Annotated in this window: 37 protein-coding genes and 1 tRNA gene; 22 read left to right on the top strand and 16 right to left on the bottom strand. The window is 44.7% G+C overall.

The features are described from left to right. A partial coding sequence (locus GF401_20635; GenBank protein MBD3347471.1) for a diguanylate cyclase occupies window positions 1-1,913 on the bottom strand: 1,913 nt, incomplete at its 3' end. Window positions 1,914-2,154: 241 nt separating this feature from the next. Between GF401_20635 and GF401_20640 the strand changes: the two genes are divergently transcribed. The 9 genes from GF401_20640 to GF401_20680 all read left to right on the top strand — a co-directional run bounded on the left by GF401_20640 (window position 2,155) and on the right by GF401_20680 (window position 15,330). After that, entirely contained in the window at window positions 2,155-3,249 is a 1,095-nt protein-coding gene (locus GF401_20640; GenBank protein MBD3347472.1) for a hypothetical protein, read from the top strand. 77 nt (window positions 3,250-3,326) lie between these two features. Then, window positions 3,327-4,598: a L,D-transpeptidase family protein gene (locus GF401_20645; protein ID MBD3347473.1), complete on the top strand. Its 1,272-nt coding sequence runs from the start codon at window positions 3,327-3,329 to the stop codon at window positions 4,596-4,598. Further along, complete coding sequence (locus GF401_20650; GenBank protein MBD3347474.1) at window positions 4,595-7,213, top strand: hypothetical protein; 2,619 nt, start codon at window positions 4,595-4,597, stop codon at window positions 7,211-7,213. The genes GF401_20645 and GF401_20650 overlap by 4 nt, the downstream gene beginning before the upstream one ends. Before the next feature lie 211 nt (window positions 7,214-7,424). Then, window positions 7,425-9,605: a RelA/SpoT family protein gene (locus GF401_20655; GenBank protein ID MBD3347475.1), complete on the top strand. Its 2,181-nt coding sequence runs from the start codon at window positions 7,425-7,427 to the stop codon at window positions 9,603-9,605. A gap of 39 nt (window positions 9,606-9,644) precedes the next feature. Further along, window positions 9,645-10,100: a DUF4388 domain-containing protein gene (locus tag GF401_20660; protein MBD3347476.1), complete on the top strand. Its 456-nt coding sequence runs from the start codon at window positions 9,645-9,647 to the stop codon at window positions 10,098-10,100. 48 nt (window positions 10,101-10,148) lie between these two features. Continuing rightward, complete coding sequence (gene prs / locus GF401_20665) at window positions 10,149-11,096, top strand: ribose-phosphate diphosphokinase (GenBank protein MBD3347477.1); 948 nt, start codon at window positions 10,149-10,151, stop codon at window positions 11,094-11,096. Window positions 11,097-11,104: 8 nt separating this feature from the next. Beyond that, on the top strand, window positions 11,105-11,485 hold the full coding sequence (locus tag GF401_20670; protein ID MBD3347478.1) for a hypothetical protein: 381 nt from the start codon (window positions 11,105-11,107) through the stop codon (window positions 11,483-11,485). Next, window positions 11,482-12,483, top strand: a complete 1,002-nt coding sequence (locus GF401_20675; protein ID MBD3347479.1) for an RluA family pseudouridine synthase — start codon at window positions 11,482-11,484, stop codon at window positions 12,481-12,483. The genes GF401_20670 and GF401_20675 overlap by 4 nt, the downstream gene beginning before the upstream one ends. Window positions 12,484-12,558: 75 nt before the next feature. Next, window positions 12,559-15,330 carry a protein kinase gene (locus GF401_20680; protein ID MBD3347480.1) on the top strand — a complete coding sequence of 924 codons (2,772 nt, stop codon included), beginning with the start codon at window positions 12,559-12,561 and terminating at the stop codon, window positions 15,328-15,330. 87 nt (window positions 15,331-15,417) lie between these two features. Here GF401_20680 and GF401_20685 read toward each other — a convergent pair whose 3' ends face one another. After that, on the bottom strand, window positions 15,418-15,672 hold the full coding sequence (locus tag GF401_20685; protein ID MBD3347481.1) for a hypothetical protein: 255 nt from the start codon (window positions 15,670-15,672) through the stop codon (window positions 15,418-15,420). Window positions 15,673-15,975: 303 nt separating this feature from the next. Here GF401_20685 and GF401_20690 point away from each other — a divergent pair, with 303 nt between their 5' ends. Genes GF401_20690 through GF401_20705 form a run of 4 tightly spaced genes read left to right on the top strand, consistent with a single transcriptional unit; the run spans window position 15,976 to window position 19,681 of the window. Continuing rightward, window positions 15,976-16,824: a PHP domain-containing protein gene (locus GF401_20690; GenBank protein MBD3347482.1), complete on the top strand. Its 849-nt coding sequence runs from the start codon at window positions 15,976-15,978 to the stop codon at window positions 16,822-16,824. A 19-nt stretch (window positions 16,825-16,843) separates the two neighbouring features. Further along, window positions 16,844-17,926 carry an NTP transferase domain-containing protein gene (locus tag GF401_20695; GenBank protein MBD3347483.1) on the top strand — a complete coding sequence of 361 codons (1,083 nt, stop codon included), beginning with the start codon at window positions 16,844-16,846 and terminating at the stop codon, window positions 17,924-17,926. A 34-nt stretch (window positions 17,927-17,960) separates the two neighbouring features. Then, a complete protein-coding gene (gene lpxB, locus GF401_20700) occupies window positions 17,961-19,106 on the top strand; it encodes a lipid-A-disaccharide synthase (GenBank protein MBD3347484.1) in 1,146 nt (381 codons plus the stop codon). 17 nt (window positions 19,107-19,123) lie between these two features. Then, window positions 19,124-19,681 (top strand): hypothetical protein, encoded by a 558-nt coding sequence (locus GF401_20705; protein MBD3347485.1) that lies wholly within the window; start codon window positions 19,124-19,126, stop codon window positions 19,679-19,681. Between the two features lie 57 nt (window positions 19,682-19,738). Here the strand turns inward: GF401_20705 and tssH are convergent, their stop codons facing one another. The 4 genes from tssH to tssE form a co-directional block, all read right to left on the bottom strand. Beyond that, window positions 19,739-22,453 carry a type VI secretion system ATPase TssH gene (gene tssH / locus GF401_20710; protein MBD3347486.1) on the bottom strand — a complete coding sequence of 905 codons (2,715 nt, stop codon included), beginning with the start codon at window positions 22,451-22,453 and terminating at the stop codon, window positions 19,739-19,741. A gap of 203 nt (window positions 22,454-22,656) precedes the next feature. Beyond that, window positions 22,657-23,607, bottom strand: coding sequence for a type VI secretion system baseplate subunit TssG (gene tssG, locus GF401_20715; GenBank protein ID MBD3347487.1), 951 nt, complete (start codon window positions 23,605-23,607; stop codon window positions 22,657-22,659). Next, complete coding sequence (tssF, locus tag GF401_20720; protein MBD3347488.1) at window positions 23,595-25,343, bottom strand: type VI secretion system baseplate subunit TssF; 1,749 nt, start codon at window positions 25,341-25,343, stop codon at window positions 23,595-23,597. Before tssF ends, tssG begins: the two co-directional genes overlap by 13 nt. A 2-nt stretch (window positions 25,344-25,345) precedes the next feature. Next, window positions 25,346-25,765: a type VI secretion system baseplate subunit TssE gene (tssE, locus tag GF401_20725; protein MBD3347489.1), complete on the bottom strand. Its 420-nt coding sequence runs from the start codon at window positions 25,763-25,765 to the stop codon at window positions 25,346-25,348. Window positions 25,766-26,095: 330 nt separating this feature from the next. Here tssE and GF401_20730 point away from each other — a divergent pair, with 330 nt between their 5' ends. The 3 genes from GF401_20730 to GF401_20740 all read left to right on the top strand — a co-directional run bounded on the left by GF401_20730 (window position 26,096) and on the right by GF401_20740 (window position 30,356). Beyond that, the gene (locus GF401_20730) at window positions 26,096-29,449 is read left to right on the top strand and encodes a hypothetical protein (GenBank protein MBD3347490.1); all 3,354 of its coding nucleotides are present in this window, start codon (window positions 26,096-26,098) and stop codon (window positions 29,447-29,449) included. 60 nt (window positions 29,450-29,509) lie between these two features. After that, a tRNA-Lys gene (locus GF401_20735) sits at window positions 29,510-29,585 on the top strand. 144 nt (window positions 29,586-29,729) lie between these two features. Then, window positions 29,730-30,356 carry a hypothetical protein gene (locus tag GF401_20740; GenBank protein ID MBD3347491.1) on the top strand — a complete coding sequence of 209 codons (627 nt, stop codon included), beginning with the start codon at window positions 29,730-29,732 and terminating at the stop codon, window positions 30,354-30,356. 20 nt (window positions 30,357-30,376) lie between these two features. On the opposite strand, the gene GF401_20745 is transcribed toward GF401_20740, so the two are convergent. Beyond that, a complete protein-coding gene (locus GF401_20745) occupies window positions 30,377-30,769 on the bottom strand; it encodes a hypothetical protein (protein MBD3347492.1) in 393 nt (130 codons plus the stop codon). A gap of 168 nt (window positions 30,770-30,937) precedes the next feature. After that, entirely contained in the window at window positions 30,938-32,080 is a 1,143-nt protein-coding gene (gene hemW / locus GF401_20750) for a radical SAM family heme chaperone HemW (GenBank protein MBD3347493.1), read from the bottom strand. A 245-nt stretch (window positions 32,081-32,325) separates the two neighbouring features. On the opposite strand from hemW, the gene GF401_20755 reads away from it, so the two are divergent. From GF401_20755 to GF401_20780, 6 genes are all read left to right on the top strand, one after another. Next, entirely contained in the window at window positions 32,326-33,021 is a 696-nt protein-coding gene (locus GF401_20755; protein ID MBD3347494.1) for a rhomboid family intramembrane serine protease, read from the top strand. Between the two features lie 28 nt (window positions 33,022-33,049). Then, window positions 33,050-33,829: a carbon-nitrogen family hydrolase gene (locus GF401_20760; protein MBD3347495.1), complete on the top strand. Its 780-nt coding sequence runs from the start codon at window positions 33,050-33,052 to the stop codon at window positions 33,827-33,829. A 73-nt stretch (window positions 33,830-33,902) separates the two neighbouring features. After that, on the top strand, window positions 33,903-35,336 hold the full coding sequence (locus GF401_20765) for a hypothetical protein (protein ID MBD3347496.1): 1,434 nt from the start codon (window positions 33,903-33,905) through the stop codon (window positions 35,334-35,336). Window positions 35,337-35,437: 101 nt separating this feature from the next. Continuing rightward, on the top strand, window positions 35,438-35,773 hold the full coding sequence (locus GF401_20770) for a hypothetical protein (protein ID MBD3347497.1): 336 nt from the start codon (window positions 35,438-35,440) through the stop codon (window positions 35,771-35,773). A gap of 10 nt (window positions 35,774-35,783) precedes the next feature. Then, window positions 35,784-36,533 (top strand): hypothetical protein, encoded by a 750-nt coding sequence (locus GF401_20775; protein ID MBD3347498.1) that lies wholly within the window; start codon window positions 35,784-35,786, stop codon window positions 36,531-36,533. 18 nt (window positions 36,534-36,551) lie between these two features. Next, the gene (locus tag GF401_20780; GenBank protein MBD3347499.1) at window positions 36,552-37,088 is read left to right on the top strand and encodes a hypothetical protein; all 537 of its coding nucleotides are present in this window, start codon (window positions 36,552-36,554) and stop codon (window positions 37,086-37,088) included. Here GF401_20780 and GF401_20785 read toward each other — a convergent pair. The 8 genes from GF401_20785 to GF401_20820 form a co-directional block, all read right to left on the bottom strand. After that, complete coding sequence (locus GF401_20785; GenBank protein ID MBD3347500.1) at window positions 37,078-38,241, bottom strand: glycosyltransferase; 1,164 nt, start codon at window positions 38,239-38,241, stop codon at window positions 37,078-37,080. The two genes, GF401_20780 and GF401_20785, sit on opposite strands and share 11 nt — an antisense overlap. Continuing rightward, window positions 38,228-39,295 (bottom strand): glycosyltransferase, encoded by a 1,068-nt coding sequence (locus GF401_20790; GenBank protein ID MBD3347501.1) that lies wholly within the window; start codon window positions 39,293-39,295, stop codon window positions 38,228-38,230. The genes GF401_20785 and GF401_20790 overlap by 14 nt, the downstream gene beginning before the upstream one ends. Further along, window positions 39,292-40,812 carry a hypothetical protein gene (locus tag GF401_20795; GenBank protein ID MBD3347502.1) on the bottom strand — a complete coding sequence of 507 codons (1,521 nt, stop codon included), beginning with the start codon at window positions 40,810-40,812 and terminating at the stop codon, window positions 39,292-39,294. The genes GF401_20790 and GF401_20795 overlap by 4 nt, the downstream gene beginning before the upstream one ends. Next, a complete protein-coding gene (locus tag GF401_20800) occupies window positions 40,809-41,651 on the bottom strand; it encodes a glycosyltransferase (protein ID MBD3347503.1) in 843 nt (280 codons plus the stop codon). Before GF401_20800 ends, GF401_20795 begins: the two co-directional genes overlap by 4 nt. A gap of 202 nt (window positions 41,652-41,853) precedes the next feature. Next, window positions 41,854-42,843, bottom strand: coding sequence for a glycosyltransferase (locus tag GF401_20805; protein MBD3347504.1), 990 nt, complete (start codon window positions 42,841-42,843; stop codon window positions 41,854-41,856). Next, the gene (locus GF401_20810) at window positions 42,792-43,880 is read right to left on the bottom strand and encodes a glycosyltransferase (protein ID MBD3347505.1); all 1,089 of its coding nucleotides are present in this window, start codon (window positions 43,878-43,880) and stop codon (window positions 42,792-42,794) included. Before GF401_20810 ends, GF401_20805 begins: the two co-directional genes overlap by 52 nt. Window positions 43,881-43,919: 39 nt before the next feature. Then, complete coding sequence (locus GF401_20815; protein MBD3347506.1) at window positions 43,920-44,819, bottom strand: glycosyltransferase; 900 nt, start codon at window positions 44,817-44,819, stop codon at window positions 43,920-43,922. Further along, on the bottom strand, window positions 44,813-45,526 hold the full coding sequence (locus GF401_20820; GenBank protein MBD3347507.1) for a glycosyltransferase: 714 nt from the start codon (window positions 45,524-45,526) through the stop codon (window positions 44,813-44,815). Before GF401_20820 ends, GF401_20815 begins: the two co-directional genes overlap by 7 nt. Window positions 45,527-45,559 lie beyond the last annotated feature (33 nt).

Below are 45,559 nucleotides of genomic sequence, written 5' to 3' on the forward strand. Positions count from 1 at the left end.
CATCCTATGCTGACCGTGACCCGCAATTCTCTATCCGCCGATTTGATAATATGATTCTCAATTGTGGTCCGGATTCGTTCCGCGGTAATCATTGCGCCCTCATTAGTATTTTCGGGCAGAATAACAGCAAATTCTTCACCGCCATACCGTGCGGGGAAGTCATTATGCCGAATCGATTTTCTGATACACTGCGCAATTTCTTTAAGCACCAGGTCGCCGACCGGATGACCATAGGTATCATTAAAGCTTTTAAAATGATCGATATCCATCAGCAGCAGAGCAACTGTTCGCCGGTATCGTCTGGAACGTTCCATCTCATTTGAAAGCTGTTCCTGAAAAAAGCGATGGTTATTCAAACCGGTGAGCCCATCAGTGGTGGCCAACCGTTCCATTCGCTGGTAGAGCAACGCGCGGGTGATCGCTACCGAGGCATTACCGATCAGTGTTGAAAAAACCCGCTCCGATTCCTGAGTGAACTGGTTTGGGATACTACTCTCAACCGAAAGCAACCCAAGACACCGTGCTTCATCATCGAGAATCGGAAGAATCAGTATCGAACGAATCGAAGCGTCAGGAGGTTCATCAGGGAGAAAACGAAAATACTTACCTCGATACTGCTGAAAATCACCGATATTCACGATCTTTCTCTTCTGGAAGGCAAATGAATATATTCCGGTCGACAGAGGAAATTCAAACCTTTCCTTTACCATCCCTGTCGGATCGAACACTTTTGTGACCACGCCGGCCCTTTTTTGTCCATTAAAAACTATAGCCATTATTCGCGATGAATCGACCAGATGTTTTATCGTTTCGAGAAGAACGTCAAACACCTGATTAAAAGCCATCGCCGTGGTAAATTTCTGCGATGATTCATAAAAAATCTGGAATTGCCGGGCATTCTTTTCCTGACAAATTCTCATCCGGGCATTGGTAATCAGCGCCGCGGCGAGAGAGGAAAATCGGCGAAGAGTATCCCTGTGCTGATCGGTGAAGGCGCGCTTGTTCTTATTGTCAATAATTAATGCCCCCAGCAACTCCTTATCTGAGGAAAGAATTGGCGTCCCGCATATGGAATTCACCATTTCTTGACCGCTGTAATACAGGATTTTTTCCCCGTAGAGTGATAGATCACCGCTATTGAATGAACGTTTGTCCACGCCGATTTGGCCGATAATTCCTTTTCCTACAGGAATAGAAATATCCTTTTTGATAGAAACACTCTTTGAGAAAAAGGAATTTAATACAAACACCTGCCGTTCAGGATCAAAGATAAAACCCAGAGCGGAGTAGGCATCAAAATTGCGTCGCATGAAATAAACGACCGTCGACAAAAGACCTTCCACCTCCTCTTTGCCGGCTTGAGAAAAGGAACTGAGTGTAGTCGGTGAAGAGGACTCCTGGTCGGATCCCGGTTTTATTTCTTCCTTTTGAACAGGAAGCTGTTCTGCTGTATTTTTGGCATAGGCAATTATATCCGGAGAGATTCTTTTTCCCGAAGCTTTTTCTCGCCTGCCGAATTTGGCAATAAAAAAGGGGAAAACCCCGATAAGTGACATGATACTTATTTCCGGCAATAATTTCATCATAGTGACATCCAGAGAATCTCCAGTATGCAGTATAAGCATGCCTGTTTCAAAGACAAGAGGAACAATTACCGCAAGCATCCAGAACAGGATTTTTCCAAAACTCGCATAGAGAAGAATCAACCCGTAATACAAAAAAAGAAGTGGTGAATTATCAGGATAAACCAGAGAAGGATTTCGTGTCAAATGAATCGCTGCAATAATTATAATCATTATCCCCGGGAAAGTGCGGGTATTACATGCAACGTTCCAGTTCGCAAGCGAACCGATGAGAACCCAGAGAAGTGTAATGACGCCTGCGGTTCCGACAAGATAAGTGGAGAAGGGCAAATGAAGGAGAATTCCTGATGATTGCGCGGCAATTAGTAAATACGTAAGACTGGCATATACCAGATATTCAATAGCTGCCGGTATATTTTTGAATACTCTTGAGGATGTTAACAATACTTTTCAGCTCCAACAATACAATTTTTAATTATGTTTCCTTCGAAGGGCTCCCGGTGTTTTATTTTACTTTATATCGCAAAAGTCGGTACTTCTAAAAAGAATATCTATATTGTATAATCTGGTTATGGAAAATTCAAAGGATTCAAAAACATTCAAATATTATCTCTACCGTTTTTTAAGCGAGAAGCTGCAGCATGCTTTATCACGATGGCTATTGCGAAAGCAGATTACAGCAGTGGGCCTTCATTTTCCAATCACTCCATCTGAAGCCCGGAAGATATGTTTTATCCTTCCTAAAACGCCTCTTGAATCATTATTTCATCTCGATTCCGTGCTGGCACTTCTTTCCCGTTTCCCCAAAGTCGAGACGACTCTGGTCTGTGAGCAGAAAGTAAGCCCCTTTTTCAACAAGCTCCCCGGCATCGGAACGGTCCTCGAATATGAAGAAAATGAGCATTATCTTGGCTCTCGCGAGCTAGACAATTTGAGTAGTCTTCTTCGCAAAGAAGGCTTTACCATTTGCTTTTTGCTTGAGAAGAACGCCGACCTTCCATTGCTGATCCTTGCAGGGAGTACCGGAGCCCCTTTGCGTGCAGGTTTCTGGTCTACTAATGCATATCCATTTATTAATATCCGGGTTCGCCCCTCCCCCAACGATATATACCTGTCCGAACAAAATATGGTTCTGGCCAGTCTGTTCGGTGCCAGCTCCACTGGTGGCAATCGATGGGTTGTGGCGAAAAAGGCGCTTGAAGAAGTTAACTATCTTTTCCAGGAAACCGGCATCAAATTTTCTTCACGCCATATCGGTATCGACGCTGCAGCGCTGTTTGTAGAATTTGGAGAAAAATGGACAGAGTCTCTCCTGGATACACTAGTCAAAGAGCGGCATATTCCCTGTTATATTTATTTGCCTAACGATCAAAATGACAATAACTTACGATCATTGGCCCAAAAACTGGGCGTTCCTGTAATCAGCAATCTCAACGTTCCTCAGACAGCCGCCTTAATCCAACAGTCAAAAGCCATAATCAGCGGAAAAAGCAGTTTTTTCCAGCTGGCAATTCTGTTGCGTAAGACAGCGTTCGGTATATTTAATGAAAATGAACTGGCCCAGTATTGCAAATCCTCTTCCTATTCAAAAGGAATAGCATTTTCACGGAAAAGTGAAGATAAGGCTTTAAAAGAATTGCTTTCACTGCTTGAAACAGTGTGCTAATCACTTAAATAAGTTTTATTTTTTAATGAAGTTGACCGATATCGGGGTTGAATATATAATAAGTTATTGTGAATCCTATGATATCCAACTCGCTGAAAAATAAGATAGGTATCCATTCTATGTGGCAATCCTTGGAACGCAGCGTCTCATATATTGGCAAAAAGTTCCAGTTCCGGCTTGAAACCTGGAAAAGGAAACGGGAAATTGCCAGGGCCTATCATTCACCATCCCTGTTCAAGCATGTAAAAAAGCATGCTGTAACCACGGGTATTGTTGCAGGTGTGGTTGCTGGAGGCTTTTTACTTTACACCTTTTCTCCAGCAATAATTAAAACGACGAAAAATCTGCTGGAAACCCGCCAAAGGACATTTCGGGATTTCTCCAGAGCAGAAGCATCGCCGATTGAGCAGGAAAAGGCTGAAGAAAATGCCGCAAATCCCAAACCGGGGAAATCGGAACCTGTAAAAAAGCATATTCCTCCGGCACTAAAAACCGATTTTGCGATAATTGCAAATAAAAGTACAAAAAGTTTCTATTTATTAAAACAGCAATCACCTGCCACCTGGAATATTGTGGAGAAATATTTCATGGCTGTGGGCGAACGGGATGGAAAAAAAGAGCGTGCCGGCGACAAGAAAACGCCCGAAGGGGCTTATTTTATTACCGGCAGAAAGGAAAACAGCGAACTACCGGAAATTTATGGCCCCCTTGCCTTTGTATTGAATTACCCGAATGATGAAGATCGCAAATTCGGCCGTAATGGAGAAGGCATATGGATCCATGGAACACGCCCCGATTCAGTTCCTCTTCAAACACGGGGATGCCTCGAGCTTTATAATAAAGATCTCAGGGAATTGTCGTCCTATTTAAAGCTTGGAATGGGCACCCCGGTGATTATCATTAACGACCCTCAGCTCGAGAATCCCATTTCCGTACTCGCCCGAAAGGTTGCCCAAAAGCAGAATCGTTTCATGGCAAAACACAAAAAATATCAGGACACCTTTAAGCAAGTGCTCAATTCGTGGGAAAAAGCCTGGGAGTCCCGGGATATCGAACAATACGCTCATTTTTATGACACCTCCACATTTTTCGGCCAGGGGTTACATTGGAATGCCTGGAAAGAGAAAAAAGAGCGGACATTTACCATTTATTCGTTTATTGAAGTTGGCATCGAAGATATTACCCTTGCAGACTTTTCCGATTCAACCGCGGTTGTGAAATTTATTCAAACCTATACCTCCGATGCTATAAATGTACAGAATGGCAAAAAGCTTTCTTTCATAAACAGGCAAGGCGCCTGGAAAATTAAAATGGAAACGACCTTCCCTCAGGAGGAGCATATATCATGATGTTCTCTTTTTCAAAGAAGCAGGAAATTAAAAACCCACAACAGTTGGCAGAAACAATTGAGGCGCACCTCAATGAAATTCAGGATTTACTCAAAAACGCACGTGCCGAAAAAGTCGACCTCCATTCTCTTCTCGCATCGGTTGAAAAAGAACGTTCCGATGTTATGGCCGAGAAGCAGACAGCTGAGAATGTTCAGGGAAATATCGGCAAGATGGAAGTACGTTTTACGGAGCTTTCAAAGAAACTCGACCGTGCTGATGAAAAATATTCGAATATCGAAGCATTGCTTTCCAAAACCGGATCGCTTGAAGAACGGATAGAAAAAATCGAGTCATCGGTAAATAAAATTACCACCAACCAAAACATGGTAGACGAAATGGCTTCTTCAATCGATTCCCTGGTGTCGAAAATCGAAAAAAGAGGTGATTCAAGTCTGCTTGACCGTACCCTCAAGGCCGTACAAGAATTCGACGAGCGCAAGGAAAAAGCATTCGGCTATGTAGAAGAAATGGAAAAACGATCCCAGAAGATTGAAACAAGCTTTACAAAAACCCAGGCGATGCTCTATGAAACGCAGTCACAAACAGAAACGTTAGAGGGAAAGCTTTCCGATTTCAGTGAAGAAATCAACAAGGTCAGATTACTGAAGGAAAAGATCGACAATCTGAACAATCTTTCCGAGTATATCAAAAACAAAGTAAAGTCTCTTGAAGCCCAGCGGATTGTGGTTGACAAAGCGACCGAAGAAGCGGGGCGGTTGAATTCGCTTACCTGGAAAATCGATTCTGAAATGAAATATCTCCAGGAAAAAGTTTCCAAACTGGATAAGGCCGAAAAAAACATCGATCGTATCAATACGCTGCTCGAAGAGAGTCATGCATCTATTACGGAAATACGTCAGTTCCAGAAACTTATGGATCAGACTACCGAAAAAATCAAGGAGATCAAGGTACTCGATACACAGCTCGAAGAAAAGCTTGATGTTTTCAGATCCAACAGCGCCCATGTTGAGGAAGTAAACGAACGGGCACACGAGGTTATGACCATTGCCCGTAATACCGAAGCCATTCTCAATACACTGACAAAACACAAACAGATGCTCGAAAACAGTAACAACCAGATTGTTGAATACGAAGGCAATCTTAATAAGATCAGATCTAAAATCGATGAGCTTAATCAGGAATGGAGCGCTGTCGATACCATTACCCAGCGCATTGCAGGATGCCAGACCCAACTGGATGAAATCGATTCCCGTTTTGAATCCATTCGGAAAAACGAGCGGAATATCGAAGCATTTGAATCCAAACTCGAGGATATGCGCACCCTGATCGACGACACATGCAGAAAAGAAGAAACATTACATGAGTATCGCACTGAAGCCGAAGAACTGACTAAACGTATGGACACCTTCTTCTCGAGCGCCGAACTTCTGGAAGAAAAAATCAAGGAACTTGGTGAGCACGAGCAGGAAATCATGGCCATGTCGCAGCAAATCGATGAATTAAAAGCACTTTCGAAAACAACCAGTGATTCTATCAAGGATACTGAAGGAAAGGCCCAAATCATCAAAGATGTCGACGAAAAAATACGGAATCTCGGAACGATGGTTTCGGATATTGACGATCGCATTAATACGCAACTCGAACGAAAAGGAATGATTGACGCCACCGAAAAACGGCTCGATCAATTAAACTACCTTCTCGGTGATATTAACATGAAAATACAGAATCTTACCAAAGAACAGAAGGCGGTCGAAGATGTTCTTCAACAGCTCTCCGCGATTTCGGCTCAGTCGCTTGAAGCAAAGGAAATGATGAAACGTCTTTCTGAAGAAAAACAGGCCTTGACACAGGAAGAGAGCCGTATCCGGGAAATGCAGAGCCAGCTCGAGACCATGGTAAGCCAGGGTAACGACTCACTCAATGTCTTTACCGGCAAAATATCCGATTTCAAAACCGCCGCCGCAGAAAACACTAACGATTTGCAGCAGTTACATGATGAAATCGACAACCACATGAAAGAGATCGACGGCCACAATCAGTATATAAAAACGGCGTCGGAAAAACTTTCTGAAGTACAAGGTGGTATCGAAACGCTGAATGCGGAGATGGACCAGATTAACCGCCGCTCTTCCAAGATTGAAACCATCGACAAACGCCTCGAAAGTCTCAACACGGTAATCAGCGATATGGAAATCAGAATCGAGACGATCGATAAAGACCGGGAAATGGTTAATGAAACCCAGAAAAAGATCGATCATCTTGGGGAACTTGCCCGGAAAGCGCAGCATGAAATCGAAGAAATCGAATCTCAGGCTGAAGAAATCCAGAATACCCGTCAACAGGTATTTAAACTTGAAGAAATCATGGATTCAGTTGACAAGCGCGTCTCACGACTTACAAAAGAAAAAGCTTCGATAAAGGAAAGTGAAAACCGCATTGCAACACTTAACCTTCTTATGGAAGATATCAAAGCGCAGATAACCAATGTAACAACTGAAGAGGAGCGGATTCGCGAAGCTATCGAGAAAACCTCGGAACTGCGATTTCTTCTGGGAGAAGTGGAATCAAAGCTTTCAATTTTTCGACAGGAAAAAGAGCGGCTTAATATCTGATTCCGACATTAAATTACTGTCCGTATATATCTGAGACGACATAAGCGATTCGGGGGTCTGGCCGGAGCAAATGAACCCCAACCCGATATTGCGAAATGGTGGCCTGAACTCAAGATCAGCGCCATGGCAACAAGTTACCTGCGGGCTCGTAATCGTAGTATATTTGCTTTGATCAGCTTCTGGTATCCGCCGTTACAGGAAATGGGCTATAATGCTGTTAATGGAATGGTCGGTCGAACGATCCGCCGAAAACCTGATTACCCAAATCAAGGAAGTCAACCCCCGGGTTGATACCGAGCTGATTAGCAAGGCGTTTTGTTTCTCCTGGGAAGCACACAAGAACCAGGTCCGCAAATCCGGAGAGCCCTTTCTTTCCCATCCCGTTGCCGTTGCCCTCATTTTAGCCGAATTACAGCTCGATTCGATTACAATCGCCGCAGGCCTTTTACATGATGTTCTTGAAGATACTCCGGTCGACAAGGATCAATTAACCGAAGAATTCGGCGAGGAAATTGCCCCGCTGGTTGATGGCGTTACCAAGATCCAGAAATTTGAGATGAAATCCCGGGCTCAACGCCAGGCCGAAACCTATCGGAAAATGCTTTTGTCCATGGCCAAAGATATCCGGGTAATTATCATCAAATTTGCCGACCGGCTCCATAATTTACGCACACTGAAATATTTAAAACCGTCAAAGATTCGAGATATCGCGGCCGAAACAATCGATATCTACGCCCCCCTGGCTCACCGTCTCGGAATGGCAAAAGTCAAATGGGAACTTGAAGATCTTGCATTCAAACATCTACACCCCGATGAATACAAAAAAATTGTCACAAAAATTGTAAATTCACGCTATGACCGTGAAAAACTTATCGACAGCTTTACTATTCCTCTCCGGCATAAGCTCGAACAGGAAGGAATTGAAGCGACTGTAATCGGCCGTCCCAAGCATTTTTACAGTATCTACCGCAAAATGCACCTCTATAACCGGCCCTTCGAAGAAATATACGATCTTCTTGCAATCCGGGTTATTACCAACAGTATCAGGGATTGCTATCATGTTCTGGGCATTGTCCATTCAATATGGAAACCCATCCAGGACCGTTTCAAAGACTATATCGGGACGCCTAAACTGAATGGATATCAATCGCTGCACACGACAATATTTGGTGAGCACGGCAATATTACTGAAATACAGATACGGACCTGGGAAATGAACCATGTTGCTGAGGATGGTATTGCAGCGCACTGGCGATATAAAAATGGTGAAGAAGACATTAATTCAAAGGATGAACATGCGCTGGAATGGCTGAAGAATCTTATCGAATGGCAAAAAGATCTCACCGATTCGGCAGAATTTTTTGAATTTTTCAAAGTTGACCTGTTTCATGCCGAAATATTCATATTTACCCCCAGAGGAGACCTGATTTCTCTTCCCAAGGGCGCTACGGTCCTGGATTTTGCCTTTGCCGTTCACACCGATCTGGGACTTCATTGCATCGGCGCAAAGGTTGACGGCAAAATTGAGCCGATAAACACAGTTTTAAAAAGCGGTTGTACTGTCGAAATTCTTCATTCATCATCCAAGTGGCCCTCTATCGACTGGCTGCAGCACATCCAAACCGCCAAAGCCCGTTCCTCGATCCGGCGGTATTTTAAAAATATGGAAAAGCACGAAAGTATCGAGCTGGGCAAAAAGATCATCCGTACAAATTACAATAAACTCCATTTTTCTTCCCAATTTACTGATCATGTACCGGGAATGTTGAAATCTTTGGGAATCAACAACCTCGATCAGGTCTACGAACTCGTTGGAAAAGGCGAACTTCCCATCAGCCGAATTGTACACTACTTTCAAACGCGAAAATCCAGGCAGTCGATGCCGTCACGAATGGTATCGGGATTTGTTCGTACTTTTGTTAATCCCAATTTTCCGATACCTGTCGACGACACCGAAAATATAATGATTCGTTTTGCCAAATGCTGCAATCCGATCCCCGGCGATTCCATCATTGGATTCGTGACTAAAGGACGAGGTATTGCCATACACCGTTCGGATTGTCCTCATGTTAATAGCTTCCGTAATGAGGAAGAACGAACTATTGCCGTCAGCTGGGACAATCAGGAAAATGGCCGGTATGTTGTTATAATTGAAATTGTCGCCAATGATTCTCCCGGCCTTCTTTATGAAATATCGAAGGTATTTACTAATTTCGGCGCTAATGTGATCGAAGGATCGATTAGAACCGAAAACCAACGGGTACATAATATTTTCAAGATTGAAATCCGTAACAAGAATCAACTGAAACAGATTTTCAGGCGAATACAAAAAATTAAAGGAATTGAGAAGATATCCCGAACAAAAGATTATATTTATTCCTCAAAAAAATAGCCGATTTTGCTCTGATAGTACCATTTTATCACCTTTTAGATGAGTTTAGTTGCACCTATGGGTTTCATACAATCATTTTTGATTGAAATTGCCGCTTTTGCAGGCGGGATCGGTATTGCGGTGATGATCCTTTTCCTGAAAAATCGTACCAGGAGTAATCTTGCCGACATCCAGGAGACCCACACAACATTTGTTTTTTCCGGCAATCTGAAACAGACATCGCTTCTTGATGCAATTCAGTTTCTTGAAATCGGGCGTCGCCAGGGAATTCTCCATATCTACTGTGGCCGCCGGAAAGGATATCTTACATTCGCTGATGGGAAAGTAATTGATGCATTTTATCGGAATACCACTGGAAGAGAAGCGATTTTCGCCATGCTCGATCTTGAGGAAGGCGATTTTTATTTTGAACCGAAAATGATCATGCAACCTCAATTAATGCAGGAATCCATTCTGGATCTGACATTTGAGTGGGATGCAAGAAAAAACAGCTGAACAGACTGAATTTATACATAGTAACTTTAATTTTTTGGAGTACACACCATGTTAGGGAAGTTAAAGATCTTTGCCGGTAATGCAAACCAGCCTCTGGCAAAAGAGATCTGTCGGTATGCCGGAGTTCGGCTTGGTAAATGTAAGATTATCAAATTCAGCAACGAAAACATTAAAGTAAAAATCGATGAAAGCGTTCGGGGCAAAGATGTTTTTGTTATTCAGCCCTCCTGCACCCCTGTTAACGAAAATTTCATGGAGCTTCTGATTCTTATCGATGCTATCAAGCATGCGAGTGCGGCACGCATCACTGCAGTTACTCCCTATTATCCCTATGTTCGCTCCGACAAAAAGGATGAAGCCAGAATATCCATCACGGCCCGTCTTGTAGCCGATCTGCTTCAGACCGCCGGCGCCCATCGAGTCATGGCCATGAACCTTCATTCTCCCCAGATTCAGGGCTTTTTCCGCATTCCAGTCGATCACCTTCTCGCCGGAAAAGAGCTTTGTGAGTTTTTTAAAAAAGAAGGAACCGAAGACTGCGTCGTTGTTGCCCCTGATTCGGGCAGTGCCAAGCACGCAAAATATTACGCAGCAGTACTTCAGCTCCCTATGGCCATTATGGACAAACGTCGTACCGATGACACTGAAAATCCAACGATTCATTCCATTATCGGCGATGTAAAAGGAAAACGGGCGTTGATTTTTGATGATGAGGTTGCTTCCGCCGGTTCGCTCTGTCAGGTAACCAATGTCCTGCACGACCTTGGGGTTAAAGAAGTTCAGGCGTGCTGTGTTCATGGTGTTCTTTCCGGGAGTGCTATCGAACGTATAAAGACAAGCAATTTATCGCGACTCGTTGTAACCGATACCGTGTATATTCCCGAATATAAACGGATTCCTCAGCTTCATATCATTTCTGTAGCAGAACTTTTAGCAAAGGCAATTACCTATACAAACCAGGGTAAGTCGATCAGCGGGTTGTTTGATCGCTATTGAGGGCACCTATGAGTCAGACTCGATTTAATACAATGCTTCCGCTCATACTCTGGGCATGTATAATTGTAATTTTAAGTTCGATTCCCGGCGAGCAAATGCCCATTGCCACATCGATGTGGCAATGGGATAAGATTGCACATTTTGGTGAGTACTGTATTCTCGGTTTTCTTCTCATGCGCCATATCAATTACCGGAATCCTTCGGCCGGATGGAATCTTATTGCTGTATGGATTTTCTTTGCCCTTCTTTTTGCCTGTATCGATGAGGTTCATCAGACGCTGATACCAAATCGCATGTGTACCTGGCAGGATTTTATAGCCGACTCCCTGGGCATTTTTTCAGGCTTTGCTCTTTGGCATATCAGAACGGCAAAAAAGAAGGTAGCATGATTAAACTGATCCTTGGCGCCAACGATGCCGGAAGCCGTCTTGACCGCTATCTTCGAAAACATCTTGCTCTCAAATCCCTTTCAGCTATTTATCATCTTATTCGGCGGGGTGATGTAAAAATTAACGAAAAAAAAGCTAAGGCCGATTATCGAATACATGATGGTGATGTACTTGAAATCCCTTCGCTTAGTAACGCCGAATTAGTTCATAAAAAAACCGCTCCTTCAACTCAGATAAAAAATCTCGTTAACACCGATTTTTTTAACCGGAATTTTAAAATTATTTTTGAAGATGAAACCTTGATTTTATGCAATAAACCGGTTCGCCTTGCGGTGCATCCGGGTACCGGTCACCTTAAAAGCGACACTCTTATCGATTGTGCCAAGAGCTATATCCTCAGTAAAACCACGGCAAAAAATTACATAGAACCGGTTCTGGTCCATCGACTCGACAAAGAAACTTCCGGTATTATAATGATAGCCAAAAACAAACAGGTCCTCAGAAAAATTCACCACTCCCTTCGTCAAGGAGATATTACCAAAGAGTACATTGCTCTTTGTCATGGTGTACCACAATCCAGGAAAGGGACCATTTCACTCGGTCTGGAGCGAACTCATACCACTGCCGGTGGAACCAAAATGAAAGTAAGTACCAATGGCACTGGTTCACAAAGCCGTTACAAAGTTACCTGGAATTCGGGGCATATATCAGAACTTTCGATACTGCTCGACACAGGAAAAACTCATCAGATCAGAATCCATACCGCTCATGAGGGATTTCCCATTATCGGCGATATGCGGTATGGTGACCGTGAGCAGGATAAAAAGATTTTTACCGCCACCGGATGCATGCAACGGATGTATCTCCATGCTTATCAGCTGACATTCCCTCACCCTGTCACCCGGGTGGTTTTCAATTTTACTGCGCCCATACCCGACGAATTCGGCCGGCTTAAAAATGCTATAAAGAACAGACGCTTTATTGCAAATAGGCGCTGACTATGCTATTATAGCTATAAGGACGATCTTTGGTATTGTGCCACCGAGCGTAGAGTATATTACTTTCATAAAATTATGGCATCCCAGGACACAAAATCTACAAAGCGATTCTCGCTTAAAGGTAATGTCGAGATCGAAAATCTCCTTCCCCGAATTGAGCGGACATTTTTCAAGGTCGGCTCGACATTAGGCAAATACCGCATTATCGAAGAAATCGACCGTGGCGGAATGGCAGTAGTCTATAAAGCACTGCAACTCGATCTCGACCGGGTCGTCGCCCTCAAAGTCCTTCCGGCGAACATAACAATCAACCGTCGCTTTGTGGACCGTTTTCTTTCGGAAGCTCATGCCGTCGCTCAGCTCAATCATCCCAATATAGTCAGTATTCATGAAGTCGCCATGGAAGACAATGTTTACTTTCTGGCAATGGATTATATCCCGGGCAAAAATCTGTACTATTATCTTAATCTTGAGAAGCCCAAACTTGTTGATGTACTTGAAATAGTATCCACTCTTGCCGATGCATTGGGTTATGCCCATCGCCAGAAGATTGTCCACCGTGATTTGAAACTGAATAATATCATTATGCGGGATGATGCATCGCCGGTACTTATCGATTTCGGTCTTGCAAAAGCGCTGGAGAATGAAGAAGGGTCTATTACCCAGACCGGCGAAATCATGGGCTCCCCGGCCTACATGGCGCCCGAACGGCTGCTGGGTGCCGCAGCCGATCACCGGAGCGATATCTGTTCGCTGGGAATTATGCTCTACGAAATGTTAACTTTCAAGAATCCCTACCTTGATCCCCGAAGCATACATCAGACAACAATGAATGTACTGGAATCGGATCCTATTCCTCCCCGCAAACTTGTGCAATGGCTGCCTGTTGAAGTTGAAGCAATAACTCTTAAAGCCATGCACAAAGATCAGGATAAGCGATACCAGACCATGGAGGAAATGAGTGACGATGTACGGCGTTATCAGAAAGGCGAACCTGTTCTTGCACGCCCGCCTTCGTTTATCTCACGGGGCAAACATTTTTTTAAAAAATACTGGGCCTGGGCTGTCATCACCACGTTAATAATCCTTTTCTCAACTATTATCGGTATTTCGCTCTATACTCAGAACCGGAAAGAAAGGCCTCATTGGCAGTTGGTCTATTCAGAATCATTCAGCACCGACAAAACCGATGAAAACTGGCAATCATTTACAATGGGGCAAAGCCGGGAAAAACCGATCTGGGTAATCCGTGACGGCGCTCTTCACGCACCCGGCAATACATCCGGATTTATCAGGCTCGAAAAACCCCTGACCAGAGATATTAAAATCGAGTTTGATATTGCAGCAACCGAAAAGTCATTGTTTGATGTCGGTTTTTTTCTTAACGGCGACTCGCCGGACAGTGGATATACCTTTCACATAAATCGTTGGGGTACGCCTGAATGCGGAATCACCTTCCCTTCCAGTAAGTTCCTTTTCAGGGATTTCCTTCTCCCGGACCATCCTGAACGTTGCTCATATCATGTCACCGTTGAAAAACAAAATGGACAAATTTCTTTTTCAATTAACGACAAACATATTGCAACGATATGGGACCTTTTTCCGCCACTCGGAAAATCTCACCAGAAAATCGGGTTCTTTTCCTCCGGTGGTACAGTGCTTTTTGATAATTTAAAAGTTTATCGTCTTGCTATTCCTCGGCTCTCCAGCCCGACACATGTTGCCGACCGTTTCTGGGAAAGAGGAGATCTTGTAACTGCTCTCGAAGAATACTCGATGCTTCTGGAAGACTTTCCCGATTTTGAACAGGAACCCGATGTACTTCTTAAAATCAGTGACTGTCTGATCCGGATGCAACGGTATACCCGGGCGCGGGAATTTCTTAACAAAACACTGAACTCAAAATACAGTAATCAAACCCATCTTGCACAAGCCCATTATCTTTTTGGAACTCTTTATTACCATCAGAACAATTTTGATGAAGCGATGATTCGTTTCAGAGAGTTACATAAACGATATCCATCTCATCCGGGTAATCAGCATGCCATTTTACTGATGGCACAGCGGAATGCCTCTCTTATCGATAATAACCGGATTAATGAAGCGCTTGCCAATGTCGACAGTCTTGCCTGGGCTTACAATGATCAGACAAGCTTAACAGGGAATCTTTATCTCTATGCGGCAAATCATTATCTTCGTGCTAAAATGCCCGGAAAAGCGTTATCGGTTTTGACTCGGGCCGCGGACCGTTTCAGTGATAACCCCATTCTTCTCTCCAGTATCCGGTTGAAAAGAGGAATGGCATATTTAATGAAAGGGGAGAGAAAAAAAGCCAATGAAGCATTTAACCGAAGTATTACTCCACCAATACAAACCCATGACGGCTGGATGGGATGGATGATGCTTGCACAAATATACGAATATCGCTTTATGTATAAAGATGCGTTAAAGATTTACCGGAAAATCTATCAGGAATGCCCTCGCGGAACAGACCTTCCCTGGCTGGCGAAACTGAAAACGGGTGAACTCGCACCCTATACCAGGCAACACAAGGACTTCGATTTGCTGTTCAGGTCGGTTATTGATGCCCCAAGCCCCTACCCCCTTCCCCGGGCAACTGCACAGTTTTATCTGGGAGAACTTTCCGAAAATGAATTTCATGAGATTCTTGAAAAGCTGGGTTATGATAGTCGTGAGATATTCAGATTCACCGCTCAAAAAGAATTAATAGAAGGTAATTATCGGGCTTCACGCCGCAACTTCAAAAGATTTATGCGCCACCTTTCCCGATCTTCATGGGAATACCATTTTACAGAACGGATTTTGCAAAATCCGATACTTCGATAGAGAGCAGAGTGATTACGAAGTTATGAGAAGGTCACGAGATAAAGTCGTGATGCCAATTCTGCCAATCACGATCTGGCCTTAAGCCTGCTATCTGGTCGCAATATTTATCCCGAATTGAAAGAGAAGTATAACCACAATAATAATCGCAATTATTCGGACGATTATCTCAACCCAGGCTGGAATACGTGGTGTTGAGTGAGTCGGCTTCTTTTCTTGAGCCGAAAACTGTTCGGGTGAAGTCCCGGTTTTATCGGTATTTCTCTTCGGATTAGATTCACCACCGGAATCCAGAATTTCACGAAGATTTTTTTCAAATCCTGAATCATCACCATTGTTTTTCATGATATGAATATACAAGAATGTTACAATTTTAACAACGAAGAGTGCTCATAAACAATATCTGTTAGTGTAGATTCGAATTAGTATACTTCACGCAGCACCGGAACTGCATGCCGATAAAAGGCCTACAAATCCGGGTTTGGAAAACAGGTGTTGCTATTTCAATTAATTTCAATGCCTTTGGGAGGCTGGAAAGAGCAATAAAAGCGAACCAAAAAACTTTTCGTCATAAACCCTTGAATAATTGTGCAATTTTGGGTTATTTTAACCCTTTAAAAATGTGGCTAAATCAAGAAATGGAATATAATGCAGTCAGGAGTCGGTTCTAGAACAAAACATATAGATCTACATATTCATACTAAATATTCGGACGGTTCGCTTTCGGAGCAGGAAGTGGTTGATATGGCATTTCAAAAGAACCTGAAGGCCATAGCCATTACTGATCATGATTGCATTGATGCATATCCTCTTGCTCAAAAGCTTGGTTCAGAGTTGGATATTGAGGTCATTCCTGCGGTTGAGCTTTCATCGGAGATTGAAGGCATGGATATCCATATTCTTGGATATTACATCGATGATACCAACGAGGATTTTATCCGGAAGCTTGCTGAGATGAAACGCGCCCGGTATAAGCGGGCAAAAAAAATGGTCGAGAATTTAAACGATCAAGGGACAGATCTCCGATTTGAAACAGTGCTTAATATTGCCGGAAAAGGAGCGGTGGGCCGACCCCATATCGCGGCAGCATTGTTAAAAGAAGAACTGGTATATTCATTCAGAGAAGCTTTTGATAAATATATCGGTTACGACTCTCCCGCCTATGTCAAAAAGATGATCCTTCATCCAAAAGAAGTTTTCGACCTTATTCGTGAGGCGAATGGACTTCCTATTCTCGCTCATCCGGGAGTCACCAAAGTTAATGACAGATTAGATGAATTTATGCGGGATGGCCTTGCCGGTCTTGAAGTTTATCACTCCGAGCACTCCCAGTCACAAACCCGGCATTATCTTCGGTTTTGCAAAACTCACGACTTATCATATTCCGGCGGCTCCGATTTTCACAGCATAGCCCATTACAGAGCGGAAATCGGTGTTCCCCGGGTTCCCTACAATGCCCTGAAAAGTTTAAAAGAAAAACACCAGTCTCTCTCTTAAACATTAAACAGGAACATTTATGAATATTATTCCAGTTATCTTAGCCGGTGGAATCGGAGAGCGTTTCTGGCCTTTAAGCAGGTCGTCATCACCTAAGCAGCTTCTTCCTCTCATCAGTGATAAGCCAATGATAATCGAAACGCTTCAGAGGGTAGATGATTTCTGCAGTGCTCAACAGAGGCCTTTAATTATTACAGGGAAAAAAATAGCCTCTGCGATAAGTAAGGTATTGCCCGGGAACCTTTCCTGTGAATTCATTAAAGAGCCGGTTGGGAAAAATACTGCTCCCGCCGTATGCCTTGCTGCGCAGTGGATTATCCGCAAGCATTCCGATGCCGTGATGGTTGTATTATCGGCAGACCATGCAATATCTCCGAAAAGATCATTTGTATCAGCAATAAAGTATGCTGCCGGCCTTGCGGAGCAGACGGATCGCCTGATCGTATTCGGTATTCCGCCCTCCCGCCCTGATACCGGTTATGGCTATATCCGTCGTGGGAAACCGATCGGCAGTAAGGGGAATGTCCAAAGCTGTCTGGTGCAGAAATTTGTCGAAAAGCCTTCCGATAAAAAGGCTGCATCCTATGTTAAATCGGGCAATTATTTCTGGAACAGCGGTATGTTTGTCTGGAAGTGTTCTATTATTCTGGAAGAATTTCAGAAATATATGCCCTCGGTATATGCTCTGTCGGAGATGGCCGCACGGAGTAATTTCTCACAAAAAGCAATCGACAGCTTTTATCACAATGTCGAAAATGAATCAATTGACTTTGGAATCATGGAGCATTCGAGGCGTGTTGCAATGGTTACACCCCGGTTCTCCTGGGACGATGTAGGTTCGTGGGAATCGGTGGCTCGTCATAACCGGTCATCTGCCGGGGGTTGCACGTTGGTAGGTGATTCTATCTATGAATCAGATATTTCAAATTCTATTATAGTCAATAAGTCGAGTATGAACCTGGCAGCTATTGGCCTCGACAATATTATTTTAGTCGCAGTCGGCGATGCCGTTCTGGCCATATCCCGTGACAAATTGCCCGACCTGAAAAAGCATCTCGGCAAGATGAAAAAGAACAGTTCGTTCTCCGAAACGCTGTTTTAACATTAAATCAGGTAAAGAAAAAGAGAGCGGAACTATGGAGCCCCCATCCGTGATGTTTGTAGCAGGCGATCCATCGGGTGACAACCATGCAGCCGCCGTCATTCATCAACTCAAAACATCAGATCCTTCACTCGAATGCTTTGGTATCGGCGGTCCGGCCATGCAGGCACAGGGTTTTACCGCATTAATGCCTTTCGAGCCCTTCAATAAAATGGGTTTTGCCGAAGTCGTTACCCATCTTCCCTTTTTTCTCAAAGCAAAAGATAAATTGATCAGAATCATGGAGCGGAAAAGGCCGTCTGTTCTTGTTTGTGTCGATTATCCCGGTTTCAATTTTCCGCTTATGAAAGCGGCTCATAAAAGAGGTGTTCCGGTCATCTATTATATCGTTCCACAGGTATGGGCATGGAAAAAGAAACGCGCAAAAATTCTCGGAACCACGGCATCCTTTATCGGCGTTGTTTTTCCTTTTGAAGAAAAAATCTTTACGCCCTATCCTTCACCGGTCCGTTTTGTAGGGCATCCCCTTGTTGAGTCGATCAATAATAAGAAAGAGAATAAACATACCTCGGATATTGATATCCTTTTTAAAAACAAGGATTTCCGTATCGCTTTGATTCCCGGAAGCCGGCCCCAGGAAATTGACCGGAATCTGGGCCCTATGATTGAAGCCTGCCGACACCTTCTCCGGCAATATCCTTCTTTAACAATATCTATTTCCCGCCACCCCCAGCTCCCAGAATCGCTCTTTGCTCCTCATATCGGCGAAGTTAAGGCCGAGTTGTTCACCGGCCCGCTTGATAAACTCCTGGAAAAATCCGATCTCGCATTTGTAACTTCAGGTACAGCAACGCTTCAAACAGCACTGCACGGCGTACCCATGGTAATCGCCTATAGAACATCCTTTATTACCTACCAGCTTATTAAACGGGCGGTCAGTATAAAGCATATCGGAATGCCGAATATCATCTGCGGGCGCACCGTAGTCCCCGAATGTATTCAGGAGCGTATGAAACCCGAAACGCTTGCCCGGGAAATGGAGCAATTCATAATGTCTCAATCCTGCTATATCGAAACAGCAAACACTCTGTCGGATATCAAAAACAAACTCGGCCGGAAAAAGCCTTCCCTAGAAATTGCCACCGAAATTAAAAAGTACATAACCAGCATACCACTTTAACTTAACGGAGCGCAATTTTGTCTAAAAAGAAAGCACCCCCTATGTCTTCCCCCCGCACCATTGTTTCCGTCTGTTCCAACTGTGCCGTATGCTGCACCGAACCGATTGTGCCGGTAACCGACAGTGATGTTCATCGAATTACCAAAAGGACGGGTCTTAGAGCAAATCAAATCGTTCGCTTCTACAGCTATAGCGATGCCGATTACGATCCGGAAGCCGGATTATGGATACGAATGCCCTATGGTAAACGACTGCTTGGTTTAAAAAAGAAAAATGAACGGTGCATCTTTCTTTCCCCTCAAAATCTCTGCACAATTTATGAATTCCGTCCCTTAACCTGCAGAACCTTTCCCTTTCAGGAAGCCGACAGTGAAAGCGGTCAGAAGCTGGAAATTAATAAAGCAGTCAAATGCCGTCTTAAAATTGCCGATGTAAAACTTCAGGAAGGTGTTATGTCGCAAATCGCCCGGGAAAACTCCGAAGATGAGCGCTACGAACGCAAAGTTCGAAAATGGAATCGAAGCGGAGGTAAATCGTTTGACGACTATTTGCGATTCATGAAACGGACCTCTTAGGGGGAGGAGAAAATGGCAGGAACGTTCAAATGAACGCCCCTGCACAATGAGCAATCATCAGGAAAAATCGATATTAAACCCACCTTCACCATCATCACCGATATGAATACTTTCGTAAGCGTCTTCACCCGCACCGGTTCGTGCCAGAAGTTGACGGGATATTGCCGGAAGCAGCGTCTGGTCGATAACCGCATCGGCATTGCGAGCCCCGGCCTCAATTGCTGTACAGTTAGCGGCAATGTTATCGATAAGGGAAGGTGAACAACTGAATCTGATACGGTGATGTTCATGGATTCGCTGGGCGACCTTATCGAGCTTGAGAGCAACGATACCCCGCATCCTCTCTTTGTCGAGAGGACGGAAAGGTACGATTTTGCATCGCCCAAGCAGAGCCGGCTGAAAATGAGCGCTCAGGGTCGGGCGGATTGCAGCGATGATCTCTTCATGGGAAGCGGTCGCAGATTCTTCTGCAGGCGCCTGTTCCCCCTCTTCACCGGCAGCTTCGGCACCGGCAGCTTCGGCATTTTCTTCAGCCGACGGCTTGTCGGGGATGCACATGTCAACAATTTGGTCCGAGGCCAGGTTCGAGGTCATAATAATGATCGTATTGCGGAAATTAATTTCACGACCTTCGCCGTCACGCATAAACCCTTTATCAAAAACCTGATAAAAAAGATTCATCACTTCAAGATGAGCCTTTTCAACTTCATCTAAAATAACAACCGAGTATGGTTTCTGACGTACGGCTTCGGTAAGAATACCCCCTTCACCATATCCTACATATCCGGGAGGCGATCCCTTGAGTTGAGAAACCGTATGTTTCTCCTGATATTCCGACATGTTAATGACAGTCATGAACTTTTCACCACCAAACATTGTATTGGCCAGTGCAATTGCTGTTTCTGTTTTCCCTACCCCGGATGGCCCTACAAAGAGAAATACCCCCATCGGAGCATCGGGATTTGCCATTCCTGTTTTTGATGCCCGGATTGTATTGGCAAGTTCATACAATGCATCATCCTGACCTATAACCCGTTGTCCAAGCCGTTCTTCAAGCTCTAAAAGCGTCCTGGCTTCGTCCTTGAGCATTGACCCTACAGGAATTCCTGTCCAGTCAGACACAACCTGAGAGCAGACTTCCGGTGATACGCAGGGGAACACCATCGGGACCTCGCCCTGAACTTCTTCAAGCTTTTTTGTCTCCTCCTCAAGTTCTGCAGAAAGCTTTTTGGATTCTTCCGATAAAGGATCTTTTTCCCGCGAGACACTACAGGCATCCTGAAGCTCGATTATTTTTTGGGCAAGAACTTTCTCCTTTTCCCATTTCTCGGTCAATTGTTTGATTTCTTCTTCTTCAGCGGCAATGGTTTCTTCACATTCCCTGATTGGGTCATCTGAAGTGATAATTCCGGCATCACGGTCCTTTTTTAAGGTTTTCAATTCGAGCTGTGCATTAATAAGTGCCCGTTCGGCTGAATCGAGCACGCCCGGTTTCGTGCTCTGACTCATACGAACCCGTGCACAGGCCGTATCGAGCACATCGACCGCCTTGTCTGGAAGTTGTCTTCCCGAGATATATCGATGCGACATGGATACCGCCGATTTGATGCCGTCATAGGTGATCCGCACACCATGATGTTTTTCATAGCTGGTACCGATACCTCTGAGCATAATACTGCATTTTTCCTCATCGGGTTCTTCTATTTTAATGAGCTGAAATCTCCGGGTGAGAGCCGGATCTTTTTCAAAGTATTTCCGGTATTCCGACCAGGTGGTTGCAGCCATGGTCCGCAGTTCACCCCGGGCCAGTGCCGGTTTCAATAAATTGGCGGCGTCACCCTGTCCAGCAGCTCCTCCGGCGCCGATAAGTGTATGAGCTTCGTCGATAAATAAAATTGTGGGGGTCGCACTGTTTTTAATTGCATCGATAACGTTTTTCAAACGCTTTTCGAACTCCCCTTTGACACTTGCACCTGCCTGGAGGAGCCCCAGATCCAATCCCCACAAATCAACATTCTTCAGATGCTCCGGAACGTCCCCATTGGCGATACGAAGCGCAATGCCTTCGATAATAGCGGTTTTCCCCACTCCGGCTTCACCAACCAGAATAGGATTATTTTTCCTTCTGCGGTTGAGTATATCAAGCGACTGCCTGATTTCCTCATCCCGTCCGAGAATAGGATCGATTTTGCCGTCCCGCGCTTCTTTAGTGAAATTTGTACAATACTGATTGAGGATATCCTCACCTGCACCAGCTGCACCGGGCGCACCTTTCGGTGCGGCAACACCGGCTCCCTGCTGTTCGGCTGACGGTCCTGCTATTTTGAAAAATTCCTGCTTTAATGTTTCTACATTTACTTTTGAAAGAATGGTTCCATAAGCCGACATGGCCGTCATACCCTTTTCGATCGCAGCAATAAACAATGCTCCTGAAGTTACCGCCGAAAGGCCGAAATCAAGCGAACTGAGCGTCCAACCATGCTCAAGCACTTCAAGAAAGGGAGGCGAAAACGAAGGTTTTCCGGTACTTCCCGACTGAAAACCTTCAAGCTCCTGATTAACCGCTTTCTTAAGCTGCGAAGAATCGATTTCGAAATGACGGAGAATATGAGGAATATCGCCCTGCCCCATATCAATGAACTGCATCAGCATATGTTCCCACCGAAGCTCGTAATGACCTCGATTGACACAAAACCCAACCGCACCCTCCAGAGCATGCTGGCAATGGTCATTCAACCGTTCCAACAGCTTGCGTATGTCTTTAACTGCCATGAAACCACTCCTTTGACAATATCGAAATTCGTAACTCGAAATTCGAAATAATAGGATAATGAATTGTAAATTCGAAATCCGATCCCGCTGAAGCGGGATGAAATTCAAAATGGAATTAATATAACATTATCTGAATCTGGTGCTGCAGCACCTCTTCTTTTATTACCATTGATCTCTGACGGCTGAGTGCCGACTACTGTTCTCTATCTGCCGATTGTCACGGTCTGAATATCCGACTTTCCCGAAGATTTTCCCAGGGCAGATGTTCTTCCCAGGGGTGCATTATTGGCACCGAGCCGGCTCGGAACCAGATCCGAACTTTGAAGTTTGACCTGGATATCGAAATCGAGCGGATCGGCGGTAAAATCTTCGATGAGCTTTTCCATGCGACGGATATTTTCGGTTCCCGACAGAAAGGCTTCGAATATATCTCTTGTCAGAGGCCCGATGATGATCCGGAATTTACCTGCAATATCCCAGATCTTTGTTCCCAGAAGTGTATTTCTGCCAAGCTGCGCATCGGTTCCGATTTGTTTCGGATCACTTACATCAGCCCACCGGGGCACCCAGCTTTCAACTTCGACAGGAATGCCACCAAACACGTCGGAAAGCATGGTCTGCAATCCCGCCGCACTTCGCCGGGGCCCGGCTAAAACACCACAATAGGCAAGGAGACCCATGCGTTCTTCCGCAACAGAACCGAGGCTGTCGATCCCGGTCATGGCCGCTATTCTCCGGACAAGCGGATCGTTATGCTTGCGAAATGTCGATTGGAGAAGAAAATATTTTTTCCAGGCCCGGTAGAATAGCGTGTATAGCCGATGATTGAATATGGTAATAAAATCTTTAAGCGGTTGAGCGTTTTCGGGGTCGGTGTTGATATATTCTGTAAAGTAAACAGGGAGTGGCGAAGAAACTCCCGCCAGCTCCATAAAGGAAAGAATAAAGGTAATAACGCCTTTGTCTTCGGTAATACCGGCAATATCACCGGGCGGAAAGTCCAGGACACATTCGGGTTCCATCCGGATACGGCCCGAATCAACCGGATCTTCGGCAAGCCCCTCACTCCGAAACTTCTCTTCGAGCAGCGAGAGGGCCTGAAAGAAATTGAACTTATTGCCCTCTTTCAGTAAGCGTCCGGTTAAATTACCCATTGTTTTCCCTTAAGAGAATTCCAGCGAAGCTGCTTGCTTGATGGTTTCAATATCAGAATCAGCTCAATGAACGAATTTATCGAAACATAATGGGCAAGAAACTCCTTGAGTATCTGTCCAAAAAGATGTATGTCCCCAATGTCAAGAAACTCACTTTCGAGAAGTGACACCGAAAATTCGATACCCCGAACAACAGCGCCATTAATTGTCATTTCGGTCGACTGGGCCTGAACATCGGAAATACCCTTGATTCGCCGGGCACGACCTTCGGAATTGGACCAGTCGTAAAGTTTCAGAAAGGATTTCAGGGTTTCGGCTGAAGCAAGTGTCGAATAGGTCGCTCCCAGATGAGAAAGAAATGTCCAGAGATAGTGCCCTTCTTTGGGCGGCATAAACGGCATCGTGGGTCGGGTTATATTGGTCACCATTACGTAATCGGGAAATCCGGGCCCCGGCTTATTGATATCCCCTTCCCGAAGTTCGTCACGGGGAAGGGTTCCGTTAGTAAGCCATGCTTCAATCGACAGGGTCTCTTCATGAAGCTCATCGTCCACCAGGCGTTCACCGCCCAGAGCAACAAAACACTGCCGTTGTGCATCAGGACCATAACGATACTGAACCGTATAGGTTTTTCCTGTTCTGTCGCCGATATGCTTGAATGAATGGAAAGGGTTGTAAACAATTCTTTCGCCCGTCGTCCTGTCGACGCCGGTAATCGAGACAACACTGTGGGTATGAAAGGAACCAGGATAGGAAGAATCTGCAACAACTCTGCATTCGGGCTCGTGACCGGACCAGTAGACCGGTTCGGCATCTTTTTTGAATATATTTGCAATGGGTGAACAGAAAAGCCTGAAATTTTCTGCCCCGAAAGGTTTGTCCGGAACAAAATCATCATTGAAAGTGAGAGAATAGGTAAAACTTGAAGGATTTTCTTCGGGTAGGGGAATTGCATCAAAACCGTTCAGATTCACAAAGAGAAATTTGTCGGGGAATATAAAGTATTCCCGCAGGAGAGCGTATCCCCAGAAATTTCTGCTTTCTCTCGGAAGTAATGATTCGGAAGGTGTCAGTCCTCCGGGAGTAACAGCTTTTTCGGGATCCAGAGTGGTAGTCTGTGTGCCGTTCTGCAAGGAAATCGAAGCTCTCAGCACCCGACGAGTCAAAAATTCATGGAGCATCAATGCGGTTGGAAGTTCGGCATAAAGAAAAAACTGTATCGACGAGACTCCGAGTGAATCCCATTGCACTCCGGGTTCCAGAATAAAATGAAAATCGAGGCTTGCCTTTCCCCGGGTATCGACTTTTCTCTCGATATTTTTCAAGGCATAGGGCCCGATAGTAACATCCTGGGTTGTGCTGAACCTGCAAATTGCCGACTCAGATCCTGCTGGAGGGGAAAGGATTTCGGCACCCCGCTCGATTATCCGTGTACTCTGCAGGAAGCCACGCCGGGGCTTGAATTCCACGACTGCCAGTGAAGGGACCTCTTCAAGTAACTGAGGCCATAAAAGCCCCATGAGCCCCTCGGTTAGTTCTGGAAATGAATCATCGATTTTCTCCCGTATCCGAGCGGCAAGAAAAGCAAAACCCTCAAATAAGCGCTCCACATAGGGATCCCTGTCCCCGACTGCATCGATATTTAAAAACCGTGCACGGTCCGGATGGGCCCGGGCAAACTCTTTTCCTGATTCATAAAGATAACGAAGCTCTTCTTCGTAATATTTCTCAATCATTATTATTCAGTCCTTCTCCACGGCGAAATCTGCGAATTACCCATACTGGTAAAAGTGGTCTGAAATCTGACCACCCCACCTTCCTTTAACTCTCCCGAAAGAATGAATTCAATTTTAAATTCCTTGTCCTTTGGTTCGGTACGGATAACTTTTACTTTCTTTAACCGTGGCTCATACTTTTCAACAGTTTTACGGATTGCCTCCTGAAGCTCTTCAATACCATCCGGCATTTTCCGGTACATTTCGGAAATATCCGGCAGACCGTAATCCTCCAGATGCGGAATGCTCCCTTCACGGGTATTGAACATTCTGCTCAAATGGTCCATAATTGAAAGCACTCGTCGACTCTGCGGCGCAACGCTGTCAACAGGGGTCTTATCGAGGAAATGGCCGGTTAGACTTTCAAAAAGAGCCTGATTCATTCAGTCTCCGGGATAATGAATAATGAGCACCAATCGTAATAACTATTATCATAATAACTATTATCGGATATCAAATATATAATACGTGTATTGAACGATGCAGGATTTTTTTATAGAGCGGGAGGAGAAGTAGTGGGGGAAGATTAAGGGAGAAGAAAAGAGTGAACAGCAGCGTTTGTGAAAAACCGGTTTTAAACGGTTGATTTTCACCTTCGTGCATTTTTAAGCCTTGACCGTCTTCGATAAATTAATTTTTATACATCTATTACATTTCAATGAATTGGGGAATATATCCGATCTTTTGTTTATAAGCTGATACTCACCGGGATTGTGCTGTATGCAAGCACCGGGGCGGTGATAATAGACACTTCATTTTTTGCCGACGGCACTCCGGGTCCCTATTCACTCGGACAGCTTTTTGTTGATACTTCTTCGGTTGAAATAACCCTTGCCGATAGTGCTTACGAATCCCTCCCCCCCTATACGTGGGTAGAACAGTCCAATGGGATACTTTTTTCCGAACCCATCGATAGTGGAATCGTTATTCGGGTACAGTATACAACCCGGTATACAGGGCTTCACAAATTGCACTATCTGTATAGAAAATCATATATCGATACAACCGATACATCCCTTGACTTATATACAAGCATTGTTCAGGAACAGAAGCCACTATTTGCCGGTGAGGAGCTTTCGATTTCCGGATATCAAAGTGTGGGAGTTTCTGTCGGCAATCTTGGTGGTACTCATTTCGAGCAAGCGCTTGATGTTTCCATTTTTGGAGAAATTGCACCCCAAACCGAGCTGAAAGGTCATCTTTCGGATCAGGGTTCAACGCTTGAAGGGGCGACTCGTGAAATCAGCGAAATCGACATGATTTATCTTACCTTAACCAATCCCCGCTATCAGACCACCGTAGGTGATCAATTTATTACCTGGCCCTCCAACAGCTTGCTTTTCGGAGAAAAAAAGATAAAAGGCCTCTCGGCGCAATACACTCCCAAATGGGGCTTTGTTAAAGGATTCGGTGCCCTCTCCGGCGGTAAATACGCTGTTCAGAACGTACGGGGACAAAACGGCATACAGGGTCCCTACTATCTTACCGGCAGTGGCGAAGACCAGATCATCACCCCGATCGGTGGTACTGTCGATATCTGGGTCAACGGCGAAAAGCTTATCGAGGGAGAAGAATATGATTATACGGTCGACTATGACCTTGGAACTGTAACGTTCACTTCCCGGTATCTGATCAAGCAGGACGATCTTATCCGCATAGAATACGAATACCGGACCTTTGACTATCAACGGAATCTGGCAGGGACAATGCTCGGTGGCGCATTCAAAGATTCGCTCCTTACCGTCGGGGGCGCATTCTGGTTTGAGGCCGACAACAAACATGCACCGATCGAACTGGATCTGTCACCGACCGATAAAGGAGCCCTTCTTGCTGCCGGTGATGAAGTGTATCTCAAGCCCATGATGAGCCGTCCGATCCATCCCAATGACGCCGACAGCGTCAACCTGTTCACCCCGGTCTATGTCATGCGCCATGACAGTTCGGGGACCTTATATTTCCAGCATGTCGATCCCGATACTGCCGTATCGGATTCCTTCTATACGGTCCGGTTCCCCTTTGCGGGCAGCGGCCAGGGCGAATACGACAGTACCACAGTCTGTCCTCAGGCTGACGCTCCCTGTTATACTGTTCACCGGTATGTTGGAACCGGGGGTGATTTTACCCCCAAAGCGCCACTTCCCGCACCCGCACGTACCATGGTGGGAGAAATTAAGGCAGCCTTCCGGCCTTCATCATGGCTTTCAGCGACCGTGGATATCGCAGGGCAGGAACATGACCGCAACCTCTATTCGGACAAAGATGACGGTGACAACACCGGTGCGGCAACCGATTTTTCTTTAACTTTAGGAGAGAAACGCGTCGACCGTGCTTCGCTCTGGCTGAGCGGTAATCATCGCCTGGTGACCCGCCGCTTTACCCGGGACATCCTTACTTCGGCCCAGACATTTTCATCATGGAACGACTCCACAATTGGCAAAAGTAAAGGAGGGAAGCGCCTCTGGGAAACCCGGGCCGGAGGAACCATTGTTCCCAACATAACCGCAGAAATTATCTACGGCCAGCTCCGCCGCAATGATTCTCTCCTTACCGATAAAATCACCGCAACATCATCGGTGAAAGTATGGGATCATTACTCCCTGACCTATAGCGGCAACTATTTCCGTCACCTGAATCAAATCCCGGAAGAACGAAGCCGTCGGGACAATGTAACCCTTCTGTTCGATTTCGATAAAACATCATACTCCCTTTTTGCCCGTGATGAATGGCGTACCGAAAAAGATACCGGAAGAGGCCTGATATCAGGAGGAGCAGAGTTTATGTTCAAACCCTTTGCTCTTAAACAAAAATTCACCTATGCAAGTCATCGCAAAGGCAATCGAGAGGTTGTCTTTGCGCCCGATACCGGATATTCGATCCTGTGGGAACAATCTCTTGATCATTCCTTTCTTCCGAACTGGAAATTTACCGGATCGAGCAGCCATCATCGCTACTTTGTTGAAGATAAGCAGGAAGACATTACCACCCTTGTTAATATTGCGAGTGATATTGCCAGAACTGGAGTAGGGTTTTCGAGCAAACAGGAGTATTCGGTCAGTTCGGAGAAGGCCTCCCGCTATATTCAGATACCCCGTTACCGGGGCGCAGGATTTGGCTCGTATACGATCGATACCACCGGAAGCGGTGACAAATATGTACCCGATCAACTGGGTGAATGGGAAATTTCCGAACGACAGGTCTATGATACTACCAGCGATTCGAGGGTAAGAAAGACAAATCTCCGTATTGCATGGTCCCTCCTTCCTTCACGGGACAACTTAGAGGGAATTCTGGCAGATCTGGAATGGAAAGGTATTGCTGGATGTGAAGAGCATATCAAAACAGATCGCACACTGTCGAAACGCTCCTGGATTCCCGCTTATGCTACCCTCTCCGGAAGTTTTGCAGATTCGATTATTCAGTTTTCGGATCTCTACTATCACCAGACTCTCGACTGGTATCCTGGTTTTACCAAAAATTTTCACGCACAGATTACGGGCAAACCGTTTATAAAGAAATTCAGAGGATATAAAGAGACCGGCTTTGAATGGGGATTGGGTGCGGACAAATCATATAAAAAGCTGTTTTTTGGTTTTGACGGTGAACATCTGCTGCTCGATCATAAAGCCACCCGCTCCTCAGGCTCTACATTCACCCTCAACGATCTTTCGGTAGAATTTACCGAAAAATACCGCTTTTTTTCCGATTTCGACGTTTATCTTCGTGAGACCATAGGAAGAACCAGGAGAACAACAGAAGCCGATCCGAATGACGGTGGCATTTATTTCAATATCAAACCCGGTGTTTCCTGGCACCCCTTTGACAAAGGATGGGCCGAGGCATCCTATACCTTCTCCTACGTTGATGCGGGTGAAAATCTCGACTACCGAATGGCCAACGGATTCGCCAACGGTTATACACACCTTGCGGAATTTTTTATCGATATCCGGGTGGGAAAACATTTCAGTGTCGGCGGCTCATATCGTGGCGAGGTGAGCCGTGGGGTAGATGAAAAAACGTGGGGGAAGGCGATTCATGCGCTCAGTACACAGGTAAAGGCCTTCTTGTAAGCCCTTTTGACTAATCTGTCACCAATAAATTATTTTGACAATTCTTTAAACAGAAGTTTTGCGCCAGTAACTCAGTCGGTAGAGTATCGCCCTTTTAAGGCGAGAGTCGATGGTTCGAACCCATCCTGGCGTACCAAATAAATATGCCCGGAATTCCTGTCGTGGGAATTGCGGGTTTTTTTATTGGATGATATCCTTATAGCAAAAAGCAAAATACTGCAGACCTTCCGCAAAGAATTATCTTGATGTATGATTTCCAAACCGTTACAATAGAAGTGGTATGATACAACGCCTCCCCAGGATTACCATTCTCATACTCATTATTGCAGCATCACTGTATGCTCAATTGCCGCAGGATATTGTTGCAGGTCCGGGTCTTGATTACGGTTATTCTAGCCGATTTCAGTTCCTTCGATTAAATACGCAAATTCTTATACCCGGTGAATTCATGGATATCGAATCTGATGTACTTTCTTTGTCGGTCATCCTCGATCAAGCGTATCTCGAAGAGATTGGAATCGCATGGACATCCCTTCTTGCACTTCCGCCCTATTTTCTCAGTAAGAAATTTAAATTCATGCGCAGGCCGGCACTGGCCCTATTAGGGCTTAATTCGATTGCTAATGGAGGGATTTTCTTTGGAAACAAATGGATCAGAGCCGGCGGTGGATGGAAAAATGATATTTTTATTTTTCGTGAAATTGCCTGGTTTTGTTATCCCTTTGCGGGGTGCAAGATTGCATTGCCGGAAAAAATTATTTCAAATACCGCATTCAGCGCAACCGTCTCGTTCCCCTTTATACTCAGCAGTCTGGAGGATTTAAGAAATCGCCCCTTTGTTCCACTGTTTTTTTTCGGCCTCGATTTTTATCTCATTGCCGCAGAAATAGCTGTTGAAGCACCATAATATCCGATTATTCTCCGGGACTATTCTTCATTAGTACCCACCAGCCATGCCTCGGCTTCTTCTGCAGTCTTGAAAACAGAGATTTCGCTCGGAGTATCGGAGGCGGAAGAGATCATTTCATACATCCGCGCCATGCCGTAGAGAAGATTAGTGGGAGCAATAATCGAAATACGCTGCCCTTGAAATTTTTCCCGATAGGTAAGTTCAACATTCGCAACGAAACGCATTCCCTCGGAATCAGCACTTACTTCTTCAACAGATCTGAGATCAATCAATTCATATATTGGAGGAACAATAACAGGATCCCGGGCAACATCAAGAGCAAGCTTACGCAGGTCTTCATTATTTACGACTCCGAAAAAACTGGCCCGCAATATTCTTTGAGAAGGATCCCAGGTGTAATGTGAAGGCAATTTTCTTATGTTTCCTTTCCTGACCGTCCTGAATTTTTGCACATCGTTTGCTGCAGAATTCCAAAAAAAGCCTGGTTAATAAATTAAATGATTGAGTCATTATAGTACTAAAAAAATTGAGAATAAATTCCATTATCCTATTAAAACCATACAACTGGCCGGCAGTATCTACATTAATCTTCTCGCAATTTCATCGGCTATAAGCATGCCCTTTTCTGTGAGTTTCCACTGAGAGCCGTCTTTGATTATATACCCCGAATCAAATAAATTATCAAGGATGCCTCTCCGTAGGCCGGTGTATAGCTGAATACCTGTCATCGCATATAAACGCTCTTCACATACACCCTCAACAGTTCGTAAACCAAGAAACAGTATTTCACCGGCAAGTGTCTGAGGATCCAGTTTTTCTCTGTCTGCCACCGGCAATTTGCCTTGCTTGATTCCGATCAGATATTCATCCAGCGAATCTGTATTTGCAAAGCGGTATGGATGAAGATATGAATGCGCCGAGGGGCCGAGGCCAAGATAGGGCTTGTGCTCCCAGTATGCATAATTGTGTCTGCACCGGAATCCATCTTTAGCATAATTTGATATTTCGTAGTGATACAAACCATGGCTCGAACAGGTTGTATCAATCAGGGAAGTCATTTCGACAACCATGTCCTCAATGGGCAAGGGCAGCACTTTTCGCTGTTCCCAGAATGGAGTGCCTTCATGAATCGTCAGTTCATAAGCGGAAAGATGGCTGATATGATTGTATCGTAACAAAGTTTCGAGTGTTTTATTTAGTGAATCGACGGTCTGTCCGGGAAGTCCGTACATGAGATCGATACTGGTGGATTTGAATTTTTGGATAACCGAACTTTCACAAACATCCAGAGCCTGCTCCATAGTATGACACCGCCCAAGCATCGCAAGCTCTTCATTCGCCAGCGATTGAATACCGATTGAGAGGCGGGTTACGCCAATTTGGTGCCACATAAGCGCCTTGTCGTCAGTAAAAGATTCGGGATTGCATTCAATAGTAAATTCACAACCGTCGGCAAGGGGGAATTCGGTAATCAACAATTCATTAATGGCTTCCCATTGGTCGGTAGAAAGCCGTCCTGGTGTTCCGCCACCGAAATAAAGTGTTGTAACCTCAGCATCCTCCAGGTTATATGCACTCGCCGCACTTTCCCATTCTTTGGCCAGCGCTTCAATAAACCGGTCGGCATATTCTTCGGAATAATTAAGGGAATAGAAATCACAATACCGACACTTTTGTGTGCAGAATGGAATATGAATATAAAGCGATATTTTCTTATCCATAAGCGTTAATATTTAAAATAAATTTCCCCTCTTCCTCTCCCCGTTTCAGACAATAATGCCTTGACTCCTACCGCTACCTTCAATACTCCCTCTCGCTCAGTGGGATCAGTGCATCGTCTTTAACTTTCAACCTTTAACTATCTCCCATTCAACTATCTGACCTTCTCCCATGTCTGTAACTATATTACTATATTACTATACGTTTAAAACTTGTGTATCGTCTACAGGGTCGAATACGTTCACTGATGTTTCCACTGAAATGCGAGAGCACCGGCACTAAAATTCCCTTTGCCACCCTGAGCCTGATCATTCTCTGTATCGCGGCTTATATTAGACATGATTTGATCGAGCCCTACGCAAAGGGATTTATTCCGCTCTATTTTGCCAATGCACTATTTAATCCGATAGAATACGGCCCCCAGGCAATGATTTCACTGTTTTCTTCACTTTTTACTCATGCGGGAATTATGCATCTCATTTCGAATATGTGGTATCTCTGGATATTCGGTTATGCAGTGGAACAGGACACGGGCGCCGGCAAGTTTATCATCATCTATGTTGCCTGTGGCATTTTATCCATGCTCATACAGGGCGTGAGTGATCCTCTTTCATCGGTGCCGATTGTGGGAGCATCGGGTGCGATTGCCGGAATAATGGGTCTGCATCTGATACTGCTTCCTCTTTCGAAGATTCTGGTATGGATACCCCCGATCTTTATATTCAAAGTATGGGCTTTTATATTTTTAATTCTCTGGTTCGGTGTTCAGTATGTAAGCCTGAGGTCTTCATCACCCCAGAGCGCCGGAGTTGCCTGGTGGGCCCATATGGGAGGATATGTTTCGGGCTCATTATGGGGCATTGTACTGCGGATACGGAACAGAAACACTCAGCCGACCGTTCGCAGTAGAAAAAAGAAAGCAGTAACCCAAAAGAAAGTATAAATCAATTCGTAGTTATTCATTGAGATCTATGAAAATCGGTCTGGCACAAACCAACATCTGCTGGGAATCAAAGGGGTCTAATTTAAAAAGGGCCGATGGTTTCATCAAACAGGCGGCAAACGAGGGCTGCGATTGTATTATATTTCCTGAGATGTTCGCCACCGGCTTTTCCATGGACACCACTCTAACCGGTGAATCCCGGAATGGTGAAACCTGTAAGTACCTATCGGATGCATCCAAACGACATCGGACGGCGATACTCGCAGGATATGCTCTTCGTAAAGGAGAACGGGAGGAGATGTACAACTGCGCAGCGGCGTTCGACAGCAGAGGGGAACTGACAGGAGAGTATGCGAAGATACATCTTTTCTCCCCAGGCCATGAAGACAGCTATTATACTCCGGGAAAAAGCCCGGCGGTTTTTGATTTTGCCGGTGTTAGAGCATCGATGTTTATCTGTTATGACCTGCGATTTCCCGAGATTTTCCGGAAGGTTGCATCCGAAGTCAGGATAATATTTGTTATCGCCAACTGGCCGTCCCGGCGTCAGGATCACTGGAATATCCTTCTGAAAGCCCGGGCAATCGAAAACCAGTGTTATATCGCAGGAGTAAACAGGAGCGGAAAGGACGGCAATTCAATTTTGTATACCGGTGGATCAGCCGTATATGGTCCAGCAGGAAAAACAGTGTATCTGGCGGGAAGCAGTGAAGAACTCGGAATTGCCGAAATCGCTCCTGAAAGAGTCGATCGAATTCGCAACAAGTTTCCGGTTCTTAAAGATATGAAGAAAGAAATGTTGATTTGAGAGGTAAAAGTTGATGTTCTGCTCCGGCCTCTGAGTTCTGACTTTCAACTTTTATTATTCTTCCATTAGCTATATGAATGAAGAAATAATTACCTATTTACGAGCCCATCCCGAAGGGGTTTCATCGACCGTTCTGGCCGAGGAATTTCTGAAGTTTAAAAATCCTGTACCGGCTATGGCTCACTGCGCGGTATCGAGCATTCTTACAAAGGACCGCCGGTGTGTGTTTAGTGATGATAATCGCTGGCATGTTGTCGAAAAAAGCAGATTCGAAACTCCGGCCCTGAAAGACCTCCCCTGGACTGCTGTATACTGTTTACCTTCTCCTGCGGCAACAAAACCGGATATTATTCATGTCTCACTCTGGAATATTTTTCCCTCTCCCCGGCAGGTTCTTTCACTGTGGCTGCGGGATCCGGCAACTTACCAGTCAAGCGGCGCCGACTTCCTTTGTGCAGACACCGATTTACCTTTCACCAGCGAAATACGCGAAAGAAACCTTCGAACACTGACTGCTTATCTCGACGGTCGTATCCCAGTCTACCTCTCGCGGCTTTATCATTCTCTTTTGTTGCAACAATGCCTGCTGACAGGAGAACAACTTACCGATGAATCGATGCTGGTGAGTCAGTTGATGTATCATGCCGGCGTTCCGGTTCCCAAGCCACTAACGGTTGAATCCGTTTACACTGCGGTGCTGAATCAACCACCATTAATGCCCAATGTGCGAAAATGCGGCGAGGCTTTTGCCGATTGCGTGTACGAACTTTTTTCTCTCTGCGCGAAGAAAAACATAGAAAACCGGGAAGAACTTGAGCAATCGGAAGAGAAAGCGCTGGAAACAATCGATTTTTCCAGAAAAGCCTTCTCCTATGGCGATATCGTTCAGCAGCCTCGAAAACCGGGAGTATATGCTTTCAAGCAGGAAGACAGCACGTTCCTTTATATCGGCAAGGCAAAAAATCTTCGCCGCCGACTGACGGGATACTTTATAAACACCGAAGAATCGCCCGCAAAATTGAAGGAATTACGGGAAAAGGCATATAGCCTCAATACCTTCGTTTGCGGCTCTGAGCTGGAAGCGCTTATTTATGAATACCGTCTTATTAATAAACATGCACCGTTATTAAACAAACAGATAGCAATAAATGAGCGCAAGGGAGCATTTACACCACTTAATGATTGCATTGTTCTTCTTCCCCATGCCGATGACACCAAAGGTGTTTCGTTCTGGTTTAAAAAAGATCAAAAAGTAAAATTGAAAGAATTCGATGCTGATTTGAGTACAATTTCTTCACTGAGCGACGAACTGGAAGACTTTTTTTTCAAAGACAAGGTACCGGTTTCACCACAGGATTTTCCGGAGATAGAAATCGCTACCCGCTGGGTTCGCCGCAATGAAGAACACATCGTTGTAGTACCTGCAGCCGGAGCAGCATCACCCGAAGAGATTATCATCGTGATGAAACACTACTGGAAAGACTCCCGAGAAAGCGTTACATCCTAGGCGGCTTTTGAGTTTATCGGGCTGAAGGATGTATTTTTATTAATGGAAAATATTATTGTAAAAGTGACCTTATTAATGATATCCTTTGAAAGGGACAGATTATGCCATATCGCCCTGAAGTAGACCATGATCGCTTTGTAGCCAAGAACCGTATGCTGGCAAACGCCTACGAATCCGACAGGCGTGGCCGCAAGGGACAGAAAGGACATTCCGACGGCGAAGGCAACAAAAAAGTATCGTGTTTCACTTGCAGGAAAAGAAAAAAATGCCCTGATTTCAGGGGGAAACGCAGTGGTGGTGCGGCCGGTGCTGCATCATTTGGCGGGAATGAAAGCCTTATTTGCGACAAATATGAATCTGCTCCAACCGAAAACAAGAACATGTCCGATAAGCAGATAAAATCGTTGCTTAAAAATATGAAGAAAAATTTCAAGTAAGGACCGCTGCATGGAGAATTCTCCCCTCGAGCTTTATGAAAAAGCCTATCGACTCCATTATTTAGAAAACAAACTCCCTGAAGCCTGCAAAGTTTACGAAACAATAATCAGGGAATTTCCCGAATCCAATGAATGCGGTTATTCTGTTATACAGCTGCAGAAAATTCAATCCAATCTTGTTTCGGAGACAAGTTCCAAAATCAAAAAAGGGCTTCATCCGCTGGTGGTTGTCACCCTTGTTCTTAATCTGCTTATTGCTGTTGCGCTTGTTGCGCTTGCAGGTTTTTATCTCAATACCAAAGACCGTCATCTGCACTATGTATCATCACTATCACGAGCCATAGTCAAAGCCCAGATAGGGCAGGACCAGGAGGCGCTCAACCTTCTTGCCGAATTAAAAATGAATACTCAAGGTGATCTGACCCCCTATCTCCTGGCCGCAGATATCTATCGAGCCAATCACCGGTATGATCTTGCTGTTGAAGAACTCGATACGGTTAGAAAGCTTTTTCCCAATGCTCAGGTTCTTAATGATGAAATAGAGCGGATCAGGAAAGAGGAAGCCCGCAAACAAAAAATGGCAGTACAATCCAGCCGGTTTGCAGGGCCTCCGGAAACCGTGCCGGTAAAAAAACCAAAACCGAAACGGTCAAAACGACCTGCTGTTAAGCGACGTTCATCTCAAGCTCGCACCACGAAAAAAGCAGAAAAAAAGGCCCCTGATTTGATTGTGGATGAAGACAGCATTTCATTTTTTTAGCAAAGGCCCGGTAACACTATGGATGGTTTTGCTAAAATCGAAAAAAATATCATGAATGGCCTGGTTCTCGATGAAAGCGGGAACTGGATACCGTTATCTGAAAAAATTCGTCAGGAAAAAGAGTTTCTTCAGCATCTTCAAAACGGGCATGTGTATATTGACAAGTCCTGGATGACTATCGAGCAACGAAAAGCGATGCAGGAAACCTCGAATGTTTCCGTACAGCAACCTTTATCACCTTCCAATTACGACGATACGTACCCCCAACAAACTGCACCCATGCCGGCAAAACCGGACTCTCACCCCGAAAACCAGGATGAATCACTGACTGTTTCCGGTGTAAGAAATATCCTTGACCAAAATTCCGGTCATCATGAATATAATACTGAAGAGAGAATCTCGAATGCGCCGAATGCCACTCAGGCTGCAGCAAAACAGGAAGGGTGGATGGAATGGGAAAATGCTCAAAAAAAGGGTAGTTTTTATAAAATATCGATTATTATCTTTCTCTGTCTTGCCATTATTGCTGCGTTAATCGGCTACTTTATTTTTTGATAATCTCCTCGAGATAATCGCAAATCTCCGGCACCTGCAGCTTCTTATCGAACAATTCGATCGTTCTTCTACGGCCGGTTTCTCCCATCGAATTAATTAATTCGGGATTATCAACAAACCATTTCATTGCGTTGACATAAGCTCTTTTATCCCCATAGGTAACCAGTAATCCAGTTGTTCCATCTTCCACAATTTCATTAATACCACCGGAATTCCAGGCAACAACCGGGAGCCCGCATCCCTGAGCCTCTGCAACAACCCGGCCGAAAGGCTCGAGATAAGATGCCATGCAGAAAACATCATGAGCGGCAAGAACCTCAAGCGGATTATCCGTTTGCGGAAGCAGGGTACATGAGTTTGCCAGTGACAAAATATGTATCTGTTTTTGCAGGTTTTCGCGGTATGCTTGTGTCCAATAGAGTGTGTCACCAACCAGGGAAAGAGAAAGCTTTTTATGGGGACATTGCTTCAACAGATCCGAAAACAGATAAATAAGCTCACAGCAACCTTTCCAGGGAACAATTCTTCCAAGGTAAATAAAGCGAATTGTATCAGGCACCGGGCACTTACGGGGTTTATTGGCAATTGTAACACCGTTGTGTATTACGGTTGCAGTGGCCTGTAGTTCCCCGGGGAGCCCCAGTTTTACTGCATGGGAGATAGTGATGCACCATGTGTTACGAGCTCTAAAAAGAAGACGATAAATCACTATCGGACCGGCCTTTTCGTGGAAAATTTCTCTGATATGCAGACAGCATTTCCCCTTATAGCCGAGTATTTTTAAAATCATGAGTGTTACATGGGATTTGGGCACATTCGCATGGATCAAAAGAGGATCAATCCTATTTACCAGACTTCTTGCCCGCAAAACATACCAAAAAAAAGAAAACAATCCTTTCCATGAGCGTGCCGCGGTTGCAAGCAGATTGCCCCGCCGTACATTATTCAACGACCAGCCTATCGGGAAAACATGACATTTGATTCCCGCAGCTTTTGCCCTCTCAATCAATGGCCCCTTTTCGGTTGTTACCAAATGGCAGTCCCATTTCGACGCGGCGCACTCCAGAATGTCACCAAGTGAGTATTCTGCACCTCCAAGCCGGCCAGCCCAATGATTAAGAAATATAACCGATACGCTTTTATTCCCAGACATAATGTTTTTCAACTCGTGATAAGGCTTTCTTTGCCAGTGATGTTCTCAGGGCATTGCTTTCCATCAGCTTTTTTATCGCTCCGGCCAACTGATGTGCATCACCGGGCTCTACAAGAAAACCGGTGTCACCAACCACTTCAGGAATACCTCCACAATTGGAAGCGATAACCGGCACACCAAAAGACATCGCTTCCAAAAGAACAATTCCAAAGCCTTCAATGCCTTTTTCCGTCGGTAATGATGATAATACAAAAATATCTGCACCGGCATATTCCCGGTACAAAGCATCATCAGAAAGCTTGTCTTTAAATTTCACCATTCGGGCAAGATTCAAACTTTTGCATAGTGTATTAAGCCGCTCTTTTTCGGGCCCCTTTCCGATAATTGCGCATCGCATTTCAGCTTGACTTTCGAGCAAAGAGAGCGCTTTAAGCAAGACAGCGTGCCCCTTTTCTTTTACAAGCCTTCCAACAGAAATAATTGTTACCGGTCCTGATGAATTCGTTTTTGAAGAAAACCGGTTTTCAACGTCTCTTTTTGTCACATGAAGTTTTGGGTTACGAACAGTGATTTTGCCTTTATATCCGAGTCGAACGACAAGGGATTCGGTATATCTGCTGTTCGCCACCACGGAACAAGCTTTATGCAGTATGTTTTTGAGCATTATTCCTTTGATGCCCTTTCCTATCGAATACAGATCTGTTCCATGAACATACAGCGTATATGAAACCGGATGGAATAATGATATAAACCATGGTGCAAATCCTGCATACAGATTGCCGCATTCGACAACAAATGAGCTGGTGACAGTTCCTTTTATCTTCAGCAAATTAACTATCAAAGGAACCAGAGTAAGCTTTTTTACTTTTTGTGCAAAGGGAACGGATAGATACTTTACTCTACAGGAGAGGTCCTTTGGGACAATGTGCGGCAGATTACGACACCCCACCAAGACATAATCATCCGAAGTGTAACAGTATTTAACGATACCATGCAGATGACGTTGTATACCACCCTTTTCGGGAGGAAAATCGAGTGTAACAAGGATCTTCATTCGTGCTGTCCAGATAATTGTCCGGCGGGAATTGCACCTGAAACATCACCGCCTTCGGTTTCAGCTGTCAAATCACATCTTTCTTCCATTATACCGATTTTTATGAGAACACCATTCCAGAACCAGAAATAGATATCACCGGGAAAATTGTGAATATGGGTTCCGGTAATACTCACCAGTGCAAATACGATATTCATGACCGTTATTCCCTTTGCAAGAATAACATGATTCCTATCGATTGAGTTGTCGATTATCTGAAATCCTTTACGCACAAAGAGAATAAAAATCGTGATGATAAACAAAACACCGGGATATCCGAATTCGGCAAAATAGGTAAAATAAAGTGAATCGGCTTTTAAAGCGCCAAGTCCCCTTCCCATCAAGGCGTTCACCGGTTCTTTCGATAAATACAACAGATATCGCCACAAAGCCATTCGTGAAACAAAGGAATGCTCCTCAAAGGGATTCGTTACAGCTGTTGACCTTTCGGCAACCAGCAAACTGATATACTTGTCACCACCGAGCCCTCCTGTAGCAAATTTAATCAAATTACCGATACCACCGGCATTGAACATTTCACTTATTAATTCAAAGAAAACATACCCGAGTCCCATAATCAGAATAATTGCAATCCGCTTTTTTCGCCCCTTCACATTAACAACCAAAAACCAGAGCATAAGCGACGCTACCATGCCGATCCAGCTCGAACGCACCGATGTTATCAGAACCGAAAAGAAAAAAAGCGGCACCAATGCAAACACAAGTATGCGGTGACTCTTATCCCCCCAGAACCAGTACATCAAAATTCCGATTGTCGCCAACTGCAAGTAATCAGCGAAGGTGACAGGGGCAATGAAAATCGAAAAGGGACGGACAACGCCTTCGATTGCAAGCGTTGAAAAGCTTATCGAATTTATCCAGACTTTTTCTGCAGCCGAATATCCGATATACAATTGTTTTATGCCATACAAAGTTCCGGCAACGCCAAGTACAATAGTAACAGCCCAGATAAATTTCAGCAGTGAGATTTTTTCGGCATAGTACATTCCTATAAAAAAGAGCAATACCGCCGGGCCGTAATATTTGAATTTTGCAAGGGCCGTTGCTGTTGGTGTGATATTAAAAAGGAAAACGCGCAAAAGTAAGTATATGAAATAGAGTGAAATCAAACGCATATAAAAAGCATCTGACTGCTCCTTTTGCCTTTCCCGAAATTCAAAGAAAAGGCCCAGAAATATAAAGGCGATAATCAATTCACCAATCATAATAAGTGGATCGATCTTTGGTCTCGAAAAGGCAAGATAGTACAGACGGCGGATAAAGGGAATGAAAGGCACGATGATAAAAAGCGCCTTCACGCCAAAAACAGGGCTCCGCATAACAGGATAGAACAGAATGAGAGCCACAAATACGACCATCTCCATCTGGTTCGGGATGTCGAACATCTTATGAGCAATTAAATGTCCGGCAACAGCAATTGCAATCAAAAACAGAAATGATTTGAGCTTTTCTTTCATGCAGTTTCTAAACGAATACTTTCGTAGAGCTGTAAATATTCTTGCGCTGTTTGTTGTATATCATATTTTGCCGCTGTTTTCAAACCATTCCGGACAAGTCGCGTCCGCAAGTGTTGATCTGAAAGAACACGAACAAGAATATCCCTGAAACTATCTTTGTGGTAAAGTAAACCATTATAATTATGTGCCACGATTTCCCGAGCCCCTGCAATATTCCGCGCAACCACCGCCGTTCCACAGGCCATGGCCTCAACCATCGGGACCCCAAAGCCTTCATAAGAACTAGTCATGCAGTATACCCAGCTTTTTCTGTATTCCTCGATTAATTCCTCCTCGGAAAGACCTATTTTACAGATGATATTTTCTCCTGTTATTTGTTCGGGACCGACAACCGTCAACATGGCCTCCGGAAATATGTCTTCTCGTATGGAATTAAACGCACCGATGACATCACGACCTCTTTTCCGGCTCCACATATCACCGATAAAAAGGAGTGTTGGAATGGCTGTTTTCTTTGTTCCGGGACAATACTTATTAAGCGGCACGCCGCATGATATGACAGGCATTACTCCCGGTAATACACGACAGGTCATTTTTGATATCCCGACTTTGCAGCCCTTTCTTGTACATGAAATTAGTTCGAGGAGATAGAAAAGGGCATGATAAAAAAAACGGGGAATTTTCGCGGCAAAAATCGCTTCATAGAAAGATGAGCCATAAAATGTCCGCACACGATTACAGGATCCCCTGGAAAGGTAATCATCACCATGATAATGAATGATATCAAATGTATGTTTCTTTACAGCTCTGAATTTAAGAGCAGGAAGAATTTTTCTCATAAATCGTGATCCCCTGTTAACCGGAATTTTCACATGGGCATAGCCGGCGCTATCCGGACAGGGGCTGAATGAAAAACAAGTGACCGAATGCCCTGATGCGACCAGTTCATTTGCAAGCCGGTGTACCTGACATGAGACGCCATTGGGGCTGTCTGATGGGAGCTGTTTGCTGAAAAAGGCGATTTTGATACTCGTACTCCTTTTAAAATATCAGCAGCTTTTTGAATTTAACACTCCCGAAAGCCAGCGCAGCGCCAAGCACGAAGGGAGATATAAAAAAGGATACCCAATCGATTAGAAAATTCATAATTTTAACTTTTCTGAACCCGCTCCGACGGACGGTGAAAAAAACAATGCCCCCGATCTCTCCGGCAAGAAATACAGGCAAAAGGCGCATAACAGTAACCGATCCGGCAATGCAAAGTATATGCAATATCAGAATGCATGCAATACCAGGGGTAAAAGGTGAACCAACCTGCTTCCGGTACAAGGCACCATGTTTTTTATAAAGAAGAGGATCAAAACGACGGTTGATACAATTTTTCAGAAGATCCCACTTTTCGTTAAGCCTGATATGATGATATATTTTCATCGTTGCACAAAATCCGATTGTGTACCCTTTTTTATTTATTGTAAGCGCCAGATCGATATCTTCACGCTGCACGGTAAACCGCTCATCAAAGCCTCCTACCTCCATGAAAACACTTTTTCTATACATTATATTATTGGTCCTGAAACCGGGCTTTTCAAGCCGTTTGTATTCGCGCAGTGCACTGGTATCGGCTTTGAGGTTGTTTCCTATTTCGGTTTTGCCTTCCACCCCCGCATATTCAGGATGATTCCGAAGGAATCCTGTAGCTTCATCGAGCCAATTTTCAGCAGGCTCACAATCATCATCAATGAAGGCCAGCAACTCTCCATGAGCTATAGCAGCACCCCGATTACGCTTGGCAGAGATACTGGTTGAATTGTGATATATCCATCTGATTGCTGAAGACACTTTTTTCAGCAACTCCAAGGGATAGTCTGTCACCACGATAATCTCGTTAGAAACTTCGCTCTTATGTGAAATAAGCTTCTCTGCAAGTTTTCTCATGTATTCGGGCCTGTGTGATGGAACGATAATCGACACTACAGGCATTACCTCTTTGTCCATAAACACCTTTCCAGGCGATGTGCCTGCCGCTCCCATCGGTTTCTGCGTGCGGTGGCAATTGCACGGGAACGAACCTGCTGCACTGTTTCTCGATGATGCATCGTGCGTAAAATAAAATCAGCATCCTCACCCCGGTTGACACACGATATTAAATAGCCGTTTTTTTCATGAGTAATGATTTCTCTGTTTGAAGGTATCGGTGAGACAAATGCAACGGCTCCAGAAGAGAGCGCCTCTAAAAGTGCGAGAGAATGCCCTCCTTCATATCGAGATGTCAATAGATACCAGGGGCATTTCTTATACCACAATGCCATTTCGTTCATTGGTACGGAAGGTATACAGGTTATCGCATACCCGACATTTTCGCACTCTGCATTGCAAAGAATATGAGGTTCACATCCTATACAGAAAAGGCGGGCAGCAGGTTCACGGGCAAGAATACGGGATAATAAACTTACGGCATAGGAGGGGTTTTTTTTCCAGGTCGTTCCACCGACAAACAGGAAATAAGGCGGGACCTCCTTCTCTCTACTCCACCATTCCTTCTTTGTAGAATTCACCCCATTCGGCAGATACAGAAATTTGCCCGCGTATCCGGAATATTTCTCACGCAACCATCGCGTCTCATGTATGGTCCCCGATACACACAATGAAACATATTTGAGTGTCAGACGAAGCATGGGGAAACGCAAGATATGTGCCTTCCAGGTTGTAGCAGGATTAAGCAGAAAGCCGGGCAGTCTTTTTTCCAGATCATAGACAAATTCTTCCCAGCCATGATTATAAATAGCCACTTTCGTTTTCAGTTTCAACAATCGTGTTCCCAAGGCGCAGAAGAGCCCATCGGTTGAACGAGCCAGGACCCAATCAGGTCGAGACCGGTGCATAAAAAGGATCATCAGGAACAAACGAAACGCAAAAAGTGGATACCAGCTTAAAATTCCATGACCGTCATTATAAATAACTTTTGTGATATGCCCGGCATCATGCAATGCACGAGCAAGCGTTCTCATCGACCGATTAACGCCACCTCTGGAATTCCGGACGATCGATGCTGCGAACCATATTTTCATTCTATCGCTCCGAAAGGTGACCGACAAAACATTTCCATGTTAACCATCTGCTTTTTTTGACAATAATATACCGGGCATAAGCAACCATGCCGTTATCTGCCCGATTACTGCCTGTGCTAAAAGAACAGGAATCTGCAAAGGACGTCTCAACAGTTGAGAAAAGGAGCGCCTTTTCAGGGAAATTATCGCATACTTAAATAATATAGAATTATAGGTTCCTTTAAAAGTCGGCGAATGACGGTATTTTCCGTATGCCCCGGGATGTTTCGAATAGAAGTAATATTCCGATTTTAGAAGAGCAATCATTCTCCCCGGTGCTTTAAACAGAATCCGGAATGGATCGATATTCCGGGGAAGATGAACAACTTTTAAATCCGGATAAAAGACCAGTTTTCCGACGTTCCCGGCGCGTACCGCCAATTCATGGTCTTCAGCCATAGGAAATTTAAACGACTCATCAAAACCACCGATTCGCTCGAGCATGCTTTTTTTGTAGATCATATGCGAAGTCAGATACTTGCCACCGGAAAGATTCTGCACCTCCCTGTCCCAAAGACCGTCTCCCGATGGTTCCACTTTACCTTCAACACCCACAATCGAGCTATTCCTGAGCGACCGTACAATTGCCGATACTTTTCCAAACCACTCCTTTTCGACCACAACATCATCATCAAGAAAAACAATCCATTCTCCGCTGCTCTTTCTGATGCCGTAATTACGCGCTGTTGCAGCCCCTTCAGGCTTATTCACATGGAGATAATTGATTCCACACGTGCTGCAAAATATTTTGTTCTGTTCGTCAATTGCTCTACATGACCCGTCATCAACAACAATAATTTCACATATGTGTCCTGATGATATCGAATCCATAATCGAAAATACACATTGTTTTAGATAATCATGACGATTATGAGTTGGAATAACTATCGATATCAGCATGATCTGGTATATTCCCTCTTCTTTTCAATAATTGATTGATAAATATTCAACCACTCTTTCCCTGCTGCCCCTGATTTTTCACGGTACCGTCTCAAGCCCCGGGATGACATCTCCGCCCATTTTTTCGGATTTTCGGCAACAGTTTTCATTCCCTCGGCAATTGAAACACAATCATAGGGATTCGCGTAATATGCTGCATCTCCGCACGTTTCATGCACCGGGGGAATATTCGAAACAATCAGCGGGCATCCGCATTCCATCGCTTCAACCGGCGGGATTCCAAGCCCTTCATGGGTCGAACAGAAGAGCAACCCTGAGCATCGAGCCAGGAGATGATGATAATTATCCATCGATTCAAACCGGACCCCCTCAGGCAATGCCCTTTTGATTTCCTCGTTTTTATCGACATGCCCACACACCACAAGCTCGTAATCAGGAATGCTTGTGCGTGCAATTTCGAATGCGCTGATCATCCGTTCGAGATTTTTATTTACCGCCCCACCGAGAGCAAGAAAAAATGGATCGCGCTTGAAGGTCACCGGCACATACATATCCGACGACACCGGCATATAGACAACCCTGCATCGAGATGATAATTGGGGCACTATTTTGCAAAGATCATTCTTTGTTGCATGAGAAATACACGCCACTGCAGCACTTTTTTTAATGCCCCTTTTCTGCATTTTCCAATAATTTGTCTTTTTCATAGCTTTCAAGTACGGTACAGAGTTCCATAATTC

The sequence above is a fragment of the Chitinivibrionales bacterium genome (assembly GCA_014728215.1).
Classification (GTDB): Bacteria; Fibrobacterota; Chitinivibrionia; order Chitinivibrionales; family WJKA01; genus WJKA01.

Bases quoted from the DNA above. Each gene is read 5' to 3' on its own strand.
- GF401_20640 (MBD3347472.1), top strand. From the start codon at position 2,155: ATGGAAAATTCAAAGGATTCAAAAACATTCAAATATTATCTCTACCGT.
- GF401_20645 (MBD3347473.1), top strand. From the start codon at position 3,327: ATGATATCCAACTCGCTGAAAAATAAGATAGGTATCCATTCTATGTGG.
- GF401_20650 (MBD3347474.1), top strand. From the start codon at position 4,595: ATGATGTTCTCTTTTTCAAAGAAGCAGGAAATTAAAAACCCACAACAG.
- GF401_20655 (MBD3347475.1), top strand. From the start codon at position 7,425: ATGCTGTTAATGGAATGGTCGGTCGAACGATCCGCCGAAAACCTGATT.
- GF401_20660 (MBD3347476.1), top strand. From the start codon at position 9,645: ATGAGTTTAGTTGCACCTATGGGTTTCATACAATCATTTTTGATTGAA.
- prs (MBD3347477.1), top strand. From the start codon at position 10,149: ATGTTAGGGAAGTTAAAGATCTTTGCCGGTAATGCAAACCAGCCTCTG.
- GF401_20670 (MBD3347478.1), top strand. From the start codon at position 11,105: ATGAGTCAGACTCGATTTAATACAATGCTTCCGCTCATACTCTGGGCA.
- GF401_20675 (MBD3347479.1), top strand. From the start codon at position 11,482: ATGATTAAACTGATCCTTGGCGCCAACGATGCCGGAAGCCGTCTTGAC.
- GF401_20680 (MBD3347480.1), top strand. From the start codon at position 12,559: ATGGCATCCCAGGACACAAAATCTACAAAGCGATTCTCGCTTAAAGGT.
- GF401_20685 (MBD3347481.1), bottom strand. From the start codon at position 15,672: ATGAAAAACAATGGTGATGATTCAGGATTTGAAAAAAATCTTCGTGAA.
- GF401_20690 (MBD3347482.1), top strand. From the start codon at position 15,976: ATGCAGTCAGGAGTCGGTTCTAGAACAAAACATATAGATCTACATATT.
- GF401_20695 (MBD3347483.1), top strand. From the start codon at position 16,844: ATGAATATTATTCCAGTTATCTTAGCCGGTGGAATCGGAGAGCGTTTC.
- lpxB (MBD3347484.1), top strand. From the start codon at position 17,961: ATGGAGCCCCCATCCGTGATGTTTGTAGCAGGCGATCCATCGGGTGAC.
- tssH (MBD3347486.1), bottom strand. From the start codon at position 22,453: ATGGCAGTTAAAGACATACGCAAGCTGTTGGAACGGTTGAATGACCAT.
- tssG (MBD3347487.1), bottom strand. From the start codon at position 23,607: ATGGGTAATTTAACCGGACGCTTACTGAAAGAGGGCAATAAGTTCAAT.
- tssF (MBD3347488.1), bottom strand. From the start codon at position 25,343: ATGATTGAGAAATATTACGAAGAAGAGCTTCGTTATCTTTATGAATCA.
- tssE (MBD3347489.1), bottom strand. From the start codon at position 25,765: ATGAATCAGGCTCTTTTTGAAAGTCTAACCGGCCATTTCCTCGATAAG.
- GF401_20740 (MBD3347491.1), top strand. From the start codon at position 29,730: ATGATACAACGCCTCCCCAGGATTACCATTCTCATACTCATTATTGCA.
- hemW (MBD3347493.1), bottom strand. From the start codon at position 32,080: ATGGATAAGAAAATATCGCTTTATATTCATATTCCATTCTGCACACAA.
- GF401_20755 (MBD3347494.1), top strand. From the start codon at position 32,326: ATGTTTCCACTGAAATGCGAGAGCACCGGCACTAAAATTCCCTTTGCC.
- GF401_20760 (MBD3347495.1), top strand. From the start codon at position 33,050: ATGAAAATCGGTCTGGCACAAACCAACATCTGCTGGGAATCAAAGGGG.
- GF401_20765 (MBD3347496.1), top strand. From the start codon at position 33,903: ATGAATGAAGAAATAATTACCTATTTACGAGCCCATCCCGAAGGGGTT.
- GF401_20770 (MBD3347497.1), top strand. From the start codon at position 35,438: ATGCCATATCGCCCTGAAGTAGACCATGATCGCTTTGTAGCCAAGAAC.
- GF401_20775 (MBD3347498.1), top strand. From the start codon at position 35,784: ATGGAGAATTCTCCCCTCGAGCTTTATGAAAAAGCCTATCGACTCCAT.
- GF401_20780 (MBD3347499.1), top strand. From the start codon at position 36,552: ATGGATGGTTTTGCTAAAATCGAAAAAAATATCATGAATGGCCTGGTT.
- GF401_20785 (MBD3347500.1), bottom strand. From the start codon at position 38,241: ATGTCTGGGAATAAAAGCGTATCGGTTATATTTCTTAATCATTGGGCT.
- GF401_20790 (MBD3347501.1), bottom strand. From the start codon at position 39,295: ATGAAGATCCTTGTTACACTCGATTTTCCTCCCGAAAAGGGTGGTATA.
- GF401_20795 (MBD3347502.1), bottom strand. From the start codon at position 40,812: ATGAAAGAAAAGCTCAAATCATTTCTGTTTTTGATTGCAATTGCTGTT.
- GF401_20800 (MBD3347503.1), bottom strand. From the start codon at position 41,651: ATGAGAAAAATTCTTCCTGCTCTTAAATTCAGAGCTGTAAAGAAACAT.
- GF401_20805 (MBD3347504.1), bottom strand. From the start codon at position 42,843: ATGGGAGCGGCAGGCACATCGCCTGGAAAGGTGTTTATGGACAAAGAG.
- GF401_20810 (MBD3347505.1), bottom strand. From the start codon at position 43,880: ATGAAAATATGGTTCGCAGCATCGATCGTCCGGAATTCCAGAGGTGGC.
- GF401_20815 (MBD3347506.1), bottom strand. From the start codon at position 44,819: ATGCTGATATCGATAGTTATTCCAACTCATAATCGTCATGATTATCTA.
- GF401_20820 (MBD3347507.1), bottom strand. From the start codon at position 45,526: ATGAAAAAGACAAATTATTGGAAAATGCAGAAAAGGGGCATTAAAAAA.